The sequence below is a fragment of the Actinomadura sp. 3N508 genome, from assembly GCF_044326375.1.
GTDB lineage: Bacteria > Actinomycetota > Actinomycetes > Streptosporangiales > Streptosporangiaceae > Spirillospora.
The window spans coordinates 853732-910514 of sequence record NZ_JBIRAX010000001.1 but is presented as its reverse complement, the minus strand read 5'-3'; the positions used below and the strand labels follow the sequence as shown (position 1 = coordinate 910514).

Annotated in this window: 48 protein-coding genes (2 of these 48 only partly in view); 24 read left to right on the top strand and 24 right to left on the bottom strand. The window is 71.7% G+C overall.

The genetic code is table 11. From position 1 onward, the window contains the following. The 4 genes from treY to ACH34S_RS04095 all read left to right on the top strand — a co-directional run. Window positions 1–1790 carry the 3' portion of a malto-oligosyltrehalose synthase gene (gene treY, locus ACH34S_RS04110; protein ID WP_395951005.1) on the top strand. Its footprint begins 601 nt before the window's first position, so 1790 of the gene's 2391 nt are visible here — the last part of the coding sequence; its start codon lies beyond the left edge, outside the window; its stop codon occupies window positions 1788–1790. Continuing rightward, window positions 1787–3586, top strand: a complete 1800-nt coding sequence (gene treZ / locus ACH34S_RS04105) for a malto-oligosyltrehalose trehalohydrolase (protein WP_395951004.1) — start codon at window positions 1787–1789, stop codon at window positions 3584–3586. The genes treY and treZ overlap by 4 nt, the downstream gene beginning before the upstream one ends. 149 nt (window positions 3587–3735) lie before the next feature. Continuing rightward, window positions 3736–4407, top strand: a complete 672-nt coding sequence (locus tag ACH34S_RS04100; RefSeq protein WP_026402549.1) for a response regulator transcription factor — start codon at window positions 3736–3738, stop codon at window positions 4405–4407. A 101-nt stretch (window positions 4408–4508) separates the two neighbouring features. After that, window positions 4509–5780, top strand: coding sequence for an ATP-binding protein (locus ACH34S_RS04095; RefSeq protein ID WP_395951003.1), 1272 nt, complete (start codon window positions 4509–4511; stop codon window positions 5778–5780). A 45-nt stretch (window positions 5781–5825) separates the two neighbouring features. Here the strand turns inward: ACH34S_RS04095 and ACH34S_RS04090 are convergent, their stop codons facing one another. Continuing rightward, entirely contained in the window at window positions 5826–6440 is a 615-nt protein-coding gene (locus ACH34S_RS04090; protein ID WP_395951002.1) for a GtrA family protein, read from the bottom strand. Window positions 6441–6664: 224 nt separating this feature from the next. Here ACH34S_RS04090 and ACH34S_RS04085 point away from each other — a divergent pair, with 224 nt between their 5' ends. Together ACH34S_RS04085 and purE are read left to right on the top strand one after the other, a co-directional pair. Next, entirely contained in the window at window positions 6665–7864 is a 1200-nt protein-coding gene (locus ACH34S_RS04085; protein ID WP_395951001.1) for a 5-(carboxyamino)imidazole ribonucleotide synthase, read from the top strand. Then, window positions 7861–8361 (top strand): 5-(carboxyamino)imidazole ribonucleotide mutase, encoded by a 501-nt coding sequence (gene purE / locus ACH34S_RS04080; RefSeq protein ID WP_395951000.1) that lies wholly within the window; start codon window positions 7861–7863, stop codon window positions 8359–8361. Before ACH34S_RS04085 ends, purE begins: the two co-directional genes overlap by 4 nt. Before the next feature lie 37 nt (window positions 8362–8398). Here purE and ACH34S_RS04075 read toward each other — a convergent pair whose 3' ends face one another. The 5 genes from ACH34S_RS04075 to ACH34S_RS04055 form a co-directional block, all read right to left on the bottom strand. Beyond that, window positions 8399–8818, bottom strand: a complete 420-nt coding sequence (locus ACH34S_RS04075; RefSeq protein ID WP_395951438.1) for a CoA-binding protein — start codon at window positions 8816–8818, stop codon at window positions 8399–8401. Between the two features lie 46 nt (window positions 8819–8864). Then, window positions 8865–10139 (bottom strand): UDP-glucose dehydrogenase family protein, encoded by a 1275-nt coding sequence (locus tag ACH34S_RS04070; RefSeq protein WP_395951437.1) that lies wholly within the window; start codon window positions 10137–10139, stop codon window positions 8865–8867. A gap of 264 nt (window positions 10140–10403) precedes the next feature. Beyond that, on the bottom strand, window positions 10404–11168 hold the full coding sequence (locus tag ACH34S_RS04065) for a hypothetical protein (RefSeq protein WP_395950999.1): 765 nt from the start codon (window positions 11166–11168) through the stop codon (window positions 10404–10406). 102 nt (window positions 11169–11270) lie between these two features. Continuing rightward, entirely contained in the window at window positions 11271–12089 is an 819-nt protein-coding gene (locus ACH34S_RS04060) for a thioesterase family protein (protein WP_395950998.1), read from the bottom strand. Between the two features lie 40 nt (window positions 12090–12129). Continuing rightward, entirely contained in the window at window positions 12130–13827 is a 1698-nt protein-coding gene (locus tag ACH34S_RS04055; protein WP_395950997.1) for an LCP family protein, read from the bottom strand. A gap of 145 nt (window positions 13828–13972) precedes the next feature. Here ACH34S_RS04055 and ACH34S_RS04050 point away from each other — a divergent pair, with 145 nt between their 5' ends. Continuing rightward, window positions 13973–15067: a glycosyltransferase family 2 protein gene (locus ACH34S_RS04050; protein WP_395950996.1), complete on the top strand. Its 1095-nt coding sequence runs from the start codon at window positions 13973–13975 to the stop codon at window positions 15065–15067. A 102-nt stretch (window positions 15068–15169) separates the two neighbouring features. After that, window positions 15170–15916: a hypothetical protein gene (locus tag ACH34S_RS04045; RefSeq protein WP_395950995.1), complete on the top strand. Its 747-nt coding sequence runs from the start codon at window positions 15170–15172 to the stop codon at window positions 15914–15916. A 3-nt stretch (window positions 15917–15919) separates the two neighbouring features. Here ACH34S_RS04045 and ACH34S_RS04040 read toward each other — a convergent pair whose 3' ends face one another. Together ACH34S_RS04040 and ispD are read right to left on the bottom strand one after the other, a co-directional pair. Then, complete coding sequence (locus ACH34S_RS04040) at window positions 15920–16669, bottom strand: glycerophosphodiester phosphodiesterase (RefSeq protein ID WP_395950994.1); 750 nt, start codon at window positions 16667–16669, stop codon at window positions 15920–15922. Beyond that, the gene (gene ispD / locus ACH34S_RS04035; RefSeq protein ID WP_395950993.1) at window positions 16666–17382 is read right to left on the bottom strand and encodes a 2-C-methyl-D-erythritol 4-phosphate cytidylyltransferase; all 717 of its coding nucleotides are present in this window, start codon (window positions 17380–17382) and stop codon (window positions 16666–16668) included. The genes ACH34S_RS04040 and ispD overlap by 4 nt, the downstream gene beginning before the upstream one ends. A gap of 130 nt (window positions 17383–17512) precedes the next feature. Here ispD and ACH34S_RS04030 point away from each other — a divergent pair, with 130 nt between their 5' ends. From ACH34S_RS04030 to ACH34S_RS04005, 6 genes are read left to right on the top strand one after another with little or no spacing between them, the layout of a single operon-like run. Continuing rightward, entirely contained in the window at window positions 17513–18073 is a 561-nt protein-coding gene (locus ACH34S_RS04030) for a hypothetical protein (RefSeq protein WP_395950992.1), read from the top strand. Then, window positions 18070–18684 (top strand): DUF5941 domain-containing protein, encoded by a 615-nt coding sequence (locus ACH34S_RS04025; RefSeq protein WP_395950991.1) that lies wholly within the window; start codon window positions 18070–18072, stop codon window positions 18682–18684. The genes ACH34S_RS04030 and ACH34S_RS04025 overlap by 4 nt, the downstream gene beginning before the upstream one ends. Next, window positions 18681–19424 carry a sugar phosphate nucleotidyltransferase gene (locus ACH34S_RS04020; RefSeq protein ID WP_395950990.1) on the top strand — a complete coding sequence of 248 codons (744 nt, stop codon included), beginning with the start codon at window positions 18681–18683 and terminating at the stop codon, window positions 19422–19424. Before ACH34S_RS04025 ends, ACH34S_RS04020 begins: the two co-directional genes overlap by 4 nt. A gap of 47 nt (window positions 19425–19471) precedes the next feature. After that, the gene (locus ACH34S_RS04015; RefSeq protein ID WP_395951436.1) at window positions 19472–20527 is read left to right on the top strand and encodes an iron-containing alcohol dehydrogenase family protein; all 1056 of its coding nucleotides are present in this window, start codon (window positions 19472–19474) and stop codon (window positions 20525–20527) included. After that, on the top strand, window positions 20517–21419 hold the full coding sequence (locus ACH34S_RS04010) for a CDP-alcohol phosphatidyltransferase family protein (RefSeq protein WP_395950989.1): 903 nt from the start codon (window positions 20517–20519) through the stop codon (window positions 21417–21419). Before ACH34S_RS04015 ends, ACH34S_RS04010 begins: the two co-directional genes overlap by 11 nt. 23 nt (window positions 21420–21442) lie before the next feature. Continuing rightward, window positions 21443–22297 carry a glycosyltransferase family 2 protein gene (locus ACH34S_RS04005; protein WP_395951435.1) on the top strand — a complete coding sequence of 285 codons (855 nt, stop codon included), beginning with the start codon at window positions 21443–21445 and terminating at the stop codon, window positions 22295–22297. Here the strand turns inward: ACH34S_RS04005 and ACH34S_RS04000 are convergent. The 4 genes from ACH34S_RS04000 to ACH34S_RS03985 form a co-directional block, all read right to left on the bottom strand. After that, window positions 22294–22929 (bottom strand): TetR/AcrR family transcriptional regulator, encoded by a 636-nt coding sequence (locus tag ACH34S_RS04000; protein ID WP_395950988.1) that lies wholly within the window; start codon window positions 22927–22929, stop codon window positions 22294–22296. The two genes, ACH34S_RS04005 and ACH34S_RS04000, sit on opposite strands and share 4 nt — an antisense overlap. A 59-nt stretch (window positions 22930–22988) precedes the next feature. Further along, window positions 22989–25487, bottom strand: a complete 2499-nt coding sequence (locus ACH34S_RS03995; protein WP_395950987.1) for a HelD family protein — start codon at window positions 25485–25487, stop codon at window positions 22989–22991. 82 nt (window positions 25488–25569) lie between these two features. Further along, window positions 25570–26091 (bottom strand): SRPBCC family protein, encoded by a 522-nt coding sequence (locus ACH34S_RS03990; protein WP_395950986.1) that lies wholly within the window; start codon window positions 26089–26091, stop codon window positions 25570–25572. A gap of 32 nt (window positions 26092–26123) precedes the next feature. Beyond that, a complete protein-coding gene (locus ACH34S_RS03985; protein ID WP_395950985.1) occupies window positions 26124–26714 on the bottom strand; it encodes an HD domain-containing protein in 591 nt (196 codons plus the stop codon). 40 nt (window positions 26715–26754) lie between these two features. Between ACH34S_RS03985 and ACH34S_RS03980 the strand changes: the two genes are divergently transcribed. Further along, the gene (locus ACH34S_RS03980) at window positions 26755–28773 is read left to right on the top strand and encodes a PQQ-binding-like beta-propeller repeat protein (protein WP_395950984.1); all 2019 of its coding nucleotides are present in this window, start codon (window positions 26755–26757) and stop codon (window positions 28771–28773) included. A gap of 25 nt (window positions 28774–28798) precedes the next feature. Here ACH34S_RS03980 and ACH34S_RS03975 read toward each other — a convergent pair whose 3' ends face one another. The 3 genes from ACH34S_RS03975 to ACH34S_RS03965 form a co-directional block, all read right to left on the bottom strand. Then, window positions 28799–29971 (bottom strand): glycosyltransferase, encoded by a 1173-nt coding sequence (locus ACH34S_RS03975; protein WP_395950983.1) that lies wholly within the window; start codon window positions 29969–29971, stop codon window positions 28799–28801. A 165-nt stretch (window positions 29972–30136) separates the two neighbouring features. Continuing rightward, the gene (locus tag ACH34S_RS03970; protein ID WP_395950982.1) at window positions 30137–31420 is read right to left on the bottom strand and encodes a nucleotide sugar dehydrogenase; all 1284 of its coding nucleotides are present in this window, start codon (window positions 31418–31420) and stop codon (window positions 30137–30139) included. After that, window positions 31421–32860 (bottom strand): glycosyltransferase family 4 protein, encoded by a 1440-nt coding sequence (locus ACH34S_RS03965; protein ID WP_395950981.1) that lies wholly within the window; start codon window positions 32858–32860, stop codon window positions 31421–31423. 24 nt (window positions 32861–32884) lie between these two features. Here ACH34S_RS03965 and wecB point away from each other — a divergent pair, with 24 nt between their 5' ends. From wecB to ACH34S_RS03950, 3 genes are read left to right on the top strand one after another with little or no spacing between them, the layout of a single operon-like run. Further along, window positions 32885–33985: a non-hydrolyzing UDP-N-acetylglucosamine 2-epimerase gene (gene wecB, locus ACH34S_RS03960; RefSeq protein WP_395950980.1), complete on the top strand. Its 1101-nt coding sequence runs from the start codon at window positions 32885–32887 to the stop codon at window positions 33983–33985. Next, window positions 33978–34670: a hypothetical protein gene (locus tag ACH34S_RS03955; RefSeq protein WP_395950979.1), complete on the top strand. Its 693-nt coding sequence runs from the start codon at window positions 33978–33980 to the stop codon at window positions 34668–34670. Before wecB ends, ACH34S_RS03955 begins: the two co-directional genes overlap by 8 nt. A 53-nt stretch (window positions 34671–34723) precedes the next feature. Then, window positions 34724–36850: a glycosyltransferase gene (locus ACH34S_RS03950; protein ID WP_395951434.1), complete on the top strand. Its 2127-nt coding sequence runs from the start codon at window positions 34724–34726 to the stop codon at window positions 36848–36850. 1 nt (window position 36851) lies between these two features. Here the strand turns inward: ACH34S_RS03950 and ACH34S_RS03945 are convergent, their stop codons facing one another. Both ACH34S_RS03945 and ACH34S_RS03940 read right to left on the bottom strand, forming a co-directional pair. Next, entirely contained in the window at window positions 36852–37223 is a 372-nt protein-coding gene (locus tag ACH34S_RS03945; RefSeq protein ID WP_395951433.1) for an excalibur calcium-binding domain-containing protein, read from the bottom strand. A gap of 161 nt (window positions 37224–37384) precedes the next feature. Then, window positions 37385–38056 (bottom strand): winged helix-turn-helix transcriptional regulator, encoded by a 672-nt coding sequence (locus ACH34S_RS03940; RefSeq protein WP_395950978.1) that lies wholly within the window; start codon window positions 38054–38056, stop codon window positions 37385–37387. A 102-nt stretch (window positions 38057–38158) separates the two neighbouring features. Here ACH34S_RS03940 and ACH34S_RS03935 point away from each other — a divergent pair, with 102 nt between their 5' ends. Both ACH34S_RS03935 and ACH34S_RS03930 read left to right on the top strand, forming a co-directional pair. Next, window positions 38159–38983 carry a class I SAM-dependent methyltransferase gene (locus ACH34S_RS03935; protein ID WP_395950977.1) on the top strand — a complete coding sequence of 275 codons (825 nt, stop codon included), beginning with the start codon at window positions 38159–38161 and terminating at the stop codon, window positions 38981–38983. 203 nt (window positions 38984–39186) lie between these two features. Continuing rightward, entirely contained in the window at window positions 39187–39780 is a 594-nt protein-coding gene (locus ACH34S_RS03930) for a hypothetical protein (RefSeq protein WP_395950976.1), read from the top strand. Between the two features lie 61 nt (window positions 39781–39841). Here the strand turns inward: ACH34S_RS03930 and ACH34S_RS03925 are convergent, their stop codons facing one another. Then, entirely contained in the window at window positions 39842–40852 is a 1011-nt protein-coding gene (locus tag ACH34S_RS03925) for a CDP-alcohol phosphatidyltransferase family protein (protein ID WP_395950975.1), read from the bottom strand. Window positions 40853–41030: 178 nt separating this feature from the next. On the opposite strand from ACH34S_RS03925, the gene ACH34S_RS03920 reads away from it, so the two are divergent. After that, window positions 41031–42473 carry a hypothetical protein gene (locus tag ACH34S_RS03920; protein ID WP_395950974.1) on the top strand — a complete coding sequence of 481 codons (1443 nt, stop codon included), beginning with the start codon at window positions 41031–41033 and terminating at the stop codon, window positions 42471–42473. On the opposite strand, the gene ACH34S_RS03915 is transcribed toward ACH34S_RS03920, so the two are convergent. From ACH34S_RS03915 to ACH34S_RS03890, 6 genes are all read right to left on the bottom strand, one after another. Further along, window positions 42383–45784, bottom strand: a complete 3402-nt coding sequence (locus tag ACH34S_RS03915) for a CDP-glycerol glycerophosphotransferase family protein (RefSeq protein ID WP_395950973.1) — start codon at window positions 45782–45784, stop codon at window positions 42383–42385. The two genes, ACH34S_RS03920 and ACH34S_RS03915, sit on opposite strands and share 91 nt — an antisense overlap. A 107-nt stretch (window positions 45785–45891) precedes the next feature. Continuing rightward, a complete protein-coding gene (locus ACH34S_RS03910; protein ID WP_395950972.1) occupies window positions 45892–48120 on the bottom strand; it encodes a CDP-glycerol glycerophosphotransferase family protein in 2229 nt (742 codons plus the stop codon). A gap of 59 nt (window positions 48121–48179) precedes the next feature. Next, on the bottom strand, window positions 48180–49379 hold the full coding sequence (locus ACH34S_RS03905; protein ID WP_395950971.1) for an acyltransferase family protein: 1200 nt from the start codon (window positions 49377–49379) through the stop codon (window positions 48180–48182). 96 nt (window positions 49380–49475) lie between these two features. Continuing rightward, the gene (locus ACH34S_RS03900) at window positions 49476–50714 is read right to left on the bottom strand and encodes an acyltransferase family protein (protein ID WP_395950970.1); all 1239 of its coding nucleotides are present in this window, start codon (window positions 50712–50714) and stop codon (window positions 49476–49478) included. Window positions 50715–50726: 12 nt separating this feature from the next. Then, window positions 50727–52160: an LCP family protein gene (locus ACH34S_RS03895; protein ID WP_395950969.1), complete on the bottom strand. Its 1434-nt coding sequence runs from the start codon at window positions 52158–52160 to the stop codon at window positions 50727–50729. A 122-nt stretch (window positions 52161–52282) separates the two neighbouring features. Further along, window positions 52283–53134, bottom strand: coding sequence for a TIGR03089 family protein (locus tag ACH34S_RS03890; RefSeq protein WP_395950968.1), 852 nt, complete (start codon window positions 53132–53134; stop codon window positions 52283–52285). A gap of 100 nt (window positions 53135–53234) precedes the next feature. Here ACH34S_RS03890 and ACH34S_RS03885 point away from each other — a divergent pair, with 100 nt between their 5' ends. The 3 genes from ACH34S_RS03885 to ACH34S_RS03875 all read left to right on the top strand — a co-directional run. Then, the gene (locus tag ACH34S_RS03885) at window positions 53235–55256 is read left to right on the top strand and encodes a hypothetical protein (protein ID WP_395950967.1); all 2022 of its coding nucleotides are present in this window, start codon (window positions 53235–53237) and stop codon (window positions 55254–55256) included. 205 nt (window positions 55257–55461) lie between these two features. Continuing rightward, window positions 55462–56382, top strand: a complete 921-nt coding sequence (locus ACH34S_RS03880) for a glycosyltransferase family 2 protein (protein WP_395951432.1) — start codon at window positions 55462–55464, stop codon at window positions 56380–56382. Window positions 56383–56393: 11 nt separating this feature from the next. Next, window positions 56394–56783: the beginning of a glycosyltransferase family 4 protein gene (locus ACH34S_RS03875; RefSeq protein WP_395950966.1), read on the top strand. The gene runs 702 nt beyond the window's last position; 390 of the gene's 1092 nt are visible here — the first part of the coding sequence; it begins with the start codon at window positions 56394–56396; its stop codon lies beyond the right edge, outside the window.

The following is a 56783-nucleotide window of genomic DNA, read 5'->3' as shown; positions in this document are numbered from 1 at the left end:
AGCCCAACTACCGGCGGTTCTTCGACATCGACGGGCTCATCGGGCTCCGCCAGGAGGACCCGGAGGTGTTCGAGCGCACGCACGCGCTGCTGCTGAGCCTGGTCGAGGAGGGCCTGGTGGACGGCCTGCGCGTCGACCATCCGGACGGCCTCGCCGACCCGCGCGGCTACCTGCGGCGGCTGGCGGACGCGGCCCCGGACGCCTGGCTGCTGGTCGAGAAGATCACCGCGGGGGAGGAGCGGCTGCCGCCGGACTGGCCGTGCGCGGGCACCACCGGCTACGACTCGCTCGGCATGATCGGCGGCCTGTTCGTCGACCCGGCGGGCGAGAAGCCGCTCACCGAGTACTACGTGTCGCTGACGGGCGGCCCGCGCGACTTCGACCAGGTCGAGCACGACTCCCGCCGCCATGTCGCCTCGCACGGCCTGAAACCGGAGATCGACCGGCTGGTGCGCGTCCTGCGGCGGGTCGTGGGCGGTGAGCAGAGGCCCGGCCTGGAACGGGCATTGGTCGAACTGCTCGTCGCCATGCCCGTCTATCGCGCGTATGTCATCCCTGGGGAGGACTCGTCGCAGCAGGCCGTGAACGTCCTGAACGAGGCCGCTCGCCGTGCACGCGCGCATCTGCCAGAGGAACTGCACGCAGACCTGGAGACGGTCCTCGACCTGGCCCTCGGGCGCGGCGAGCGCACCGATGCCGAGTTCATCGTGCGCTTCCAGCAGACTTCGGCCCCGCTCGCTGCCAAGGGCGTCGAGGACACGGCGTTCTACCGGTGGAACCGGATGGCCGCGCTGAACGAGGTCGGCGGCTCCCCAGACCGGTTCTCCGTCAGCCCAGAGGAATTCCACGCGCATTGCAGAAGGCTCGCTCGCGACTGGCCGTCCACGATGACGACGCTGTCCACGCACGACACGAAACGGGAGGAGGACGTACGGGCCTGGCTGTCCGTGCTGTCGGAACTGCCCGGCGAGTGGACGGAGGCAGTGGAACGCTGGCGAAACTGGGGTTCCACCCCATCCCCGCTGGAGCCGGACCTCGAATACCTCCTCTGGCAGACGCTCGTCGGCGCCTGGCCCCTCACCTCAGGACGGCTGGAAGAGTTCCTCATCAAGGCGATGCGCGAGGCCAAGACCCGCACCTCCTGGCTCGACGCAGACCTCGCCTACGAGGAGGCCGTCCTGGAGTACGCGCGGGGCGTTCTCGCCGATCCCGACCTGGTCACCGACATGACCTCGTTCGTCCGGAGGCTCGCCCCCTACGCGCGCGTGAACACGCTCGGGCAGAAGCTCGTCCAGCTGGCGATGCCGGGCGTCCCGGACGTGTACCAGGGCTGCGAGCTGACGGGGCTGGCGCTGGTCGACCCCGACAACCGGCGGCCGGTCGACTTCGGGCGCCGCCGCGAGCACCTCTTCCGCCTCGACACCGGGCGGCTGCCGAAGGAGGTCGACGACGAGAAGCTGCTGGTGACGTCGCGGACGCTGCGCCTGCGCCGCTCGCACCCCGGCTGGTTCGGGCCGGGCGCCGGGCACGAGCCGATCGCCTCGCGGGGGCCCGCCGCCGAGCATGTCGTCGGGTTCGCCCGCGGCGACGCGGTCGCGCTCGCCACCCGCCTGCCCGTCGGCCTGGAGCGGCGCGGCGGCTGGGAGCGCGGGACGCGGGTGGACGTCCGCCGCCAGGGCTGGCGCGACGTCCTCACAGGCTGCACGCACATGGGCCCGCTGCTGGACGCCGCCCGCGTCTTCGAGCACCTGCCCGTCGCGCTGCTCGTTCCCAGGGAGATGAACCGGTGAGCACCCGGTTCGAGGTGTGGGCCCCTCGCGCCGACCGCGTGGACGTCGTGACCGGCGATTCTGTGCGCCACCCCATGGACGGCTCCGATTCCGGCTGGTGGCGCACCGAAATCCCGGACGCCGCACACGGAACGGACTACGGCTTCGCCCTCGACGGCGGCGACGAAGTGCTCCCCGATCCGCGTTCCCCATGGCAGCCGGACGGCGTCCATGGGCCGAGCCGCGTCTACGACCACCAGCGGTTCGCCTGGACGGACCAGCACTGGCACGGACGGCCGCTCCCCGGAAGCGTCCTCTACGAAATGCACGTGGGCACGTTCACTCCAGAAGGGACGTTCGACGCGGCGGCAGAGCAGTTAGACCATCTCGTCGCGCTCGGCATAGACGCCGTTGAGCTTCTCCCCGTCGCCGCATTTCCCGGCCACCACGGATGGGGCTACGACGGTGTTCACCTGTGGGCGCCGCACGAACCGTATGGCGGTCCCGACGGGTTGAAGCGTTTTGTGGACGCCGCCCATGCGCGCGGTCTCGCCGTCGTCCTGGACGTCGTCTACAACCACCTCGGCCCGGACGGTAACCGCCTCGCCTCCTACGGCCCGTATTTCACCGACGTCCACCCGACCCCCTGGGGCGCCGCCGTGAATTTCGACCAGGAGGGCTCGGACGAGGTCCGCGACTTCGTCGTGCAGAACGCGCTGATGTGGCTGCGCGACTACCACGTCGACGGGCTCCGCCTGGACGCCGTCCATGCCATCACCGACCTCGGCGCCGTCCACATTCTGGAAGACCTGTCGTGCGCCGTGGCGTGCCTGTCGGCGCACCTTGGGCGGGAACTGTTCCTCATCGCCGAATCCGGCCTGAACGACCCGCGCCTGGTGACGTCCAGGGAGGCGGGCGGATACGGGCTGGACGCCCAGTGGAGCGACGATTTCCACCATGCGCTGCACGCCGCGCTGACCGGCGAACGCCAGGGCTACTACTGCGACTTCGGGCCCCTGGAGACGCTGAAGAAAGCGTTGACGAACGTCTTCGTCCACGACGGGAACTGGTCGGATTACAGGGGGCGGCGCCATGGGCGCCCGGTCGACGTCCAGAAGACGCCCGCGCACCGGTTCCTCGGCTTCCTGCAGAACCACGACCAGGTGGGGAATCGGGCGGCGGGCGAGCGGATCGGAACCGTCCTGGAATCGTCCGGGATATCCCCGTCGATGCTCAAGGTGGGCGCGGCGCTCGTCCTGCTCGCGCCGTTCACGCCGATGCTGTTCATGGGCGAGGAATGGGGCGCGTCCACCCCGTGGTGCTATTTCACCGACCACCAGGACGCGGACCTGGCGCGCGCCGTCAGCGAGGGGCGCCGCCGCGAATTCGCCCGCGACGGCTGGTCCGGCCCGGTCCCCGATCCACAGGCTGTGGAAACCTTCCGGCGCTCCGTCCTCGACTGGTCCGAACCTGACCGCCCGCACCATCGCGATCTCCTCGACTGGCACCGGGCGCTCCTCGCTCTCCGCCGGGCCTGGCCCGAGCTGAACGAACCCCGCCTCACCGAGACGGCCGTCGAGGTGGACGACACCGCCCGATGGCTGACGATGCGGCGCGGCCGGGTGTGCGTCGCGGCGAACCTCGGCAAGCTTCCCGTCGTGCTCCCCGCCGCCCCGCCCGGAGCGTTCCCGCCGGCCACTCCGCCCCGCCTGCTGCTCTCCTCAGATCCGGGTATTCGCCTCGATGCCGACAAATTCGGCGATTCTGAAATGATATTCGTCGAGCTCCCGGGCGCGTCGGCCGCGATCTTCGGCTGACCTCGCGCCACGCCCGGGCGGCCAAATGTCGGGAGCATCCGGATTATGCCGGATATGCGGTATTCGTGGATGTACTATGAGTGGCAAACCGCAGGTCAAGAGCGCGGCGGCAGCGGGGCAATGTTCAAGAATGGTCATACGATCGGTTCATGACCTCAGTACTGCTCGCCGAGGACGACACGTCCATCTCCGAGCCTCTCGCCCGCGCGCTGCGTCGCGAGGGGTACACCGTCGAAGTCAGCCCGGACGGCCCGCAGGCGCTGGAGCGGGCGCTCGGCGGCGGGGTTGACCTGATCGTCCTTGATCTCGGCCTTCCCGAGCTGGACGGCCTTGAGGTGGCCCGCAGGGTGCGGGCCGAGGGGCACGGCGTGCCCATCCTGATCCTGACCGCCCGTGCCGACGAGGTCGACACCGTCGTCGGTCTTGACGCGGGCGCCGACGACTACGTGACCAAGCCGTTCCGGCTGGCCGAGCTGCTCGCGCGGGTGCGTGCGCTGCTGCGCCGGGGCAGCACCGAGACACCGATCGTCCAGGGGGTGCGGATCGACGCCGAGTCGCGCCGCGCCTGGATGGGCGAACAGGAGCTGCAGCTCACCACCAAGGAGTTCGACCTGCTGCGCGTCCTCGTCCGCGACGCGGGCAAGGTCGTGACCCGCGAGCAGATCATGCGCGAAGTGTGGGACACCAACTGGTGGGGTTCCACCAAGACGCTCGACATGCACATTTCCTGGCTGCGCCGCAAGCTCGGCGACGACGCCGGCAGCCCCCGCTACATCACGACGGTGCGGGGCGTCGGCTTCCGGTTCGAGCGCGGCGACTAGCACCGGCCGCCGCGGGCGTGCGGCACGCCGGGGGCCTTCCCGAGAGGCCCCCGGGGTGACGTGCCGCACGGTCCGCGGCCCCACCCTCGAAGGAGCCCCTGATGAGGCGCCGACTCCTCCTGTCGACGCTCGCGGTGGCGGTGGTCGCGATCCTGTCGCTCGGCATACCCCTCGCCTACGCCGCACACAAGCTCGTCTACGAGGAGGCCGGCCGGTCGCTGTACCGCGAGGCTGCCTCCATCGCCGGCGGTGTCGGCTTCAGCCTGGAGACCCGCCGGCCGATCACCGGCGAGATGATCGCGCGGGAGTACCCGGGCCGGCACATCTCGATCACGCTGCCGGACGGCCGGACGCTCACCGCGGGACCGCCGCGGCGCGGGCACGTCCTCACCGCCACGCAGGCGGAGGGCGCGGTCCGCGTCCGGGTGTCGCGGCCGGAGGCGGAGGTCCGCGCCGACGCGCTGCGGCTGATGCTGCTCATCGCCAGCCTCGCGCTGCTCGGCGTCGCCGTCACCGTCGGCCTGGCGATGGTCCAGGCCCGCAAGCTGACGCTGCCGCTGATCGACCTCGCCGAGACCGCCGACCGGCTCGGCACCGGCAACGCCCGGCCGCGCCGCCGCCGCTACGGCGTCCCGGAGGTCGACCGGGTCGCGGAGGTGTTAGACCGCAGCGCGGTCCGCATCGCCGATCTGGTCGCGTCCAGCCGCGAGTTCGCCTCCGACGCCAGCCACCAGCTCCGCACGCCGCTGACCGCGCTGTCCATGCGGCTGGAGGAGATGATCGAGGCGGCCGACTATCCCGACGTCGTCCGGGAGGAGGGCGCCGCCGCCGTCACGCAGGCCGAACGGCTCGTCGCGGTCGTCGAGCAGCTGCTCGCCCGCGCCCGGCACGACCGCACCGGCGGCGCGGTCGCCTCGCCCATCGACGAGATCATCGCGCAGCAGGTCGAGGAGTGGCGGCCGATCTTCCGGCGGGACGGGCGCGACGTGCGGATCGTCGGCGAGCAGGGCCTCGTCGGGATGACCAACCCCGAGGGCCTGTCCCAGATCGTCGCGACGCTGCTGGACAACTCGCTGATGCACGGCGCCGGGACGGTGACCATCCACACCAAGCCGGGCGCGAGCGGGGTGGTCGTCGAGGTCGGCGACGAGGGCGCCGGGATCCCGCCCGAGCTGGAGCCGCGGATCTTCGAGCGGAGCGTCAGCGGCGGCCGCGGCACCGGGCTCGGGCTCTACCTGGCCCGCTCGCTCGCGATCGTGGACGGCGGGCGGCTCGAACTGATCCAGTCGCGCCCCGCCGTGTTCGGCGTCTTCCTCCGCCAGGCCGCCGAGGCCCGCCTCGCGGCGGAACGGGTGGTGATGGGGCCCGCCTGAGCGGGGGCCGCCGGGGCCGCCGGGGCCGCCTGAGCGCGGGGCCGCCTAGATCTCGGCGTAGTCCTCGGCGGTCTGGTCGAGGGGGTGGCCGAGCCGCGGGGACGGCGCCGGGCGGTCGCCGCTCGCGCGGTGCGCGCCCGGGCCCTCCGGGGCGGGCTCGGCGGCGGGGTCGGCCGGGTCGGCGGGCGGTGCCTCCGGGAGCCCGGACGCCGGGTCGACCTGCGGCGCGGTCGCCGGCAGGAACACCCACTTCTTGTACGACCAGAAGCGGAACAGCGTCGCCACGCCCGTCCCGACGACGAGGGAGGCGTTGTAGGAGATCGGGCCGTCCAGCTTCAGGACGTAGTGCGTGAACCCGATGAACAGCTCCGTGATGACCAGCCCGACGCCGTTCAGGCCGAAGAACAGGATGTACTCGCGGCCGAGCCCGGTGCGGTCGCGGTGCCGGAACGTCCAGTAGCGGTTGGCGAGGTAGGAGAACGTCGTCGCGACGATCGTCGCCACGCCGTTGGACGTCAGCGGCCCCACCCCGAGCCCGGTGTGCAGGGCGTTTCCGATCACGACGGTGATGACGAACGCGATCGCGCCCACGCTGCCGAACTTGGCCAGCTCCCGCACGAGGTGCGCGAACTGCCGATGGATCTTGGCGACCAGGCTCACGAAAGGGAACCGTCCTTCCGGACTTCGTCTGTGCGCCGCGGCCTGCGCGGCGGCTACTGCGGGAGCATCACGAGGATAGACGCATGCGGCCCGTGGGACGTCGGAACATGAACGTTTCACGCCGTCCGAGCGTTCCATGCCCATAACCCCGACCTCCACACACACCGCATTTGACGCGGGGGCCGGGCGGTTCGTTCGCGCCGTCCGGCCGATAGCCTTCTGACGTGACGAATCCAGCCAAACCCGTGGTGGGGCCCATGGTAGGGATGGCGGGCGGCGGCCAGCTGGCCCGGATGACGCAGCAGGCCGCGATCGGCCTCGGCGTGTCGCTGCGCGTGCTCGCCGGGTCGGCCGACGATTCGGCGGCCAAGGTCGTCTCCGGCGCCCGGATCGGCGACGACCGGTCCATCGACGATCTTCTATCGTTCGCCCAGGGCTGCGACGTCGTGACCTTCGACCATGAGCACGTCCCGGGCCCGCACATCCAGAAGTTGGAGTCGTCCGGGGTGCCGTGCCGTCCCGGATCCGCCGCGCTGGCCCACGCGCAGGACAAGCTCGTCATGCGCGAGCGGCTCACCGCCATGGACGTCCCGTGCCCCGCGTACGCGCACGTGCCGAGGTCCGCGGCGCTGGAGACGCTGGAGGGCTTCGCCCGCGACCACGGCTTCCCCCTTGTGATCAAAGCCACCCGCGGCGGCTACGACGGCAAGGGCGTCTGGGTGCTGGACGCCCTCGACGCCGCGGGCACCGAGCTGATCGGCGAGCTGCTGTCCCAGGGCGTCGACCTGATGGTCGAGGAGCACGTGCCGTTCACGCGGGAGCTGGCCGCGCTCGTCGCGCGCTCCCCGTACGGGCAGGGCGCCGCCTACCCGATCGTGGAGACCGTCCAGGAGGGCGGGATCTGCGTCGAGGTGATCTCGCCCGCGCCCGGCCTGCCCGGCGATGTGGCCGCCGAGGCGCAGCGCCTCGCGCTGGCCATCGCCGCCGAGCTCGACGTCGTCGGCCTCCTCGCGGTCGAGCTGTTCGAGACCCCGGAGGGCCTGCTCGTCAACGAGCTGGCGATGCGCCCGCACAACTCCGGGCACTGGACGATCGAGGGCGCCCGGACCTCGCAGTTCGAGCAGCATCTGCGCGCCGTCCTCGACCTGCCGCTCGGATCCACCGAGCCCACCGCCCCGTACACGGTCATGGCCAACGTGCTCGGCGGCGACGACCCTGACGTCTACGCCCGCTACATCCACGTGATGGCGCACGACCCGGCCGTCAAGGTGCACATGTACGGCAAGAAGTCGCGTCCCGGCCGCAAGATCGGCCATGTGACCGCGCTCGGCGACGATCTCGCGGACGTCCGCGAGCGCGCCCGCCACGCCGCCGCCTACCTGCGGTGGGGCACCCGGATGAAGGAGCGGGAGGGACGGTCATGACGGAGCCGGAGCCGCTGGTCGGCGTGGTGATGGGCAGCGACTCGGACTGGCCGGTGATGCAGGACGCGGCCGCGGCGCTCGACGAGTTCGGCGTCCCCCACGAGGCCGACGTCGTGTCCGCGCACCGGATGCCGCGCGACATGATCGCCTACGGGGAGGACGCGGCGGCCCGCGGGCTGCGCGTGATCATCGCGGGCGCGGGCGGCGCGGCGCACCTGCCGGGCATGCTCGCCGCGGTGACGCCGCTGCCGGTGATCGGCGTGCCCGTCCCGCTGAAGTACCTCGACGGGATGGACTCGCTGCTGTCGATCGTCCAGATGCCCGCCGGGGTGCCGGTCGCGACCGTCTCGGTCGGCGGCGCCCGCAACGCCGGGCTGCTCGCCGTCCGCATCCTGGCCGCCTCCGACGAGGATCTGCGCGCCAAGATGGCGGTCTTCCAGCGAGATCTCTACGGGCAGGCCAAGGCGAAGGGCGCGCGGCTCCGAGACAGGATCTGAGCGCCGCGGAGCAGCACCCGTGTCATAGGTGTGCAGGTCAGCGGCGCAGGGCCCACTCGACGGCCGGGCACCGGTTCATCACGACGTCCAGCCCGGCGTCCTTGGCCCGCCGCGCCGCCGCCTCGTCGATCACCTGGAGCGGCAGCCACACCGCCTTCGCGCCCGCCGCGATCGCCTCGTCCACCACCTGCCCGGCATGCTCGGCGCGCCGGTAGACGCCGACGACGTCCACCTGCGAGGCGTCCGGGACCTCGGCCAGCGACGCGTACCCGCGCTCGCCGTGCACCTCCCGCGCCGCCGGGTGGACGGGAATGATCCGCTTGCCGCGCTCCTGCAGCAGCCGCGCCTGGGTGTAGACCTCGCGTTCGGGATTGTCGCCGAGCCCGACGAACGCCCACGTCTTCGACTCGTTCAGCAGCCGCCGGATCACGTCCTGGTCGGCGAAGGCATCAACCATGTCCACGACAACCGCTTTTGCGTCCCTTTGCTTCCCTTCTGGGGCTTCAGGGACGTCCCAGGGCCCGGTAGTTCCAGCCTGCGGCGCGCCACCGCTCGGGGTCGAGCGCGTTGCGCCCGTCCACGATGTTGCGCTCGGCGACGACCTCGGCGAGCGCGGACGGGGCCATCTCCCGGAACTCTTCCCACTCGGTCAGCAGCAGCACGACATGGGCGTCGCGCGCCGCGGACAGGGCGGACTCGCCGTACTCCAGGGACGGCTGCGCCTGGCGCGCGTTCCGCATCGCCTGCGGGTCGTACACCGTCACCCGCGCGCCCTGGGCGCGGATCGACGCGGCCACGTCGAGGGCGGGCGAGTCGCGGACGTCGTCGGAGTTCGGCTTGAACGCGGCGCCGAGGACGCCGACCGTCCGTCCGGCGAACGAGCCGCCGAGCAGCCGGCGGGCGAGGTCCACCATCCGGATCCGGCGCCGGATGTTGATCTCGTCGACCTCGCGCAGGAACGTGAGCGCCTGGTCGGCGCCGAGCTCACCGGCGCGGGCCATGAACGCGCGGATGTCCTTCGGCAGGCAGCCGCCGCCGAACCCGAGGCCCGGCCCGAGGAACTTGCCGCCGATCCGGTCGTCGTAGGACAGCGCCTCCGAAAGCTTCGTCACATCGGCGTGCGCGGCCTCGCACACCTCCGCCATCGCGTTGATGAAGGAGATCTTGGTGGCGAGGAACGCGTTGGCCGACACCTTGACCAGCTCCGCGGTCGCGTAGTCGCTGGTGATGAACGGGGTACCGGCGGCGATCATCGTCCGGTAGATCTCGCGCAGCGCCTTCTCGGCGTGCTCGGCGGCGCCCTGGTCGCCGGGCAGCCCGGCGACGATCCGGTCCGGGTGCAGGGTGTCCTGGACGGCGAAGCCCTCCCGCAGGAACTCGGGATTCCACGCCAGGACGGCGTCGCCCCCGGCAGGGGCCGTCTTCGCGAGCGTCTCGGCGAGCCGCGCGGCCGTCCCGACCGGCACCGTCGACTTGCCGACGATCAGGCACGGCCGGTGCAGCAGCGGCGCCAGCGAGGAGATCGCGGCGTCGACGTAGGAGAGGTCGGCCGCGTACTCCCCGGCCTTCTGCGGGGTGCCGACGCACAGGAAGTGGACGTCGCCGAACTCCGCCGCCTCCGCGTACGACGAGGTGAACCGCAGCCGCCCGCTCGCCAGCCCCCGGCGCAGCACCGGCTCCAGCCCGGGCTCGTAGAACGGCAGGTCACCGGCCGCGAGGCGGGCGATGCGCTCCTCGTCCACGTCGAGCCCAAGCACCTCGAAGCCGAGGTCGGCCATGCAGGCCGCGTGGGTGGCGCCGAGGTACCCGGTTCCGATGACCGTCAGCCGGTAGGACAAGGGCCTGCTCCTCTCGCGTTTCGCTGTCGCCGACTAGCGGCCTCTCTGAACAGGTGCCCACTGCGGGCGGGTCAGTACATCGACCGCGGCAGTGTACTGACCGGTAAACGGGAGCGGTGCACCTGCCCGAATGGTACGGCGACAGCAGACGGGGTGGTGGCCCGCGGCCACCACCCCGTCGTGTTGCTTCCTCTGTCTCTCCGGTCAGGCGTGGGAGATGTTGAGGACGATGCTGCCGTCCTTCGCCATGCGCGGGCTCAGGATCAGGCCGTTGTAGGACGCCATCGACCCCGGCTGGGACGCGTCGGCGGACGTCCGCGTCTGCGACTTGCCCCGCGTCGTGGTGAAGGTCACCTGGCTGCCCTGGACGTCGATGCGGATCGGGCCCATGCCGAACTTCCGGTCGAGCGCGATCTCCTGGCCGTCCTTGACCTGGACCTCGCACCGCGCGTCCGCGCACGCCTCGAGATTGGTGCCGTCCTTGGCGACGGGCTTGGCGGCCGGCTCCGCCGCGGGCTTGGCGGCGGGCTCGGTGCGGGGCTTGGCGGGCTGGGCGGCCGGCCTGCCCGGCGCGGCTTCGTCCAGGTTCGGCGCGGCCTCCGTGTTCGGCTGGTCCTGTGCCTGCGGCTTGTTCTGGGCGTTCGGCTGGTTCTGCGCCGCAGGCTGGTTGTGCGCGTTCGGCTGGTTCTCCGCCCCGGGCTGGTTCTCCGCCCCGGGCTGGTTCTGGGCCCCGGGCTGGTTCTGGGCTTCCGGCGGTGTTTGCGCTGCCGGCGGACTTTGGTCGGTCGGTTGTGCATGCGCGTCTGGTGCTGGCGCTTCCGCATCCGGCGCGGGCTCGGAGTTGGACGCGTTCCCCGCGTCCGGCGGGGACGGCGGCGGTGCGGCGAGGGCGGCGCTTGCGGTGCCTATGGAGGCGGTGAGCGCCAGCGCGGCGGTCGTCGTGAGCAGTCCGAATTTCCTTGTCGACATTCTGTGAGCTCCTGACGAGTGACTACTCTCTGTCAACATCGATTGTTACCCACAGTGTTCGATCAAGAACACGGAGTGCTGCGGCGTGTCGCCGCGGGTTTTCTACGCAAATGGACGTTCGTCGACAAGAAGTGTTTGCAGGACGCGCCCGAATTCCCCGGACGAATCGGCCATCGTCGCGCCGCACAGCGCGCTTCCGTCGGGGCTCGCGTCCAGCGACGCGTCCAGGCACAGCCACTCGCCGACGGGGTCGCGGTGCAGGGCCACCGTCAGGTCCGTGTTGATGATCAGCCATTTGCCGAGGTCGAGCTGGCTGCCGACGCCGGACGCGCTGTCGGCCAGCGTCAGCGCGCGCACCAGCGGCGTGTCCGGCTCCCCGGCGACCAGCGGGATCCGGGACCGCGCCCAGGTCGTGCCGGGGCCGGGCTCGCCGAAGGAGCCGGCGACCGGACGCCATTCCATCGCCGCGAGGTAGCCGTGGACGTGCAGGCCGTGCCACTCCTCGAACGGGGGAGTGAGCTCCGGAACGGGCGGCGGCGGGGGCGCGTGGACGACGGGCTCCAGATGGGACGGCGCGCCCATGATCCGCCAGGCGCTCGCGCGCACGACCGTGCGGCCCTCGTGGCTCAGCTCCCCTTCGAGATACGCGATGCGCCTGCCTGGCCGGACGACGCGGACCGCGACCTCCAGCGTCGCCACCGGGACGGGGTTGAGGATCTCGACCGTCACCCGCGCGACCCGCGTCCCGGGGACGGGCTCGTGCCGCTCGAAGGCCCTCCCCATCAGGCCCGACACCGGTCCGCCGTGCTGGAGGTCGGGGGACCACGGGCCCGCCGTCGCCGGGGTGCTGGCGAACCGTCCGCCGCCGAGCGGCTCGTAGAACGTCTCGGCGGGCGGCCTGCCGCCGGGCGCTTCGCTCATGGGGCTCCCTCCTGATCTAGAAAACCATTCTAGATCAGGGTCATCCGCAGAGTTTCTGGGTGGCGGTGTCGGTGTCGATGCCGTCGTCGGGGGACGCGCTCGGCGACGCACCGCCGCCGCCCGCCTCGACCTTCTCCACACCGGACCAGTTCGCGCCGACCATGACCTGGAGCCTCGACCCGAGCGCGTCGATCCGCTTCAGCTTGGCGTTCGGGATCGCGGCGGCCAGGGTCTTCGCGGCCTCCGCGCCCTCCGGGCCGTACTGGATCTGCGTCGTCTGCAGGCCGCGGCGCGCCACGCCGGGCACGACCGTGGTGCGGAAGCCCAGCTCCCGCAGCTCCCCGCCCGCCCTCGTCGCCAGGCCCCGCGTGCCGATCGCGTTCAGGACGCGGACGGAGATGTCGTCCGGCGGAACCGTCAGCCGGTCCTCGGGCTTCTGCGTCGTCGGCGGCGCGCTCGGCTTCTTCGTGTGCTCGTCGAGCGGCTGGTCCCGCCGGATCTTGGTGAACAGGTCGCGCGCCTTGCCCTGGTCCCACTGGACGACCGACTGCGGCGCCGGCGTGTTCCACAGCACGGCGTTGTACCCGGGATTCGCGAGCGGGATCTTCGCGAACGTCAGGTCGTCGGTCTTCAGGTCCTTCATCTGCTCGGCGAGTTTCGGCAGGTTGTCGGCCAGTTCCGAGTCGACGCGCAGCGACTTCAGCGACGCCTTCAGGAACCGCGTCGACTTCACCGGGTCGCTGAGCGTCCGCGTCGACAGCGCCTGCTTCATCATCGACGCCATGAACTGCTGCTGCCGGTCGATGCGGCCGAGGTCGCTGCCGTCCGACAGCGTGTAGCGGGCGCGGGTGAACGAGAGCGCCTGCAGGCCGTCCACGTGCGACTTCCCGGCGGGGAGCCGGAGCCCGCTCTTCGGGTCGTTGACCGGCTTCTCGGTGCACACGTCCACGCCGCCGAGCGCGTCGACCATGCGCACGAACCCGTAGAAGTTCACCTCGACGTAGTGGTCGATGGAAACGCCCGTCGCGCGCTTGACGGTGCTGACCGTGAGGTCGGGCCCGCCGAACTGGTACGCCCAGGTCAGCTTGCCCGGACGGGACGGGATCCGCGCCCCCTTCGCGCCCTCCGACCCGTTCGACTTGTGCGCCGGGATCATGACGTAGGAGTCGCGCGGGAGGTTCACCACCGACACGCTGTCGTGGTCGCGGGAGATGTGCACCAGCATCATCGTGTCGGACCGCTCGCCCGGCTGGTGCCCGAGCTTGGCCGCCTTCTGCTGCGCCTTCGTCAGCCCGTCGCGCCGGTCGACCCCGGCGACCAGGATCGTCATCGCGCCCTTCGGGGCGTCCTTGCCACGGCCGAGCCCGCCGACCGACACCTCGTCGATCAGCCCGGTGACGTAGTTCTGGAACGCCCACGCGCCGCCCGAGGTCAGCAGGACGACCGCCGACATCGCCCCGGTCAGCGTCAGGAACCGCTTCTGCCGCCGCGCGCTCATCGCCGCCCGCGGGCTCAGCCCCCGGCCCGGCCGGCGCGGGCCGCGCGGGCCCTCCACCGAGACGCGCGGCGCGGGCATCCCCTCGATGGTCACGCCCTCGATGTCGCCGTCCGCGTCGGCCGGGGAACCGGCCGCCGGGCCCGCCCCCGGCCCGCCCGGACGGGGCCGGAAATAGCGCTCCAGCGGATCGGCGTCCGGCGGGTCGCCCGCACCGCGACCCGAGTCGTACCCGTCTGCCATGCCGCCCGCCGCCTCCCGAAGACGTCGTTCTGCCGCGAATCCCCACCACTCTAAAGTGGGGGACACCCGTCCGTTCGCTACCTGGACATCGTGTCCGTGCAGTAACGTGGCGCCGTCTTGCCCACACCGCGCCCCGCGAGCACATATGAACCCGTCTCCCCATGCCCAGAGCGCCACGCAGCAGGAAACGAAGCAGGAAACACAGCACGCAGTGAAACCCCGCAGCGATTCCGGTGAACGGACCTGGCCGGCGGTGTCGGTGGTGATGCCGGTCCTCAACGAGCAGCGGCATCTGGCCGACGCCGTCCGCGGCATCCTGACCCAGGACTACCCGGGCGAGCTCGAGCTCGTCCTCGCGGTCGGGCCGTCCCGCGACCGGACCGAGGAGATCGCCCGCAAGCTCGCCGCCGAAGACCCGCGTGTCCTCGTCGTCGCGAACCCGACCGGCCGCACCCCGCAGGGCCTCAACATCGCGATCAAGGCGTCGCAGTACTCGATCATCGTCCGGGTGGACGGGCACTCGCTGCTCCCGGCCGACTACGTCCGCGCCGGGGTCGAGACCATGGAGGAGACCGGGGCCGACAACGTCGGCGGGATCATGGCGGCCGAGGGCGTCACCGGTTTCGAGAAGGCCGTCGCGCGGGCGATGACGTCCAAGCTGGGCGTCGGGAACGCCCGCTTCCACACCGGCGGCGAGGCGGGCGACGTCGAGACCGTCTACCTCGGCACGTTCCGCCGCAGCGCCCTCGACCGCGTCGGCGGCTACGACGAGACGTTCACCCGCGCGCAGGACTGGGAGATGAACCACCGAATCCGGCAGACCGGCGGCCGGGTGTTCTTCACGCCGCGGATGCGGGTGACCTACCGTCCGCGCCCCAACCTGCGGGCCCTCGCCAAGCAGTACTTCCACACGGGCCGCTGGCGGCGCGTCGTCGGGCGCGAGCACCAGGGCACGCTGAACTTCCGCTACCTGGCGCCGCCCATCGCCGTGGTCGCGATGACCGCCGGTGCGATCGCCGGCGCGTTCGGCTTCTGGCCCGGCTGGATCGTGCCCGGCGGGTACGCCGCCGCGATGATCGCCGGGGCGGCGGTGGAGGGGCGCGGGCTGCCGCCGTCCGCCTGGGTGCGCCTGCCGCTGGTGTTCGCGACCATGCACGTGACCTGGGGCGTCGGCTTCCTGACGAGCCCGCCGCGGCTGGGCCAGCCCGCTCCGGTCAAACCCGGCGAATCCGTCCAGTAGCGGGCAAAACGCAATTCCACCTCCGAACCCCCGTGCCATTCCGCACGTCTCAGGGATAGGTTTGGCGGGATCTCGCCGCCGATCCCGGTTCTGGAGGTGACCATGTCCAACGGAGCACGCCACGTGATCGGCGTGGTGCTCGGTCTGATTGTGACGCCGCTGGTCGCCGTGGGCATGGCGTACGGGGTCGACCGCATGCGGCTGTCCGTACAGCGGGACGTGGCCTCTCTCGGCGGGTCCGCCGATCCGGCCGACAAATGGGGCGGCGCGGCGCTCCTCCTGGCGGTCGCGATCGCGCTCGGACTGGTGACGGCGTCACGGCTCTCCCCGCTCGCCTCGCTGATCCCGGGCGTCACCTTCACCGGGATCGGCATCCTCTGGCTCGTGGACCCGAGCTGGGCGGTGCGGTACCCCACCTGGGACTTCATCCCCAGCAGGCTGTTCCTCCCCTACACGACGCTTGGGATGTTCGGCATTTTCCTGTTGCTCGGTGTACTGCTCATCGCGGCGTCGGTGTTCCCGTCCCGGTGGCAGGCCCGCACGGGGGCCGCGCCCCGGTACGGTTCGCCGCCGCCCGCGCCGATGGGGCCGCCCCCCATGCACGGTGTCCCGCCGGTCATCGGAGGGTCGCAGCCGCCGCAGGCTCCTGGGCAGAGTTCGCCGCCCTGGCAGGGGACGCCCCAGTACGGCCAGGCGCCCGCCGCGTCCAACCCGCCACCGCTACCGGCCGCGCCGCCCGCATCGTCTGCGTCGCCCGCGTCCGAGAGTCCCAGGCCGTCCTCCAGGAGCGGGTCGGACGATGACGACGAGCCGGGCGACTGGACGCGCATGTACGGCGGCAACCGCTGAGATTCAGAGCGCCGCGAGCACGCCGGGGACGTCGTTGACGACCATCGCGTCGAACCCGGCCGCCGCGTAGCCCGGCGCGGTCTCCGCGGTGGGGCACCAGACGACGGTCTCCAGCCCGGCCTTGTGTGCGACGTCCACGCAGTGCTCCAGCGGGCGCAGCCGCGTGTCCGGATGCTCGATGCCGCACGACGCGGTGTGCACGCCGACGGCGTCCAGCCCGAGGCCCGCCGCGGCCGGGACGGCGTGCCACAGCGGGAACCGCAGCCACGTCAGCAGCCCCAGCGGGACGCCGGGCAGCTCGTCCCGCAGGAACGCCAGCAGCGACGGGTCGAACGACGTGACGAGCAGCCTGCGCCGCTCCGCCTCCCGCTTCAGCACCGGCAGCAGCAGCGCGCCAGTGCGGCGGGACGGAGCGTCCACCGCGTCCTCCAGGACGGTCTTGACGTCCACGTCGACGGCGACGTCCGGGGGCAGCGCGTCGAAGACGTCCGCGAGGCGGGGCAGCCCGCTCGCCGTGGCCGCCAGATCGACCACGTGGTCGCCCTCGGGCGTCGTCGGGTCGTGCCGCAGGACGAGATCGTCGTCGGCCGTCCGCGTCACGTCGATCTCGACCCAGCTCAGCCCCGCCGCCACGGCGGCGAGCAGCGACGGCACCGTGTTCTCCGCGACGGGCGTCGCCGCGCCCGGCGGCGTGACCTCGCCCGACCCGTGGCCGCGGTGGCCGATGACCGTGGGCGTGCGCTCAAAGATCAAGGAAGGTCTCCCGTGCTGAGACGCCCGGTGGCGAGATGCTCGGCGACGACGGCGTCGAGGGGCTGGGTGACCTTGAGGTTGCGCTCGCTGCCCGCGACGACCCGGATCGGGACGTCCGGCAGGTAGCGGTGCACGATCCCGCAGTCGTCGGTGGCGCGCAGCTCCGGGTCGGCGAGCGCCAGCTCGTACGCCTTGCGGATCGTGCCGAGCCGGAACCCCTGCGGCGTCTGGAACCGGCTCATCGTCTCGCGCGGCGGCATGGAGACGACCAGGCCGTCCTCGACGACCACGATCGTGTCGGGCGAGGGCACGCCCACCGCGACGGCGTCATGGGCGTCCAGCGCGTCCAGGACGCGGTCGATGACCGGGGCGTCCACGAACGGGCGGGCCGCGTCGTGGAACAGGACCCGGGTGTCGTCGGGACGGTCGTCCAGCACGCGCAGCGCCGCGACCGTCGACGCGGTGCGGGTGTCGCCGCCCTCGATCACGGCCCCCGCCTTCCGGAACGGCGCGGTGATCGCGGCCGCCGCCCGCAGGTGCCCGGCCGCCATCACGACCACCACCTCGCCGATGCCGGGATGCGCGTCGAACGCGCCGACCGCATGCGCCAGGATCGGCCGCCCGCCGACCTCCACGAGCTGCTTGGGGCGCCCGGCGCCCATGCGCGCGCCGACCCCGCCCGCGAGCACCACCGCAACCGTCCGCGTCGCCATCTCTCCTCGATTTTCCACAACACCTGGTCATCGGGCCACTACGCTGTGCACCCTGTCCTAGCTCTTCCGACCGGCCGGAGGCCCGATGCTCCTGGCGCCGCTGCGCTGTCGGCCGGTCACGCTAAAGGTAGTGGACCATCCGGCGATCAACCGGCGAGAGGCGGTCGAAGCCGTGGACGACGGCCTCGCGCCCGACACCGTGTCGGCGATCTCGCTGGCCTTCGCGGTGCTCGCCGCGGTGTGGTTCTCGGACGGCACCCGCGGCGGCCTCATCGCCGGGGCGCTGCTGCTGTGCGCGTCGCTCGTCCTCGGAACCTTCCGGCCGGACGGCGTCCTCGACCGGGCCGGCGAGTTCACGGTGTACGCGGGCCTGACGGCGGGCGCGGCCGGGGCCGCCCTCCCCGGCGTGAGCCTGTGGTGGGCGGCGGCGGGCGCGGTGGCGCTGCTGTCCGTCCGGGACACGATGGACGCCTCGTACGCGGCGACCTGCCAGAACACCCCTCGCTCAAGCGGCGTGCTGCGGCGGGTCGGGAAGGGGCTCGGGCTGCCGCCCGGTGAGCGGCTCGCGCTGGTCTCGGTCACGGCGGCCGTCGCCGGGGCCCGGCCGACGTTCGCCGTGCTCCTCGCGTGGGGCTCGGCCGCCGCCACCGTCACCCTGGCCGGACGCACGGCAAGGTCCCTCGTGCGATGAGGGCCGCCCAGACCACCAGGACGCTGTGGGCCCTCCGGGACGACGGCCCCGCGTCCCGCGCGCTCGGCCGGATGGCCGCCGGACGGCTCCCGCCGCTGCCCGCCGCCCTCCTCGCCGCCGCCGCGACGGGCTTCCTGCTGACCCTGCGCGCGGACGGCGGACCGGTCCCCGCGTTCTTCGCCCCGGTCGTCGTCCTGCTGCTGACCGGGCCGTCCGCCGCGCACCCGCACAGCGGGCGGCTGGACTGGCTCGCACCGCCCATCTACCGCGGGATCGAGTATGGTTACCTGGCCGTGTTGGGGTTCGCGCACTCCGTGTCGGCACCGCTCGTCTACGTGCTGATCGCGGTGCTCGCGCTCCATCACTACGACACCATGTGCCGTGTCCGCCGGGGGGCCCGGCCGCAGGAGTGGGTCGTCCTGGCCGGGCTCGGCTGGGAGGGCCGGACGCTGCTCGTGGCCCTCGCGGGCCTGTCCGGGTTCCTCCCGTTCGCGTACGCGGCGCTGGCCGCCTACGTTGGCGTGTTGTTCGGCAGTGAATGCGTCCTCACGTGGGCGCGGCGCGGCCGCGACATCGGTGTGATCATCGACCTGGAGAGAGGCAAAGCATGATCGGCATGGTGCTGGCGGCGGGCGCGGGCCGGAGGCTGCGGCCGTACACCGACACCCTCCCCAAGGCCCTTGTCCCCGTGGTCGAGAACGCCGGCGGCGCGACGACCGTCCTCGACATCGCGCTCCGCAACTTCGCCGAGGTCGGGCTGACCGACGTCGTCATCGTCGTCGGCTACCGCGCGAGCGCGGTCGAGGAGCGCAAGGCCGGGCTTGAGGAGCGGTACGGCGTGTCCATCACGCTCGTCCACAACGACAAGGCCGAGGAGTGGAACAACGCCTACTCCATGTGGCTGGCTCGGGAACACTTCTCCAAGGGCGTCCTCATGGTGAACGGGGACACGGTCCATCCGGTGAGCGTCGAAAAGACACTATTGGCCAACCGCGGGCCTGACATCCTCCTCGCCGTGGACGATGTGAAAACTCTGGCCGACGAGGAGATGAAGGTCATCCTCGACGCCGAGGGCCACCTGCGGACCATCACCAAGCTGATGGACCCGGCCACCGCCAACGGCGAGTACATCGGCGCCACCCTCATCGAGCCCGCCGCCGCCGAGCCGCTCGCCGACGCCCTCAAGGCCACCTGGGAGCGCGACCCCGACCTCTACTACGAGGACGGCTACCAGGAGCACGTCAACCGGGGCGGGCGCATCGCCGTCGCCCCGATCGGCGACGTCGAATGGGTCGAGGTCGACAACCACGACGACCTGGAGAAGGCCCGCCGGATCGCCAAGAGCTACTGACCGCAAGCGCGACCCGAGCGAGGAGGCTCATGCCCCTGCTGACGCGGATGCTGAACGCGCCGCTGTCCATCGACGTGCGGCGCGGCGCCGTCGCCGGCCTCGGCGAACTGCTCGCCGACAGGCGGATCGTCACCGAGGGGCGGGTCGCGATCGCGGTCGGCCCCGGGCAGGGCGACCAGATCGCCGAGCACGTCCGCGAGACCCTGTCGGCCTGCGAGGTGTACCGGGTCGCGGACGGCAGCGTCGACGCCGCCGTCGGCCTGGGCGCCCGGCTACGCGCCGGGTCCTACGAGGCCGTCGTCGGGATCGGCGGCGGCCGGACGATCGACGCCACCAAGTACGCGGCGACGCTGTCCGGCATCCCGATGGTGTCGGTCGCGACGAACCTGTCCCACGACGGGATCTGCTCCCCGGTCGCCTCGCTCGTCCACGACAAGGGCAAGGGCTCGTTCGGCGTCGTGATGCCGCTGGCGATGATCGTCGACCTCGACTACGTGCACGCCGCGCCGCCCCGCCTCGTCCGCGCGGGGATCGGCGACGTGATCAGCAACTTCTCCGCCGTCGACGACTGGCTCCTCGCCGCCGACGAATGCGGCGAGCGCGTCGACCGGATGGCGCTCACCGTGGCGCGCACCGCCGCGGAGGCGCTGCTGCACCAGCCCGCCTCGATCGAGTCGGACCGGTTCCTGACCGTCCTCGCGGAGGGGCTCGTCCTGTCCGGGATGGCGATGGCGTTCGCCGGCGACTCCCGCCCGGCGAGCGGCGGCGACCACGAGATCCTGCACGCCATCGACCAGCTCTTCCCCGGCACCGCCAACCACGGCGAGCTGGCCGGGATCGGCGCCGCGTTCTGCTACCACCTGCGCGCCACCCATCTCGGCTCCGGCGCCGACCGCCTGGCCGAGATCCTCACGTGCCTGGGCCGGCACGGCCTGCCGCGGTTCCCCGGCGACATCGGGCTGTCGATCGACCAGTTCGCCGAGGCCGTCGCATACGCCCCGCAGACCCGGCCCGGCCGCTATACGATCTTGGAATATCTCGGCCTCGACAAGGGCGCGATTCGCAAGGCGGTGGAAGAGTATGTCCAGGCCCATGGAGGCTGAGATCCCCGGCCGGAGCCGCTCCCCGGAACCCCCCGGCGACGCTCAGCCCCCTGGCGGCGAGCCCTCCGGCGGCGAACCGGCGGGCGCCGACCGCCGTCCGGACCGCAAGGGCGCCTCGGTCGCCGACATCCGGCGGTACGGGCAGCCGCCCGGCCTGAAGGACCGGCGCAACGAGGAGCACTGGGCCGGACGCCTCTACATGCGCGACCTGTCCCCGTACATCGCGTGGATCTCGCTGCGCCTCGGGTTCAGCCCCAACCAGCTCACCTACCTGATGATGCTGAGCGGCGTCGTCGCCGGTGTCGTGGTGTCGCTGCCCGCGTCCCCCCTGTGGACGGCCCTCGCCGGCGCCGTCCTCATCCAGATCTACCTGCTGCTCGACTGCGTGGACGGCGAGGTCGCCCGCTACCTGAAGCAGACGTCCGTGGGCGGGGTGTTCCTCGACCGCATCGGCCACTACCTGTCCGAGGTGTCGCTGCTCATCGGGCTCGGGTTCATGGCGCAGGGCGGCTGGGAGAACGGCGGCTGGGTCGAGCTCGGGCTCGTCGCCGCGCTCGGCGCCGCGCTGATCAAGGCGGAGACCGACAACGTCGTCGTCGCGCGGGCCAAGTCGGGGCTGCCCGCCGACCCGTCCGGCGGCGACCGCGCGCTGCGCCCCCGCTCCACCCGCATGGCCCTCGCCAGGCAGGCCGCGTCCACGCTGCGCTTCCACCGCATCATCGGCGCGGTCGAGCTGTCGCTGCTGATCCTCGCCGCCGCCGTCCTCGACACCCTCTTCAGTACCGACGGGCCCGTCGTGGTGCGCGTCCTGATGGTCGCCGTCGCCGCGGTCGCCGTCCTGCAGACCGCGCTGCACCTGGTCAGCATCCTGGCCTCGCGGAGGCTGAAGTGAAACTGTCCGTCGTCGTGCTGACCATGGGCAACCGTCCGGACGAGCTGGCCCGCGCCGTCCGCAGCGCCCTGGAGCAGGAGCACGTTGACGTCGAGGTCGTCCTCGTCGGCAACGGCGTCGACCCCGTCGGCGAGCACGCGGACGTCGCGCCGTTCGACGACGAGCGCATCAAGACCCTCGCCCTCCCGAAGAACGTCGGCATCCCCGCCGGACGGAACCGGGGCGTGGCGGCGTCCTCCGGCGACGTCGTCCTGTTCCTGGACGACGACGGCTGGTACCGCTCCACCCGCCTCGGCACCTACCTCCGTGACCGGTTCTCCGCCGAACCCGACCTCGGCGTGATCTCCTTCCGCGTCCGCGACCCGGAGGGCGGGCGCGGCGAGCGCCGCCACGTGCCGCGGCTCCGCGCCGGTGACCCGGAGCGGTCCTCCGCCGTCACGACGTTCCTCGGCGGCGCCTGCGCGATCCGCCGCACCGCGTTCGACGCCGGCGGCGGCCTCCCCGAAGACTTCTTCTACGCGCACGAGGAGACCGACCTCGCCTGGCAGATCCTCAACGCCGGGTACCGGATCGTCTACGACGCGTCCGCGATCATGTTCCACCCGGCCGTCCTGCCGACGCGGCACGACATGTTCTACCGCTACAACGCCCGCAACCGCGTCTGGCTGGCCCGCCGCAACCTCCCGTGGCCCCTCGCCCTCACCTACCTCGCGGTGTGGGTCGGCATGACCCTGCTCCGCGAACGCAAGCCGAGCGCGCTCAGGCCCTGGTTCAAGGGCTTCGTCGAAGGCTGGCGCAAAGCCGCGGGCCCGCGCCGCCCCATCTCCTACCGCACCGCGTGGCGCATGACCCGCACGGGACGGCCCCCGATCATCTAGCGGGTGAGGGCGGCGAGGATCAGCCTGGTCAGCTCCGCGGTGATCTCGTCGAGCGGGATGTCCTGGTCGCGGGCGGACCAGTGGTGGACGAGGTTGGTGACGGCACCGATGATCGCGATCACGGTGAGCCGGTAGTCGCGGTCGACGGCCTCGCCCCGCCGGACGGCCTCGCCGATCATCGCGAGCAGCGCGTCCTCCCACTGGCCGTGCCAGCTCAGCCGGTGCCGCTCCATGCCCGCGCTCACGCCGATGACCTCGACGAACGCGATCCGGGCCCAGCGCGGGTCGCTGGCGGTGACGGTGACGAACGCGCGCACCGCCCGCTCCACCCGGGTCGCGAAGCCGACGCTCGCCGCCTCCGCGTACGCGGTGGCGAGCGCGTGCGAGGCGCGCTCGTTGATGGCGCGGTGCAGGGCGATGAGCAGTTCCTCGCGCCCGGAGAACTCCTCGTAGAAGTTGCGGGTCGACACGCTCGCGGTCGCGCACAGCCGCTCGATGGACGTGGCGGCGTACCCGCGCGTGCCGAACAGGTCGAGCCCGGCCGCCAGCAGCCGCTCCCGCCGCTCGGCACGCCGCTCTTCCGCGGACCGCCCGCCGTAGCTCCGCCTGGGCGCGGGATTCCGACCGCTCATCGATCTCCATCCACCCGTGCGAATGAGGCAGCGTCAGCCTAACCCGGGTGCGGGAGGGCTCAGTCCGTGAAGAGGCGGTCGCGCCATCGCGGGTCGGCGGTCAGGACGGTCAGGCGCTGCGTCGCCCGGGACACGGCCACGTACAGGACGCGCAGGCCGCGCGGCGACTGCGCCGCCACCGTCTCCGGTGCGACGATCACCGCCGCGTCGAACTCCAGGCCCTTGGCCTCCAGGACGTCCAGGACCTGGACGCGGTCCGGCAGGCCCGCGGCGAGCCGGTCGCGGTCGGCGGCCGTCCAGGCGGTGGCGGGCTCGTCGAACAGGGACGCCTGCCCGCCGGACTCGTCGAGCGACTGCGGGACGATCACGCCGATCGTGCCCTCGACCTGGCCGAGCAGTTCCTTGGCCGCGTCCCGCGCGGCGGCGGGCAGGCCCGGCTCCGGGACGACCCGTCCGACCGGCTCGATACCGGACGTGCGGACGGCGCGGGCCGGGCGGGCCTCGGGCAGCGCGACGGCCAGCACCCGCGCGGACACGGCCGCGATCTCGGTCGAGTTGCGGTAGTTGGTGGTGAGCTCGTATTCGTGCCGTTGGCGGGCGGGCGCGGGCTTGCGGGCCGGGGCACGCCGCCCGCGGCGGCCCCGGGATCTCGATGCCGGACGCTCGGCGCCGAGTGCGATTTCCATGGCCTGCCGGGCGGCGTCGAGGTCTTCCCAGGCGCTCTGGGCCGGGTCTTCGACGATGGTCCAGCTGGCCTGGCGGCCGCGGCGGCCGAGCATCCGCCACTGCATGGGGGAGAGGTCCTGCGCCTCGTCCACCACGATGTGCGCGTACTCGGGACGCTCCTCGACCACGCCGTCGTCCACGCGCCGTGACCGCTCCAGCCGCTCCATGGACGTCGAGAGCTCCTGCATCTCCGGCTCCCACGTGTCGTCCACGACGTCCTCGCCGGTGAGGATGTTGACGCCGTCCACGACGAACGGGTCGTCTTCGGAAGGGGCGGGCCTGCGGCGGGACGGGCGGGGCGGTGAGCCGAGCAGGGCGTCGATCTCGTCCAGCAGCGCGACGTCCTGGTAGCTGAGCGGCGCGTCCTCGCCCTTCCAGGAGGCGGCGAGGGCGTCGAGGTCGGCGCGGTCGAGGTCGCGTCCGGCGGCGCGGCGCAGCCGGGCGGGGTCGCCGAGCGAGCGCAGCACGTCCAGCGGGCGGCGGAGCGGCCACCAGGCGACGAGGAAGTCGGTGAACGCGCGCTGCTCGCGGACGCGCGTCTCGAACCGGGTGCGGTTCGGGTCACCGCCCCCGTCGCCGTTGGCGCGCCCGTTTCCGCGGCCCTGGTCGAGGGGTTCGTCGAGCTCGGCGAGGCCGTCCGCGGCGAGGATCGCGTTCCACAGGCCCGCCTCGGCGCCCTCCGCCGCCTCGGCCGCCTCCTGGCCGCCGACGTCGGTGAAACGTTCCCAGAGGGCGTCCAGGAGCAGTTCGGCGGCGCGGCCCCGGGCCGCGTTGACGCTGCCGCGGCTGCGCCGGTGGACCTCGTTCCTGATCCGGTCGAGCCCGGCCCGGTCGAGCCGCACGACGACGCCCTTGAACACCACGCGCAGCTCGTCGGGGGCGCCGGGCGCGTGGTCGGTCACGGCGCGGCGGAGCAGGCCCGCCATCTCCTCCGCGCCCTTGAGCCGGGCGAGGCGCGGCGGGTCGTGGACGGTCGCGGTCACGCCGTCGACCAGGTCGCCGAGCGAGCGCAGCGTCGCCGACCCCTCGCCGAGCGACGGCAGCACCCGCTCGATGTAGGCGGTGAAGCGGCGGTTCGGCCCGATGACCAGCACGCCACGGGACCCGAACCGGCGCCGGTGCCGGAACAGCAGGTACGCGACCCGGTGCAGCGCGACCGCCGTCTTGCCCGTGCCGGGGGCGCCGCGGACCAGGATCGTCCCGTCGGCGGGCGCGCGGATCACCTCGTCCTGCTCGCGCTGGATCGTCGCGACGATGTCGCGCATCGCGCCCTCGCGGGTGCGGGCGAGGGAGGCGAGGAACGCGCCGTCGCCGACGACGGTCATGCCGTCGGCCGCGTCCGGGTCGAGGAGGTCGTCCTCCAGGTCGACCACCGTGTGCCCGCGCGAGTGCAGCACGCGCCGCCGGACGACCCCGCGCGGGTCTTCCGGCGTGGCGCGGTAGAAGTCTTCGGCGGCGGGCGCCCGCCAGTCGATCACCAGGGAGTCGTGCTCGCTGGTCCGGACGCCGACCCGCCCGATGTACCGGGTCTCGCCCGGCGCCTGTTCCGAGGGGGAGAGGTCGAGACGGCCGAAGACCAGGCCGTCGTCGGCGATGTCCAGCGCGCGGGCGCGCAGTGCCGCCTGGTGGACCATCGCGTCCCGGTCCACGAGCGAGCCCTTGGTGCCCGCGAGCGACTGCCGGTAGCCCTCGCGGATCATGGCCTGGGCGTCCGCGCGCATCTCCTCAAGCCGCGCGTACGCGAGGTCGACATAGCGCTGCTCGGCGGCGATCTCCTGATCCTTCACCGTGCCGCCGGAACCGGTCGAGAGCCCCTGGACCTGGGACGACATGCAGGCTGCTCCTCGCACGTATGTCACTCCGGGGACGTCCCCCGGCGCCCCGAAGGGCCGAAGGAAACAGCCTATTCGGTGTTCATCGCCGTCCGATCTCGACGGCCGTTCCGATCCTTGCGAGGGTCGCGCGCATGCCCTCGCGGTTCACCGCGGCGCGGCGCTCGGCGGGGACGCCGGTGAAGACCTTCCCGAGCAGGGAGGTGAACGTGGTGCTCCGGCCGTCGCGCCGCAGGTCCTCCCAGTACTCGGTGAGGCGCGTGCGGGGCGCGGATGAGGTGTCCGGGGCGTCCGGGTCGTCCGCGATGGCCTCGATGCGGTAGCCCCAGATGGCGACCGGCATCCCGAACGTCGACACGCGGAAAGCGAACGCCTCACCGGGCACCGCGACCGTCACCTCGCAGGTGGTGAACCACAGGCGCCAGCCGATCCGGTTGAAGCCGACGAACTTCACGCCGGGCACGATCTTCCGGCCGCGGATCCAGGTGGCGAACACCTCCGGGCTCCACTCGCGCATCCGGCGCAGGTCGGCGACCGCCGCGTACACGGTCCGGGCGTCCGCCTCGATCGCCACGCTCTCCTCAACGACCCATTCCCGCTCCATGAACGGAATTCTCCCACCCTATGACCGTCCGGTCACATCAGGTGGGCGAAGTGGCGGCGCCAGGTCGCGTACCAGTCCTTGAACCAGGGGTCCGACTCGGCCAGCGGGATGATGTAGGTGACGGTCTCGGCGTAGTAGCGGCGCTGGAAGTCGGGCGGCATCCGGTCGAGGGTCTGGACGTTGCTCGCGCGGTCGGCGAGCTTCACCAGCACGGCCTCGCGCGGCGCCTCGCCGAGACGGCGCAGGTAGGCGGCTCGCGCGGCGCGTTTCGCCTGGCGGCCCGTACCGGTGGCCGGTGGTTTGGTGACCCAGTCCACCAGCTCCGTCACCACCGGGCCGAACTCGGCCTCGATGTCGGTGAGGGTGGCCGGAGTGTCCTCGACCACGTCGTGCAGGAGCGCGGCGGACAGGACGTCGGCATCGGTCACACCCGCTCCGCTGACCAGCACCTCCAGGGCCTCCAGCAGGTGCTCGACGTACGGGTCGCCGGTCGGCCGGAGCTGGTCGCCGTGCCAGCGCTGCGCGGCGGCGGCGGCCTTCGCCAGGGCGTCCACGTCGATCTCGGTTCCGGAGAGGGCGGTTCTGGCCTCGTCCCAGGTTCGCCAATGGGTGAAGACCTTCACGTTCCGCTCCGATCTGTCGCGCTGACGCCCGGTTCAGGGCATGGTGGGTGTCGTCTTGCAGGCACAGTACGCGGAGGGAGGCGGCGCGGTCGTGGTCGCGAGCCGGCAGCGGCCCGGTGGACGGCCGGAGTCCGTGGGCGGTGCCCGCGTCGCTCTCGGCCTGGTCTCCGCCGCGGTGGCCATCGCGCTGTGCGCCGTCCTCGTCGACCGGTTCGTGCTGGGCGCCGAATGGTGGCAGGTCCGGCACACCGTGACCGCCGAGCCCGTCACGCCGCTGAGCGAGACGGGGCCGCCGCCCGGCCCGCTCGCCGTGGGCTGGGAGCAGACGACGAGCGCGCACCCCGGGTCCGTCGCCGGGCATGACGGCGTCGCGTACGCGGTCGCGCAGGGGCAGGTCGTGACGGCGTCCGGGCGCGGTCTCGACGTCCGCGACGCGCGCACCGGCGCGCCCCGCTGGAGCTACCGCCGCTCCGGCTGGACGCTGCTCGGCTGGACCTCCACCCGGTCCCGGCTGATCGCCCACTTCCAGCGCGACGGCGACCGCACCGACCGGCTGCTCGTCGCGTTCGACGCGCTGTCGGGCGGGCTGCTGTGGCGGCGCGAGGGCGAGCGCCCGGCGGCGGTGTCGCGGACCACGCTGCGCTGGCCCGCCGGGTCGGACGTGCTGCTCGCCACCGACGAGCCCCGCCGCACGCTGTTCGGGCTCTCGGCGGTGACCGGAAACCGGGTGTGGCGGGTGCCGCTGCCGCGCGGCTGCCGGCTGTTCGAGGGCGGCGCGCGCCCGTCCGACGGGCGGGAGTCCCTCGCGGCGCTGGCCCTGGAGTGCGCGGGCGGCGACCGCGACAGCCGGCTCCTCGCGGTCGACCCGGCGACCGGCGCCGTCCGCTGGAACCGGGCGCTCGGCTCCCCGGAGTCGCCCGAGGTGTCGATGCTGGACGGCGTGACGCTGGCGTCCGACGGCACGGCGCTGCGCGCCTTCAACGACCGCGGCGAGCACTTCGCCGTGTGGAAGGGCGACAGCGTGTGCGGCGACGCGATGTGCCAGGCCGTGCTGGCCGCCGGACGGCTCGTGATCGTCCACCACCCGGACGGGGAGAAACGCGGCGTGACCCGCATGGAGGCGCGGCGGCTCTCGTCGGGGAAGGTCGACTGGGAGCGGGACGTGCCCGCCTACGCGGCGCTCGCGCAGGCGGGCGGCCGCGTGTTCGCGCTGCGTCCCCGGCTGTCGGAGCGGCTGCTGCCCGCGGGCGTCGACATCGTCGAGCCCGGCGACGGGCGCACCACGACCGCGCCCGCGCCGTTCTCGCTGAACACCGACCTGCCGGGCGCGCGGCCGTGGCTGGCGGCGGCGGGCGGGCTGCTGTACGCGGCCGTCCCGCAGGCCGCGCCGCGCCCGGACGGCGCCGCACGGCTGGTCGCGCTCCGCGGCGGGCTCACCGGCGCCGGACCGGCCGAGCTCGGCGGCGTCCCCGTCGCCGACTGGCCCGACGCCTGCTCCCTGCTGGAGAAGGCCGACCTGGCGGCGGCGCACATGGCGGGGCACGTCGCCGAACCCGTCCGGGCCGGTGCTGGAACGTTGCGACTTCCGCGAGCGGTGTCCTGCACGTACAAACCGCCCAAGAAGGAGCGCAAGGGCAAGGGCAAGGACGAGCCGAAGGATCCGGAGGGGAATCGGCGAGAGTCGCCTGAACCGGCACCGAGCGGGTCGCCGGGGTCGGTTTCGCCTACCGTCTCGGTGTCCGCGACGCCGAGCGCGTCCGGACCGGCGGGCACGACCGGGCCCGACACGGCGGTGGGGAGCATCAGCGTCAGCGTCCGCTGGGTCGCCCGGACCGACCACGCCGCCTCGCGGATGCTGGACGCCTTGCAGGCCACGCAGGCGCAGGCGCGGAAGCGGCGCGACATCCGCGCCGACGAGGCGTACGAGATCGGCCCGACCGCCGGGATGATCGCGTTGCGCGTCCGCCGGTACGTGGTCGTGGTGGAGGCGGAACGGCCGGCGGGCGCGGCGGCGCGGCTGGCCCGGTCCATCGCCTACCGGCTGAACAACCCGTCCTGAGCGGAGGAGCGGGCGCGGCGGGCGGTCAGTACTCGGGGACGGGCTTCGGGCCCGGCTCCGCGGGCCCCTGCTCGGGTTCCGGTTCGGGTTCGTGTTCGGTCACCTGCGCGGGCGAGCGTCCGGCCCACGCCTCGAGCTGGGCGACGAACCGCTGCGCGTGGACGGGCCAGTGGAACCGCGCCCGGGCGGCCCGGTAGCCGCGCTGGCCGAGCCCGGTGCGCAGGTCTGGGTCGTCGCGGAGCCGCAGGACGGCCTTCGCGGCCGATCCGGGGTCGCCGAACGGGACGACCAGCCCGCAGTCGGCGGGCTCGACGATGTCGACGGCCGGCGGGTTCGGGGTGGTGATCACCGGGACGCCATGGGCCATGTACTCCACGACCTTGGTCGGCATCGAGTGCCGGTAGTTCGGCTCGTCGTGCAGCAGCGCCAGCCCGGCCATCGCGCCCTCGGCGATGCGCAGCGCCCGGTCGTTCGGGACGAACCCGTACCAGCGCAGGATCCCCTCGCGCTGCGCGGCCCGCAGCGGGTCGCGGACGTCGGCGTCCGCCGCCCCGATCAGCTCGACCAGCACGCCCTCGGCGGCCAGCGGCCGGGCCATCTCGATCATGTCGAGCGCGCCGCGCGCCCGGGACAGCTGCCCGACGTACACGGCGCGGCGGCCGTCCGGCGGCGGGGGCTGCCGGTCGGAGACGTAGGTGGTGTTGGGGACGACGGGGTGCTCCTGGCTGAACCGGACCCGGTAGCCGTCCTCGGCGAGCAGCAGCCGGTGCCGCCGCTCGCTGCGCCGCTCCAGGTGCCGGACGGCGGGCCGCAGCACGGGACGCGCCGGGCCCGGCACCCAGCCCTTGGCGCTGAGCGCGGCGGCGGTGTCCTCGTGGACGTCCCACACCACGGTGCGGCTGCGCACCTCGCGGGGGAGGGACACCAGCAGCTCGGGGTCGTGCAGCAGGATCACGTCGGCGTAGGCGGCGTGCTCGGTGAGGGCCCGGTGGGCGGCGCGCAGGGCGCGGATGCGGCGCCGTCCGGTGGCACGCGGGACGTCCACCGGGCTGATCTCCCGCCACGGGGTCGCATTACATGCCCGAAATGGAGCGATATATGTGACTTCATGGCCGGCGTCGAGGAGCGCGCGTATCTGCCGGTGCAGAATGCGCGCGTCCTCGGGATGGTGCACGACCGTGCAAACACAGACCCGCATTCTCACCCACTCCGCTGACGCCGGATATTCATGGCCTACGGCCGATCCTTGGGCGTCGATGGAAATTGCCGATGAATTCCCGCTTACCATGGCGTGGACGATGCCGGGCGAATCCGTCCCGCGTGTTAAGGCCGGTTCGCGCGCCATGTCCGGCGGCGGGCGCGATCAGAGCAGTTCCACGGTGTCCGCGGGCGCGTTCCGCGTCCGGCCGCGGGTGTCGAACAGCAGCGGCGCGTGCCGGGTCAGCGTCGCCGCGTCGTAGGCGGCGTGGTCGGCCAGCACGATCGCCAGATCGGCCGCCTCCAGCGCCGCGCGCAGGTCCGCCCCGGCGTTCGGGACGGCCGCCCCGTCGACCTCCCAGGACTCCACGAACGGGTCGTGGAAGGACAGGTCGGCGCCGAGCCGGGCCAGCCGCCGCGCCACCGGGCGGGCCGGCGACTCGCGCTGGTCGGCGATGTCGGCCTTGTAGGTGACGCCGAGGAGCAGGACCTTCGCGCCCTTCAGCGCGCGTCCCTCCCGGTTGAGCAGCAGCTGCGCGCGTTCGGCGACGTAGCGCGGCATCCGGTCGTTGATCTCCTGGGCCAGCTCCACGAACCGGAACGGGTAGCCCAGCGAGCGGACCTTGTACGACAGGTAGTTCGGGTCGATCGGGATGCAGTGCCCGCCGACGCCGGGCCCCGGCCGGAACGCCTGGAACCCGAACGGCTTGGTGGCCGCGCAGTCGATCGCGTCCCACAGGTCGATGCCGAGCTCGTTGCAGAACACCGCCATCTCGTTGACCAGCGCGATGTTGACGTGCCGGTAGGTGTTCTCCAGCAGCTTGGCCATCTCCGCCTCGCGGGTGCCTTTGGCCTGCACCACCTGCTCGACGAACTTGCCGTAGAACGCCGACGCGGCCGACGCGCACGCCGCGCTCATCCCCCCGACGATCTTCGGCGTGTTGCGCACCCCGTACACCGGGTTGCCCGGGTCGATCCGCTCCGGCGAGAACGCCAGATGGAACTCCTCGCCCGCGACGAGCCCGGACGTCTCCAGGATCGGCCGGACGACCTCCTCCGTCGTGCCGGGGTAGGTCGTCGACTCCAGGACCACGAGCATCCCGGGCTCCAGGTGCCGGGAGACGGTGCCGGCGGCGCCGCGCACGGCGGTGAGGTCGGGGCCGCCCTCGGGCGACAGCGGCGTCGGCACGCAGATGACCACGGTGCGGGCGCCGTCCAGGACGTCCTCCTGGAGGCTCGGCACGAACCCGGCCTCCAGCATCTCCTCCACCTCGGCGGGCGAGACGTCGTCGATGTGCGACAGCCCGGCCTTGAGCCCGGCGACCACGCGCGCGTCGCGGTCGAGCCCGGCGACCCGCAGGCCGGCCCGGCACGCCTCCCGCACGAGCGGCAGTCCCACGTAGCCGAGTCCGATGACCACCAGATCCACGCCGGTGGCTCCCTTCAGCATCTATGCGATGGCGTATGCGGCCCGATAACCGTCCGCGACGGCGCGCCAGGTGCGTTCCGCACGGACCCATTCCCGTCCCGCACGCCCTATTTTGTGCCTTCTTTCGGGACTGTAAGCCAGATCTTCCAGGCAATTCGCCCATGCTTCCGCGTCTTCCGGAACTGTTAACTCCCCGGTAACTCCTGATTCCACGATTTCGCGAAGTGCCCTGACATCACTGGCAATGACGGGGATTCCCCCTGCCATCGCCTCGATCGGCTTCAGGGGCGTCACCAGTTGGCAGACCCGGTCCGCACGGCGCGGAACCGCGAAGACATCGAGGATTGCGTGGTATCGGCGAACGGATTCCATCGGCACCCGGCCGGTGAACACGGCATGAACGCCGTGCTCCGCCGCGCGCCGTTCGAGCGCCCCGCGCTCGGGCCCGTCGCCGACCAGCAGCAGCGTGACGGGCGCGGCCCGGTCGCGGAGCAGCGCGGCGGCGTCGATCAGCGTGTCGATGCCCTCGTAGCCGTAGAACGACGACGTGAGCCCGACGACCGTGGCCCCGCCCTCGATGCCGAGCCGCTCACGCAGGTCGCCGGGATCGGGGAGCGGTTCGAGGAACGCCTCGTCCACCCCGTTCGGCACCGTGAAGATCTTCTCCGCGGGGACGCCGCGGGACGCGATCTCCGCGCGCATCGCCTCGCCGAGCGTCACCACCGCGTCCGCCTCGGACATCCGGCGGGTCTCCAGCTCGCGCGTCAGCCGGTAGAAGTCGTCCGACTCGCTGTGCGCCGGGTCGCGCGACAGCCAGGAGTCCTCCAGGAAGCCGCGCACCTCGTACACGACCGGCAGCCCGTGCCGCCTGCCCGCCTCCAGCGCGACGGCGGCGTTCAGATGGTTGCTGACCGCGTGCAGGACGTCGGGCCGCAGCTCCTCGACGAGCCGCCCGGCCAGGTCGGCGCCCTTCTCGACGGCCCGCAGCGGGTCGGCGGGCGGCCGCCACGGCAGCAGCCGGTGGTAGGGGACGCCGTCGACGTTCACCCGGGCCCGCGCGTCGCCGATGCCCTGGCTGAGCGGGTACCCGAGGCGCGTCACCACGTGCGTACCGAACCCCATCTCCCGCTGGGCGAGCGCGAGCCGGTGCGTCCGGACGGTGTACCCGGCGTTCGTGCACGGCAGCGCGTTCGTCACGAACTTCAGCACCGTCGGCCGGGCGGGCGGCCTCTGGACGCGGGCGCGGGCGGAAGCGGGAGCATGGTCGAGCAGGCGGCGCAGGTCGGACGTCTCGCGCCGCACGTCCCGCGGTTTCGGGACGGTGATCGGGGAACGCCGCAGCCGGGCGCCGGCGGGCGTCCTGGCGAGCAGCCGGACCGCGAGCCGGGACGCTCGTCCCGGATCGTCACGGAGCTGCCGCCAGGCGAGTCCCAGCAGGTAGACGGGCTTTTTCAGGGGCACGGCGGGCGAGCGTAGGCAACCCCGATGAACAGAAGGGAAATTGTGTTGGGACCGATCGTGCACGTCCTCGGGGCGCGGCCGAACTTCGTCAAGGCCGCGCCGGTGATCGGCGCGCTGCGGGCCGCGGGCGCCGAGCAGGCGGTGGTCCACACCGGCCAGCACTACGACGCCCGGATGTCGGAGATCTTCTTCGAAGAGCTGGGCCTGCCCGAGCCCGACGTCAACCTCGGCGTCGGCTCCGGCGGGCACGCCGAGCAGACCGCCGCGCTCATGATCGGGCTGGAGCAGGAGTTCACGAGCCGTTCACCGGCACTCGTCATCGTGTACGGCGACGTGAACTCGACGATCGCCGCCGCACTGGTCGCGGCCAAGCTGCACATCCCGGTCGCGCATGTGGAGGCCGGGCTGCGCAGCTTCGACATGTCCATGCCCGAGGAGGTCAACCGCAGGCTCACCGACCAGCTCTCCACGCTGTGCCTGGTCACGAGCCCGGAGGCGGTCGGGCACCTGGCGAACGAGGGCGTCCCGGTGGAGCGGGCGCACCTCGTCGGCAACCCGATGATCGACACGCTGCTGGCGAACCTGGACTCCTTCGACACCGAGGCCGTCCGCCGCGACCACGACCTGCCGGAACGGTACGTCCTGGCGACCATGCACCGGCCCGCGAACGTCGACGCGCCCGAGACGGCGGCGGCGCTCGTCCGGCACCTGCACGGCATCGCCGACCTCGCCGACCTGGTGATCCCCGTCCACCCGCGCGGCCGGGCGAACCTCCTCGCCGCCGGGCTCGGCGACCACGACGGCGTGCACGTCCTGGAACCGCTGGGCTACATCGACTTCATCGCGGCCGTGCGGGGCGCGGCGGCGGTCGTCACGGACTCGGGCGGCCTCCAGGAGGAGACGACGATCCTCGGCGTGCCGTGCCTGACCGTCCGTCCCAACACCGAGCGGCCGATCACGATCACCCACGGCACGAACCGGCTGGTGACGTTCGAGGAGCTGGTGCCGGGAGTCCGCAAGATCCTGGAGACGGGCGGGCAGGGCGGCGACCGGCGCCCGCCGCTGTGGGACGGCAACGCCGGACCCCGCATCGCAGAAGTGATCATGGGGTATCTGGGTGACTGACGACGACAAGTCCGCCAAGGCGTACGAGCAGCTCGGCCGGCTGAAGTCCACGCTGCGGGAGCGCGAGGCGCGGGTCGCCGAGCTGGAGAAGCGCCTCGCCACGCTGGAGAGCTCGACGGCCGTGCAGTTCGGGCGGCTCGTCGCGGGCGCCGCGCGGAACCCCAAGAGCGGCAGGCGGCTCCCCAAGGACCTGTACCGGCTCTGGCGCAGGCGGCACAGCCCGGTACCGGCGTCCGGGACGTCCGCGGGCGGCGGCGTCCAGCCCGAGCGCGTCGACCGTCCCGAGGACCGGCTGCTGGTCGCCGGGCCCTGCGACACGATGATCATCGCCGGGGTGTTCGGGCCGGGCACCGCGGAGCTGCTCGGCGAGCACGCCAAGGTCGTCCCGCTGTACCCGCACGACGCCGCGACCGTCCTCCGCTCGGCCGACGTGGACGCGGTCGTCGTGGACGCGGCGGCCGGCGAACCCGGCGGCCCCTGGGCCTACCTGGGCGTCCCCGGCATGTACGACCGGGATCTCGCACTGCACGAGCTCCGCCGGATCGCCGCCGCCCGCGCGCTGCCGCTCGTCCTGTACGGCGCCGCGCCGCCCGCCACCCTGGCCTGCCTGACCTGGGACGCCAGGGTCACGGAGGCCGCGACCGCTCCCGGCCGGCTCACCGAACTGCTGGAGCCGGCGCGTTGAAAGGAACCAGTGTGCGACCACGTGCCCTCGTCTACGGCGACGTCGATCTGAACATGATCGACGGCTCGGCGATCTGGGCCCAGGGCATGGTCCAGGCCCTCGCCCGCGCCGGCTGCGAGGTGACCCTGGTGCTCAAGGCCCCCGTCCGGACCGGGCGCCTCGTCGACCCGCTCCGCGACCTGCCCGCCGTGACCGTCCGCAGCCCGCACGCCGAGGGCCTGTTCGACGGGTCCCGCGGCATGTCCGCCAAGCACGCGGCCCAGGTCCTCGGCCGCGTCGACGCCGAGAACCCGCACGACCTCGTGATCGTCCGCGGCCGCCGCCTCGCGGCCAAGCTCGCCGCGGGCCCCCTGGCCGGACGCCTCTGGACGTACCTGACCGACGTCCCGCAGTCCGCCGCCGAGTTCGACACGGTGGCGAAGGCGGAGCTGCGCCGGATCGCGGACGCCTCCCGCCTCCTGCTCTGCCAGACCGAGGAGCTGCGCGGCTTCCTGGAGAGCGCCGTCCCCGCCGCCGCGGGCAAGAGCGTGCTGTTCCCACCGGTCGTCGTCCTGCCGGACGGACTGGAGCCCCGCGCACCCGGAACGCCCGAGGACCGCGCGCTCCGCCTCGTCTACACGGGCAAGTTCGCGCCGCGCTGGAACACCTACGAGATGACGTCCCTCCCGCGCCTCCTCGCGATCAGGGGCGTGGACGCCGAGCTCCACATGGTCGGCGACAAGATCCACGACGATCCGGCCGACCCGGCGTTCGCGACCCGGATGAAGACCGCGCTGGAGTCGGGCGAGGGCGTCGTCTGGCACGGCGGACACCCTCGCGCAGAGGCGATGCGGCTGACGGCCGCCTGCGACGTGGGCCTTTCCTGGCGGCACCCGGAGATGGACGCGAGCCTCGAACTGTCCACGAAGGTGCTCGAATGCGGAACGCTGGGCGTCCCGGTGGTCCTGAACCGCACACCCATGCACGAACGGCTCCTCGGCGCCGACTACCCGCTCTTCGCCGCCACCGAGGACGACGTCCTGGACGCGCTGACCCTCATCGGCAAGAACCCCGACGTCTTCACCCTCGCCGTCGACCGCTGCCGCTCCGCCGCCGCGGACTTCACGCTCGACGCCGCCGCCGACCGCCTCCGCAGCTACCTGTCCCAGGCGTTTCCGGAGCCGTCCGAAAGCGTCCTGGCCGTAAAAGAGCGGCGCCTGCGCGTAGGCGTAGTGAGCCATGACCTCAAATTCTTCACCCGCCTCCTCGACTACCTGCGCTCCCGCCCCGACATGGAAATCCGCGTAGACCACTGGTCGGCGCTGAAAGCCCACGACGAGAAGCGCAGCCAGGACCTCATCGACTGGGCGGACGTGATCATCTGCGAATGGTGCGGCCCCAACGCCCTCTGGTACGCCGACCGGAAACGTCCTGACCAACGTCTCGTAGTCCGCCTGCACCGTTTCGAGCTCTACGCCGCGTGGCCGAAGAAGCTGAACATCGGCGCCGTCGACCAGGTCATCTGCGTCAGCCCCCACTACAACGACCTCACCCGCGAAATCACCGGCTGGCCTGCGGACAAGGTCGTCACCGTCCCCAACTGGGTGGACGTCGACCAACTCGGCCGCCCCAAACTCCAGGGCGCCGAACACCACCTCGGCATGATCGGCATAGCACCGTCGCGCAAACGCCTCGACCTGGCCCTGGACGTCGTGGAACAGCTCCGCCGCGACGACCCGCGCTTCACCCTCTTCGTCAAATCCAAGCTCCCCTGGGAGTACTGGTGGATCTGGCAGAAGGACGACGAACGCGACCATTACGAAAAGCTGTTCCGCCGCATCCGCCGCTCGAAGCACCTTTCCGGCGGCGTGGTCTTCGACTCCTACGGCCGCGACGTGGCGTCCTGGCTGCGCCGCATCGGCTTCGTGCTCTCAACCAGCGACGACGAGAGCTTCCACTTGGCCCCCGCCGAAGGAATGGCGTCCGGCGCCGTCCCGGCCCTGCTCCCGTGGCCCGGCGCCGACACCATCTACGACCGCCGCTGGATTCACGAGACCCCGTCCGCGATGGCCGCCTCGATAGCGGCCACGGTTTCGGAAGGCCGCTGGAAAGCCGAAGCCGAACTGGCCCGAGCCCAAGTCCGGAACGCCTACTCCCTAACCGACGTCTGCAACCTATGGACAGACGTCCTGGCCCAGTAGCTCATTCGCACACCACGCCGTCCCTGTCTCGGTCCTCGTACCACGAGTACTCCGGCTCGCCCACGCGATAGTGCCCGTAACCGGCCGCCTTGGCCGCCGTGCACGTCGGGAACCGAGGATCCGTCCGAGGCGCCGGCCGAGCCGTCTTCCGCGGCTTGGGCCGTGGCGTCGGCTTGGCCTTCTGCGTCGGCCGCGGGCTTGGCGTGACGACCGGCTCGCTCGGCGTCGCCTCGACGGGCCGCACGGTCGCCGTCTCGGTGACGGTCACCGTAGGCGCGACCGAAGACGGCGCCGCCACGGGCTTGGCGGTCTCCGCCCCGCCGATCCCGACGCCCGCGACGCACCCGAACAGCAGGCACGCACCGGCGATCACCAAGACGCCGACCGCGGGAATGCGGTGCCGAGGAGATGGGGGAGGAGGCGGTGAATACATGAGGCTCCCGTCGTTGACCGGTCAGTCCACGGCGGAGGGCGTGAGTGGGACGGCCGGCATGCGGGCGCCGTTCACCTAGTGTCGCGATCCGGCCACGAGCGCTACGCGGGCCGGGGCGCCGACGCGAACGGCGGCAGGACGAACCACCCGGGCACCGCCCGGCGGAGCGACTCGGGTCCCCGCACCGTCACCTCCCCCGACCGCAGCGCGTCCTCCCACCGCAGATCACCGCGCCAGATCCGGACCATGTTCCGCAGGTCGCCGGTGACCGTCACCGACACCTCGAAGCCGGGATCCACATCGCAGACGTCCGCGTCGCCCGCTCCGAGCACGAGCCACCAGTGACGCTCGCGCACGGGAACGTCCGGGAAGCCGAACAGGACGACCGTCCGCCCCTCGGGCACGGCGGAATGATCGATGTTGCGCCGCATGTCCCACAGGAGCAGCTTCGGGTCGAGGTCGTGATCTCCCAGCTCCCCGATCCACCGGATGCCCCAGAAGGCGAGCGCCTCGACCACCGGCCGCAGCTCCTCACCGGCCGGGGTCAGGACGTACCTGTCGCCGTCCGCCCCCCTCGTCACGATGCCAGCCCGCACGAGCTGGCTCAGCCGCTTCGACAGCAGCGTGGGCGACATGCGCGGCACGCCGCGCCGCACCTCGTTGAACCGCTCGCTCCCGGACATCAGCTCCCGGACGATCAGCAGCGTCCAGCGTTCGTCCAGCAGTTCCATCGCCTTGGCGACGGGGCAGAACTGGTAATAAGAGGCCCCCATCGCCGCAGGCTACGCCTCCGCCGCGCTCCGGTACAGATCCTGTACTGGAGACGTACCAAGCCGCTCCATAGCGTGGCCACCACGAACACGAGGGGAGCAGTCATGGGGGAAATGAACGACAAGATCAAGGCCGGCCACCGCAAGACGTGGGCGCTCGGCGACTATCCGGCGCTGGCCGCCGACGTCATCCCGGAACTCGGCCGGGTGCTCGTCCAGGCGTCCGGGGTGGAACCGGGCGACCGCGTCCTGGACATCGCCGCCGGCTCCGGCAACGCCGCGATCAACGCCGCGCTGACCGGCGCGGACGTCGTCGCGAGCGACCTGACACCCGAGCTCCTGGAAGCCGGGCGCAAGGAGGCGGCACGCCGCGACGCGCACCTGGAATGGCGCGAGGCCGACGCCGAGGCGCTTCCGTTCGGCGACGGTGAGTTCGACGTCGTCCTGTCCTGCGTGGGCATCATGTTCGCCCCGCACCACCAGGCCGCCGCGGACGAACTCCTGCGCGTCTGCCGCCCGGGAGGCACGATCGGCCTGCTCAACTGGACGCCGGAGGGCTTCATCGGCCAGATGTTCGCCACCATGCGCCCCTACGCCCCGCCGCCCCCTCCGGGCGCGCAGCCCCCACCGCTCTGGGGCGACCCCGACCACGTCCAGAACCTGCTGGGCGACCGGGTCACCGGCATCACCACCGAGCGCCGCATGCTCCGGGTCGACGCGTTCGGCAAACCCGAAGACTTCCGCGACTACTTCAAGGCGTACTACGGCCCCACCATCGCCACATACCGCCACATAGCCGAAGACCCAGAAAAGGTCCTAGCCCTGGACCAGGCCCTGAGCACCTTGGCCCAAGACCACACCCAATCCACCACCCCCTACACCCTGAACTGGGAATACCTCCTCCTAACGGCCCACCGAACCCCCAACTGACCCACCCCGGGCCAGCCGAAGCCGGTAGTGGGGTAGTCGGGGGCCGCACACGTCGAGAACTGGGACCCGGCCGAGCCGTCTCCGCGGCTCAGGCCGGGTTTCAGCACCAGCGCCACGACAAGGAACGAAGCGGCCAGGCCGGGACGCTCGAAGAAATGTTCTACGTTGGGGTCGAGGGTCTGTGATGATCGGTGACGTCGAGAATGGCCGTACCGGTCACTTCAGAGGTGGACATAGTGGCGATTGAGTGGGACGTCCGGATCGAACGTGCGTTCACCCTGGAGTCGGTGCGTTCCGCGACGGAGTCGGTCCTGGCGGAACTGCTGGGGCTGGATAACGCCCTCGCGGTGTCGGCCACCGAATCGGATACGCCGGAGCGTCGTGGAGCGGAACTGGCGCCCGAGAGAATGGCTGCCGCGCACGGCCCCTTCCCGGGCGAGACGGAACATGTCTCCTTTCACCTCGACGGGATCGACGCCACCGTGTGGGTGTTGATCGCGGAGACGGAGATCGAGGAGCAGTACGCCGACGAGGACGATGAGGACGTGTGGCCCCACTGGTGCTCAGTGGAGTGCCAGCGGGATCCGGAGTCGGTCGTTCTCGGCATCGCCACGATCATCGCCGTCGCACGGGTCGCCGGACGGAAGGTCTGGGACGAGGTGCGGCAGCTCGGCCTTGAGCGGATCAGCGATCCGGAAGACCTGGTGCGTGCGCTGCGCGTGTCGGGCGCGCCGGACCTGGAGAGTGCGGTACGGGCGGTGCTGGCGAGAACCGGCATCACCTTCGGCGAAAGGTAGAACGCACCCCTCACCGTTTGATCGAGTTCGACGCCGGCCGCCGCGGGCGACGGGGGCCGGGTCAGCCGGAGCTGGTGGTGGCGGGGGTTGCGGTGGGGAGGTCGGGGCTCTCCGGGAGCTGGTCTCGGTGTTCCTCGATCTTGGCGTTCAGCTTGGTGAGGTTGCGGCTGTAGTCGCGGGCCGCGAGCCAGAACTTGTAGATGATGATCAGTTCGAAGGTGAGGAGGCCGGCTCCGCTGGCGGCCACCACCGGGATGATGGCGCCGGAGATGATCGCGGCGGCGATGGGGGCGACGATGAAGACGCCCATCTGGAACTCGATGCCGCTGAACAGGTGCGGGCGGATGCGGCCGGCCATCAGGACGTTGCGGACGCGGATGTACCAGGGGAAGCGGCGGTAGAAGCCGCTCTGCAGGGCGGCGTTGGCGGGGTCGTCGCCGACGACGCGGTCCTCCATGTCGGCCTCGGGGTCGTCGGCGAAGGCGCCTTCGGCGGAGCGGAGGTCCTCGTCGACCTGGCCGTTGGCGCGCTGGGCCGCCGCCTCCAGGGAGAGCGCCTCCTCGCGGGTCGCGGCGAGGGTGTCGCGCATCTGGGAGCGGACCTTGTAGATCTCCAGCGCGTCCATGTAGCGGAGCATGTCGAGGAACACGACGGCGAGGGCCGTCCAGATGTAGGCCTCGTTGCCGGTGGCGTGGTACTGGCCGCCCATCAGGGCGATCGCGCAGGCGAGGACGCGGACGCGGTCGAAGATGTAGTCGAGCCAGGCGCCGAACACCGAGCCGGTGCCCTTCAGGCGGGCGATCTTGCCGTCCATGCAGTCGAGCGTGAACGACAGGTGGTACAGCAGGGCGCCGGCGAGGAGCCAGGGCCAGGATGCCATCGCGAAGCAGGCGCCGGCGGCGAGGCCGAGGACGAGGGCGCCGACGGTGAGCTGGTTCGGGGTCACGCGGGTCCGGTTGGCGGTCAGCTTGACCAGCCTGGACGCGAGCGGGTCGACCAGGAGTACGGTCCACCAGGCGTCACGCGCCTTGTACGTCCGTTGCCGAACGTCGTCGAGCGTGAAGTTCGCCATGTGGAGTGCCCTTTCGTCGTCGGAAGCCGTCCGATGCTATCGGCTGTCCGGTTGTGGTCCCGGGCATTGTCTCCGAGTCGTGATTGTGCGTACGGATGATCACTCGGGCCGTGGGTAGCTTCTGGTGATGCTTGTCCGGCCTGCCCTGTTTCATCTGCCTTTTGCCTGCGTGCTGGGGGTGGCGATCGTTGTTCGAGTCGTCGCCGTGCTCGGATATCCGTCGCCGATGTGGTTCGGTGATTCGCCCGGATACCTGACGGCGGCCATCGAGCTGACGCCCAGCAAGACGCGGCCGTCGGGGTACTCGCTGCTGCTGTGGGCGCTCAAGCCGTTCCATAGCTTCACGTTGATGGTGGCCGTGCAGCATGTCATCGGGGTGCTGGTCGGTGTGCTCGTTTATGTGTTGGTCTGGCGGGCCGGGCGGGCCGCCTGGCCGGACGGCAAGGGCTGGGTGGTCGGGGTTCTCGGGGCCGTGCTGACGGTTCCGGTGCTCCTGCCGGTGCATCAGGTCGCCCTTGAGCACATGCTCATGTCTGACTCCTTCTTCGCGTTCCTGCTGCTCGCGGCGGTGGCGGCGGTGCTGTGGCGGCGAAGGACAACGTGGTGGCTGGGCGCGCTGGCCGGGCTGTTCGCCGGCCTCGCGGCGATCACCAGGACGGCGGGGCTGCCGCTGATCGCGCTGATCCTCGTCGCGATGGCGCTGCGGCGGGCGGGGTGGCGTGCCTGCGGCGCGGTCGTGGCGGCGTTCGCGGTCCCGGTCGTCGGCTACACGGTCTGGTTCCATTCGGTGTACGGCGAGTACAAGATGGCCAAGGCCGAGCAGGTCTGGCTGTACGGGCGGACCGCGACGTTCGCCGACTGCGACGTCATCAAGCCGCGTCCCGAGCTGCGGATCATGTGCCCGGAGCGCAGCAACCCGCGGATCTCGCGGCCGTTCGCCGCCCTGTGGACGGCCGACTCCGCCTTCCGCGACATCCCCGGCTGGATCTACGGGGAGCAGGGCAACAGGCTCGCGGGCGAGTTCTCGCGGGAGGCCATCAAGGCGCAGCCCGCCGACTACGCGAAGGTGGTCGTCCACGACACGCTCCGGGCGTTCGAGTGGGAGCGGCGGCCGTATCCGACGCCGTGGACGTGGCGGCAGTACGAGTTCCCCGAGGGCGAGGCGTGGGCGGATGAGCAGGCGGAGATCGCGGTGCGGTACGACCCGGGAGGTGGCGGCAGGACGCGGGTCGTGGAGCCGTGGGCCGGGTGGATGCTGAAATATCAGGACAGTGTGGTGCTGCCCGGGACGGTGCTGGGTGTCCTGCTGGTGGGCTCGCTGGGTGGGGGTCTGCTGTATGCGCGGGCCGACGGGCGGTGGCGTCCGCGGCGTGCCGCCTGGCACTGGGGGACGGGCCCGCTCCTCCCCTGGGGGACGAGCCTGGCGCTGCTCGTGATCCCGGCGGCGACGGCCGACTTCGACTACCGGTACGTGCTGCCCGCCATCCCGTTCGCGTGCATCGCGTTCGGGCTGGCGGTGCTCCCGCCGCCTCAGCCGGACCCGCCGAACACGCGGTCGACGGTCCGGGACGCGGCCTTGCCGTCGTCCAGCGGGCAGAAGCGGGCGACGAAGTCCCGGTAGCGGTCCTGGTGCCCGGCCGTGGCGGACTCGACGTCCCGGATCGCGTCGATCAGGTCGTCGGACGTCTCCACCAGCGGGCCGGGGGCCTCGGCCTCGAAGTCGAAGTAGAAGCCGCGGAGCCGGTCCCGGTAGTCGGCCAGGTCGTAGGTGAAGAACAGCATGGGCCGGCCCGTGTTGGCGTAGTCGAACATCACCGACGAGTAGTCGCTGACCATCACGTCGGAGATCAGGTACAGCTCGGTGATGTCGGGGTACAGGGACACGTCCCGGACGAAGCCGTGCTCGTCTTCGGCGACGCCGTCCACCACGTTGGTGTGCAGCCGGACGAGCAGGACGTGGTCGTCGCCCAGCGCCGCCCGCGCGCGTTCCAGGTCGAGGCGCATGTCGAACTTGTACCGGCCGCGGCTGTAGTACTGGTCGTCGCGCCACGTCGGCGCGTACAGCACGACGCGCTTGCCCTCCGGGATGCCGAGACGTTCCCTGACCTGCGCGGCGACCGCGTCGGCCGCCGGGCTGTGCAGCAGGTCGTTGCGCGGGTATCCGACCTCCAGCATCTCGCCCTTGAACGAGAACGCGCGCCGGAAGATCTCCGTGCTGAACGGGTTCGGCGACAGCAGATGGCTCCACTCCGGCACGGCGGGGCCGGCGGACTTCGGCTGCAACGCCTTCTTCATCCCCGGCGTGTACGCGAAGTGCACCTCCTTGATGTCCTTGCCGATCTTCTTCAGCGGGGTGCCGTGCCAGGTCTGCAGGACGATCTGGTCCGGATGCCGCTGGAACGCGTCGCCGAGCCGGTGGTTCGTCACGATGTAGCGGGACGTGGCGAGCGCCTCATGCCACTCCCTGCCGTTCAGCCGGACGCCCCGCAGGCTGCTCGGCAGCTCGACCTGCGCGTCGTTGACCACCCACAGCTGTTCCAGGCCGCTGCCGCGGCGCAGCAGTTCCTGGTGGACGGCCTTCGGGCTGTCGGAGTACTGGCGCCCGTTGAAGCAGGAGAACACGACGGCGTCGCGGAGGCCGTCGCGGTCGACGCGGCGGCGGGCCTCCTCGCGGTGCCGCGCGCCCTCGCTCTTCTCCTCCTGGGACACGTCGCCGGTCACCGACACGGCGAGCCGCCCGTCGCTGCCCTCCAGCTCGTAGCCGCGCCGCGCCACCTCCAGCGGCTCCGGCAGGTTCTTCTGCGCGGGCCCGGACAGCCGGACGGTCAGCGCCCGGCCGCCCGGCGGGCGGAACAGCACGTCCCAGCGGCCGGGGCGCAGCGGCAGCACGCCCGCGACGCCCGGCACCGCCGCCACCGGGACCTCCGCGCGCAGGACGCCCGACGACGGGTCGGCGGCGAGGTCGAACGCGTAGTCCTTGCGGCGGCCCCGGCCGCGCAGCACGATCTGCCCGGCGTCGTGGGCGGTGTGCGTCGCGGTGAGGGTCAGCGTGCCGTCCGGGCGCCAGGTGCAGTCGTCCACGACGAGGCGGGTGGAGGTGCGGCGGATGCGCAGGTAGCCGCTCGGGCCGCGGCCCGCGCCGAGCTCCAGCGTGCCGAACGTCCGCTCGACGTCCTCGACGCCCTCGGCGAGGACCAGCGGGCGGCCGCCGGTGGAGACCGTCCAGTCGCGGGTGTCGTCGATCCGGTCGGCGGGGATCGGGGAGCCGTCGAGGACGGCGGCGTCGACGCGGGCGGTGAGCCGGCCGCCGGTCGCGGTGACCGGGACGGGAATGTGGTCGTCGCCGAGCGTCAGCTCCAGCTCGCGCGGCGCCTCCCCGGCCGCCGCCACCTCGATGACCAGGGCGTCGCCGTCCCAGCGCAGCGCGGTCGCCTTCACGCGGACCTTCTCGACCTTGATGACGAGGCGGCCGTCCTCGATCAGCGGGACGACGCGGACGTCATCGGCGACGTAGCGGTAGGGCGGGTGCGCGCCGCTTCCGGAGCTGCCGCCGCGCAGCGGGCCCCGCCGGAACACGCCCGCGTTGAACACCGACGCCTCGACGTCCCAGTCGCCCTCGACCCACCGGCCGTGGTCGCGGAGCCGGCCCGCGTCGAACCCGACCTCGAACCCGGAGAACCCGGACTTCTTCCCCGGCTTCGGGATCTGCCGGGCGTGCAGCACGACCTTCCGCCTGCCCGACCGCAGCGTCATCGTCTTCACCGACGTCCAGCGGCGCCGGTTGCTGACGGAGTTGATGTACGCCTCGCCGGTCACGGTGAGCCGGTCGCCCTCCCAGGCCACCGCGTGGACGCGGCCCCGCATCCGGACCTCGTCGCGGGCCCGGTAGACGTCGCGGGGGACGCCGAGCTTGGCGTCCTTCCAGTACGGGTACACGACGTACCGGCGCAGCGGGTCGCGGACGATCGACGGCGACGCCTTCCCCCGCTCGTACCGGACGACCTTCACCAGCTCGGTCGTGTGCCCGGTCGTCGCGAGATGCCACTTCAGCCGGGTCAGCGCGGGCGCGCCCGCGAGCACCTTCGCCGCGATCCCGGCCGCGTACGCGGCGGCCTGCGCGACGACCTGGTCGCGTTCGGCGGCGGGCACGTCGGGCAGCGCGTCCAGGAACACGCGCAGGTCTTCGTCGACGGCGAGGAGCTGGAACCGCTGCCGTGACCTGGTGTGCCCCATCTCCTCCAGCCAGGCGGTGGCGAGGGTGGCGGCGCCGAAGCCGTCCGCGATCTCCTGCGCCTGCGTCGTCGGCGCGAGCCGGTCGGTGTGGCGGTGCAGGACGACGTCCGGGAGCACGTCGATCGACGCGGCCAGATGCAGGGCCTGGATCGTGGCGGGCAGGTCGTCGTAGCGGCCGATGTCGGGGAACGCCAGCTCGCTCACCGTCCAGAAGGAGCGCCGGAACAGCTTTCCGGACGCCGTCCGGTCGCGGATCAGGTCGGGGCTGTGGCGCAGGTCGGTTTCGGTGACCGGCTCGATGACCGGATCGCGGGGCTGCCACTGCGACACCTGGCCCGTCCAGGCGCGGACGGCGTCCCGCCCCACGGCGATGTCGGATCCGGAGTGCTCCAGCGCAGCCGCGAGCGTCGCGACGGCGTCCGCCGGGAGCTCGTCGCCGCCGTCGACGAACAGCAGGAACTCGCCGTCGCTCTCCTCGACGCCGAGGTTGCGCGCGGCGCCCCGGCTCGGCGCGCCCCGCCGGACGATGCGGAACCGGTCGTCGGGAACGGCCGTCTCGGCGGTGGCGCCCGCGCCGTCGTCCATGACGAGCACCTCGAGCCCGGTGTGCGACTGGGCCGCGAGCGACTCCAGCGTCGCGTCCAGGGAGTCCCCGGCTCCATGGGAGAGCACGATCACGCTGATCCTGCTGGCGGGCAAAGCGGCCCACTCCTTCGATCACTCGGCCGGACCGGCGACGCTGCCGGCCCGGAAGACGACGGGGCGCGCGGCGGGTCCGCGCGGCACACGCGGCACCTCACCACAGGTCACTGCGGCGGGTTCGGGACCTTCTCGCCGAGGAACATCCGCCGGACGGCGCGCTCGGCCGCGTGCCCGTCGTCCCACGGGCAGAACCGGGCCTTGAAGTCGGCGCGGTCCTTGGCGGCGGCGTCGCTCCACGCGGCCCGGGACACGAACGCGTCGACCAGCTCGTCCTCCGTCGTGGCGACGACGCCCGGCGGGGTCTCCGTCAGGTCGAAGTTGACGCCGCGGGTGAGCCGGTAGGTCTCCCAGTCGTTGGCGTAGATCACGATCGGCCGGTCGAGGTTCGCGTAGTCGAACATGACCGACGAGTAGTCGGTGAGCAGCACGTCCGAGGCGAGCATCAGGTCTTCGACGGACGGGTGCCGGGACACGTCGATGACGCGGTCCTCCGGCCAGCCCATGTCCGCCGCCATGTTCTTGATCTTGTAGTAGTAGTGCGCGCGGAGCAGCAGTACGTGATCGTCGCCGAGCTGCTCCATGACCCGGCCGATGTCGAACATGGGGCTGTAGCGGCGCTGGTAGTCGCGGTGGGTCGGCGCGTACAGGATCGCGGTCGCGCCGTCGGGGACGGCGAGCTCGTCGCGCAGCCGGGCGCGCTGCTCCGCGTCGTCGCGGGCGGTGACCAGCCGGTCGTTGCGGGGGTAGCCGATCTCCAGCATCTCGTAGCCGCACGGGAACCCGCGCTGCCACGCCTCCGTCGACAGCGGGTTGGACGAGATGAGGAAGTCCCACCGGTCGGACCGCGTGATCAGGGCCTTGAAGTCCATGTCGTTCGCGCCGACCGGATACTCCATCTGGTCGAGGCCCATCTTCTTCAGCGGCGTGCCGTGCTGGGTCATCAGATGGACCTGCTCGGGCCGCTTCACGTAGAAGTCGGGGAAGTTGACGTTGTTGACGAAGTACTTCGCGCGGGCGAGCGTCCGGTAGTAGTCGGCCGAGCCGGTCACGACGTAGTCGACGCCGTCCGGCATGGTCGAGCGAGCGCCCGGCTTCACCAGCCAGACGGGGGTGATGTGCGGGGCCAGCTCGCGGACCTTCTCGTAGATCGCCGCCGGGTTGCACGCGTACCCGCGGTACCAGTACGCGGCGAACACGGCGAGGTTCTCGTCGACCGGCAGCTTGCGCTGCATCTGGTAGTAGCGGTCCTTGGCGAGGTCCTTCGAGGCGCGCACGCCGCGCTTGCCGAGCCGGCCGACCTTGCGCGTGCGCCGCTTGGCCGTCTTCACCCTGGACTCGTTCGCCCGGACGCGCTCGAAGGCCTTGTAGTCGTTCGCCTTGATCGCCCGGTGCTTGTCGGCGAGGTGCGGTTTGTCCTCGGGCTCGGGCGGGACGTGCCCGTCCGGCTCGTGCCGGTGGTAGGTGGCCGACATCTCGGCGAAGAACCGCGGCTTCTCCGACTCGTGGACGCGATCTTCCCGCTCGATGATGACGAGCAGGTGCCAGATCGTCCGGTCGAACATCAGGTTGCGGAACGGGTCGGCGGCGGGGCCCATCCCGTCCATGAACTCGAAGATGCGGTCGTACTGCGCGAACGCGTCGAAGTGCTTGGCGCCGGTGGTCTTGGTGATCGCGCCGTGGCGGCGCTGCCGGTAGATGTAGCAGACCCGGTCGAGGAGGCTGAGCCGCTCGGCGGCCATCAGGATCGGGTAGGTGACGTTGACGTCCTCGTAGTAGCCGCCGCTGAACCGCAGCCCGAGGTCGAGCAGGAACTCCCGGCGGATCGCCTTGTTCCACGCCGTCATCATCATTTCGAGGACGCTCGGGCGCTCTTCGAGGGTGAACACGTCCGGCGCGGGCGGCTCGCGGAACAGGTGGTTGATGATGCTGCGCTTGACCTTGCCGTTCCAGTACGAGCGCGCGTAGTCGAAGACGAGCACGTCGGGACGGGTCTCGGCGAGCCGGTCGTAGATCGCGCGGACGGCGCCCTCGGTGGCGTAGTCGTCGCTGTCGAAGAACCAGACGTAGTCGCCGGTGGCCATGTCGAGGCCGATGTTGCGGGCGTGACCGAGCCCGACGTTCTCCTCCAGGTGCCGCACCCGGACGCGCGGGTCGCGCTCGGCGAACTCGTCGAGAATCTCCCCGCAGCCGTCCGGCGAATGATCATCGACCGCTATGACCTCTAGGTTCGGAATGTCCGGGTCGAGGATGGAATCGAGGCACTGCCGGATGTACCCCTGCACTTTGTGCACGGGCACGATGACGCTCAAGGAGATGGTCTGGTCACTGCTCACGCGTTGGCCAATCGACTACTCGGTGAATCTGGACTATACCCGCAAGTGTAGGCAAAAACTTATGTCGTGCCTTGTGATGGCTTCAGAAGCCAACGGCCTTGGGGCTCAATGGCCCATCGGGTCAGGCGCACCACAGGGGGCGTGGCGAGGACCACGCCGAGCGCGAGAGCGCCCGCGGTGACGAGGACGAGCCCGGCCGGGGTCTGGAAGAAGCGGCCGTCGAGGACGCCGCCGTAGTCCAGCGACTTCACCACGAGGCCGTGCAGCAGGTAGACGTACATCGTCCGCGTCCCGAGCCGCGTGTACCAGGCCCGCCCGCGCGGGACGGCCGCGAGGAACGCCACGCCTAGAACAAGGGCGAACACCATCGCCAGCGCCCGGTACGAGATGCCTTCTTGCAGGCTGAAGCCCATGTGCTCGTAGCCGCGGTTCCACAGCCGGACGCCGTGCTCGATCTTCGGGACGATCGTCCCGCGCTCCCAGACGTAGGCCACCGGCAGCGCGGCCAGCAGGACGAACATGCCCGGCCAGCGCGTCCAGCCGCGGTCCCGCAGGGCCTGCACGGGCCCCGGCCGGTAGCCTCGCCGGCTGCCTTCCCGGTCGCCTCCCGTGCGGATGGTCAGGCCCAGCACGAAGAACGGCAGCAGTCCGGCAGCGCGGCACAGCGTCGGATCGGAATTGAAACTCCAGGTGCCGGCGATCAAGCTCAATACCACCGCCGTGCCGACCGGATACCGCAAATGCGACCACAGCGGCGCGCTCAGCCGCCACAGCACGAGCGCGACAAGAAACCACATCAGGTATTGCGGACGGAATGCCCCCATCAGCTGAAAATCATCGACATTGAAGAAAGTCAGCAGCCGGTACAGGGCATTGAAAATGACGAACGGCACGACCAGCGTCGGGAAAATGCCGCGGAATTTGTCCGTCGAGCGCATGAAGCCGCGGGAGAAATAACCGGCGACGAACACGAACACCGGCATGTGGAACGCGTACACGACGGTGTAGGCCGCGTTCGCCGCGCCGCTGTCCTTCCGGAACACCTCCCAGAAGTGGCCGAGCACCACCAGCATGATCAGGAAGAACTTGACGTTGTCGAAATACGCGTCGCGCTGGCGGGGGGTGGCGGCGGGGGCGGGTGCCGCGGGCGCGCCGGGAGCCACCGCGTCCGGCCTGGCGTCCGGCACTGCGTCCGGCAGGGCGGGGGGCCCGTCGCCCGACGGCGGCGGGTGGTGGGGTGGTCGGAGGATGCCGGTCATGTCTCCGGAGGTCTCATCGGGTACGTGCAGGTGGGAGCACGGCGACTCTAGTCGCCGATCGGGGGGAGCCGTGGCCTGATGTCGTGAGGCGGCACGCTAGCGCATCTGGCCCCCGGGTTTGCGCAGGGGGGTGAAGACCCAGGTCATCTTGGGTTCCAGCGCCCAGCTCATGGTCCGGACGACGGGCTTGGAGCACAGCGCCGTCCCGACCGCGACCGCGCCGCCGACCACGATGACGACGCCGGGCACGGTGTGCATCCACGCCGTGTCCCACCAGCCGGTGAAGGTCAGCAGCCGGATGACGAACCCGTGCAGCAGGTAGGCGTACAGCGTCGCCGCGCCGAGCCGGGTGAACCAGTACCGGCGGCGCGGGATCTGGGTGAGGAACGCGGCGACGAGGACGGTCGCGCACGCGAACATCGCGAGCCGCATCAGCGTGCCGGTGAAGTTTCCGACGCCCAGGTCGCCGTGCGGGTGCTTCCAGAAGATCCAGTCCAGCGTCATGCGATCCATGGCGAGGTAGGCGCCGCCGAGCCCTGCGGCGAGCACGATCGCGCCGACCGGCCGCGCGGCCGGTTTCTTCAGCAACTCGAAGTGGTGCGGCTTCAGCGTGAGCCCGAGGACATAGAACGGCAGCAATCCCAGCACCCGGTGAATGTCGAACGTTCCACCTAGATCGCTCATGTACGACAGCAGCGCGAAACCCACCGAGACCGCGAGCGGCCAGCGGATCTGCTGCCAGACCGGGGTGGAGAGCCGCCACAGGAACAGCGCGCAGAGGAACCACGTCAGGTAGTACGGGCTCAGGAGGCTGATCTCGAGCTTATTGCCGCCCGCCAGCCACATGTACACCGAGTAGGCGAATTCGAACACCACGTAAGGAACGCCGACATTGGTGATCAGCTTTCGGGCCTTGCCGCCGGCGAACGTCCAGTTCCGCGAGAAGTAGCCGGTGATCACGATGAACAACGGCATGTGGAACATGTAGACGAAGAGGTACAGGCCCTTCGCCAGCGGGACGTTCAGCAGGTTGGCCAGGGAATGCCCCGCCACCACCAGGAGGATCGCGAAGTACTTCGCGTTGTCGAAGAACGGGTCGCGCTGCTTGCGCGGGCCGGCCTGCGGGCCCTGCCCCGGGCCCCGTGCCTGAGGGACGCCGCCCGGCCCGTCCGGGAAGGTTCCCGGTGCCCCCGGGACCGGACCCGCCGCAGGGTCCTCGATGAGCCTTCGGTCTGCCGAGCGAAGCTCGTCCGTTGAATGGCGGCGGGTGGGGGCTGGAGGACGGTCAAAGGTCTCTGCCGTCTCGGCCCGGGAGGGCCTGGTGGTGTAACTCATACGGGGTGCCGGTCACGTCTCCTTGCAGATGTTGTCGCTGGCGCGGATCTCGCCCTGCTGCTCGGGGATGCCGCCGCCCGCGTTCTTCAGGCTCGTCCAGTCGCTGCCGACGATCAGGTCCACGACGCCGGGCTTGGCGCCGCCGGTCCGGGCGGCCGGCTGCGGCCCGCTCGGGATCAGCGCGGCCAGCGACCGGGCCTGCTGGTCGGCACCGGAACCGTACATCACCTTGGTGGCGGATGTGGGGGACGGCGCGTTTCCGCCGACCGTGACATGGAAGCCCTGCGACTCCAGGTCGTCGGCGACGCGCCCGGCCTGGCCGTCGATGCCGCTGCCGTTGAAGACCCGCACCCGGATCTGGCTCGGCGGGATCTTCACGGAGCCGGGCTTCTCTTCCTTCGGGATGGTCTTGTCGTTGCGGACGGCGGTGAAGAACGGCTGCGCGCCGGCGTTGAGCGCCACCCGGTTCGGGTCCTGCGGGTCGGGCCCGGACGGGACGGTCACGAACCGCAGCTTGCCGGAGGTCATGCCCTGCATCTCTTTGGCGATGTCCATCATGACCTGCGGCGTCAGCTCTTTGTCGGTGGTGAGCGACTTGGTGACCGCGTTCATCAGCTCGATGAGCTTCTTGGGGTTGCTCAGCACGCCCGCGCTCATCGCCTTGTTGGCGAGCGCGCCCATGAACTTCTGCTGCCGCTTGATGCGGTCGAGGTCGGAGCCGTCCCCGAGGCCGTGCCGGACGCGCACGTACGCCAGCGCCTGCTCGCCCTTGATGTTGTGCTTGCCCTTGCTGAGCTTGAGCTTCGACTTCGGGTCGTTGACGGCCTTCGGCAGGCACACCGGGACGCCGCCGACCGCGTTCGTGATCGCCTTGAACCCGTTGAAGTCGACCTGCATGAAGTGGTCGACGCGGATGTTGGAGATGCTCTCGATCGTCTTGATGACGCAGGTCGCGCCGCCGTTGGTGAACGCCGAGTTGATCTGCGCGCGGCTCTGCGGCGGGATCGTCCGCCCGTTCCTGGCCTTGCAGGACGGCATCCGGACCATGAGGTCGCGGGGGAAGCTGATGCCCATCGCCTGGCCGCCGCCGGGGGACAGGTGCAGCAGGATCATCGTGTCCGAGCGGGGCGCCTCGTTCTTCATCGAGCGGCCGTACTTGGCGTTGGCGCCCTCACGGGTGTCGGACCCGAGCAGCAGGATGTTCAGCGCGCTGTTCAGCTTCTTCGGCCGGTTCGGGCCGAGCTGGGCGTTGACGTCCTCGTGCGCGATGTTCCCGAACGCCCGGCGGTAGAGGCCGTAGGCGGTGAGGGAGCCGGCCACCATGACCGCCGACAGCCCGATGCACACCCATCCGAGGATGCGCCAGCCGCGTCGGGACGCCGCCGGCTGCTGCTGCCGCGGATCGGCGTCGTCGACGTACTCCATGTACATCGGGTTGCTGTTCATCGGCTCCGGAGTCCGGGTGCGGCCCGCTTTCGGGGGTCTGGATGGGCGTCTGGTGGGCAAGACGTCTGACGGGCAGGACGTCTGGTGGGCACGGGGCGTCGTTGGGCAAGGGGAAGCGTAGGTCAGGCGAGCCGCCGCGGGGACCCGGATGGTTCATTCCGTCCGGGCGGTCCGGCCACCACCGTCACATGTTCCAGGGTCACGCGTCGCTCTAGTACGGCTTTGTCGAAGTTTCGTTGGATTATGACGGAAGCACCCGAGGCTAGTGGTGCGAGCAAGCCGGTCAGTACCCCGTCCAATGTGGTGAACGGCATGTCAACCAGAAGACGGTCCCGCGCGTCTAGATGCCATTTTTCGGCCGCGTCCCGGGCCGCTCCGACCAGGTCCCCCGCGCTGAATGTGGCCTTTGTCACACTCAATGCGGGCGTCTCGGGCGGCAATTGCGGGCCTGGAACGAACCTGTCTCCGTAGGCGCGCACTTCCACGGCGTAGTCGGTGACGCCGGGCGGGCAGTCCGCGAGCGGGCCGCCCAGCGCGTGCAGCGACAGGCCGACGAACTCCTCGGCCCCGCCCGCCGCCGCCCCGTCCGCGATCACGTCCAGCACCTCCTGTGCCGCCGCCAGGATGTACGGGCCGGAGGTGCCGGACGGTTCGGCGGACGCGCCGTTTCGTACCGCTTCCGGGTCGACGGGCTCCGCGACCAGGCCCGCTGACCAGCACGCCATCAGCCACACGGCCGTCTGCCAGTGCGGCGGCAGGACGAGCACGACCCGCGTCCCCGGCTCGGCGGCGAGACCGTCCACCAGGAAGTTCGCCGTCTTGGCGACCCAGTTGTCGAACGTCCGGGCGGACAGCTCGACGCGCTCGCCCGAGGCGTCGTCGTAGAAGGTCACCAGCGGGCTGGACGGGTCGTCCGCCACCCGCCGCCGCAGCAGCTCGGCGGGCCCGGCCGCGGCCCCGGCGTGTGCGCTCATGGGTCAGAGCGTATGCCCGCATGATCGCGCCGGAGCCATGACCCGGCCGGTGCCGCTACGCTCCCGCACGGAACAGGGAGTCTTCCACGGGGCGGGGTGCATGGACGCGGGTCGGCTGCTCGTGCGGGTCACGGTGGCCCCGGCACTGCTCATCGCGGCGTGGCTGGCCGTCTCGCTGCCGCTGCTGATGGCGGGCGTGTTCCGTCCCGTCCCGGCGATCGCGCTGTTCGTGCCGGTCGCGGCGGTCACGCTGTGGCTCGGGCTCCGCGGCCGGATCGACGACGCGTTCCGCGACGCGACCTGGGGCCCGGTCATCGCCGTCCTCGGGATCACGGTCGCGTTCCTGGTGCTCCAGGTGGTGATGTGCTCGGAGCAGATCATCGTCCGCCGCGACCCCGCGTCCTACGTGCAGTACGCCGTCTGGCTGAAGAACGAAGGGTCGCTGCCGATCCCGCTGATGGAGCGGGCGTTCGGCGGCCACGACCGGGCGCTGTACTACGAGAGCCCCGCGTTCTACCAGGACGGCGGCGCGATCGTCCCGCAGTTCATGGCGGGATTGCCGCTGGTGCTGACGCTCGGCGGCTGGCTCGGCGGCATGCACGGCATGCTGCTGATGGCGCCGCTGCTCGGCGCGTGCTGCGTGCTCGCGTTCGCCGGGCTGGTGGCGCGGCTCGTCGGCCCGCGCTGGGCACCCGCCGGAGCGCTGCTGCTGGCGCTGACGCTGCCGATGCTCTACGTCTCCCGCAGCACCTTCAGCGAACTGCCCGCGATCGTCCTGCTGCTGGGCGGGCTGTCGTTGATATACGACGCCCGCCGGGCGGACGGCCGGGTCGCCGATCTGAAGGCGTTCCTGGGTGGCCTGGCGCTCGGGCTCATCGTGCTCGTCCGCATCGACGGGCTCCGGGACGTCCTCCCGGTCCTCGTCTTCGCAGGGCTCTACGTGGCGCAGCGGCGCGGCATCGGTTACTGGACGGGCGGCGGGCTCCTGCTGGGCGCCGGCGCGGGGCTGGTGCAGGGCTTCACGATGTCGCGGCCGTACCTGACGTACCTGGGCGCGTCGCTGCGACCGCTGCTGGCGATCGCGGCGGCGGTCGCCATCGCGACGGTGCTCATGGTGGTGCTGCTGCGCTGGCAGCCGACGGCGCTGCGGCTGCGCCGCGCCGGGGCGGCCGTCGCGCGCGGCCGGGCGCCGGGCGCCGCCGCCGTCCTCGCCCTGCTGGTGATGCTGGGGTTCGCGCTCCGGCCGCTGGTGCAGACCGTGCGGCGGGAGCCGGCCACGCGCGACGACGAGCTGAACGTCCAGTTCATCGAGACCGTCCAGAAGATCCAGCACCTCCCGGTGGACGGCACCCGCCAGTACTCGGAGCAGACGCTGTACTGGGTGTCCTGGTACATCGGCATCCCCGCGCTGCTGTTCGCGACGCTCGGCGCGGCACTGCTGACCCGGCGGCTCATGCGCGGGCACGCGCCGGAGTGGCTGCTGCCCTACGCCATGATCGTCTGGACGGCCACGCAGGTGCTGATCAGGCCCGGCATCACGCCCGACCATCCGTGGGCGTCGCGGCGGCTGATCGGGCTGGTCATCCCCGGCCTGCTGCTGTTCACCGTGTTCGCGGCGGCCTGGACGGCCAAGCGCGTCCGCCGCCTCGGCTACAGCCGCCGGATCGTGCGGACGGGCGCGGTCCTCGGCGTCGTGGGGATGCTGGTCCCGATCGTGGTGACGTCCGGCGGCTTCCTGGTGACGAAGACCGAGCAGCACGAGGTCGCCGCCGTCGAGGGCATGTGCGACGCGCTGCCGCCGCGCGCCTCCGTCGTGGTCGTGGAACGCTCGACCGCCGACCGGCTCCTCCAGGTCGTCCGGGGCATGTGCGGGCTGCCCGCCGCGCGCACCTCGAGCACCGCCACGCCCGCCGACGTGCGGCGCGTCACCGCCGCCGTCACCGCCGCCGGACGGCGCCCCGTGATCATGGCGGCGAAGCGGGAACAGGTCGCGCCGTACGGGACGCCGGAGCGGGTCGTCCACCTGACGACCCGGCAGGACGGGCGCACCCTCGTGAACCCGCCCGGCGGGACGTGGGGCCTCACCGTGGAGGTGTGGATCACCGAGCCGGGACGGCGTTAGGCGGGCGCCCGGCGGGCGTCAACGCGGACGTTAAGGCGGAAGAGTCCCGCCCGGGCGAGTATCCTCGCGCTGCGTGAGCACCCAGTCTGCCGAGCCGACGCACCAGCCCGCTCCCGAGCCCGCGACGGAACCGCCGCCCGCGCACGTGCCCGCGCACGTGCCCGCGCACGTGCCCGAGGCCGCGCGCGTGCCCCAGACCGAGGCCGTGCCCAAGCGGCCCGCGGATCCGGAGTCCGGGCCCGTCCACGTCACGATCGTCCTGCCCTGCTACAACGAGCAGGACCACGTGATCGACGAGGTCGAGCGCATCTGCAAGGCGATGGACAACAGCGGCAAGACCTACGAGCTGCTCGCCGTCGACGACTGCTCCACCGACGCCACGCTCGCCCGGCTGGAGGAGGCCGCGCCGCGCTTCCCGAACATGCGGATCATGGCGTTCCAGCACAACAGCGGGTCGGGCACGGTGCGGCGGATCGGGTCGCAGCAGGCCCGCGGCGAGATCGTCGTGTGGACGGACGCCGACATGTCCTACCCCAACGAGCGGATCCCCGAGCTCGTGGACGTCCTCGACTCCGACCCCTCAATCGACCAGGTCGTCGGGGCGCGCACCAGCGAGGAGGGCTCGCACAAGGCGCTGCGCGTCCCCGCGAAGTGGTTCATCCGGAAGGTCGCCGAGCGGCTCACCAACACCAAGATCCCCGACCTGAACTCGGGGCTGCGCGCGTTCCGCCGCGAGGTGTCGCTGCCGTACCTGCGGCTGCTGCCGCCCGGGTTCTCCTGCGTGACGACGATCACGATCGCGTTCCTGTCGAACCAGCATCCGGTCCGGTACCTGCCGATCGACTACGCCAAGCGGGCCGGGAAGTCGAAGTTCCACTTCACCAAGGACGCCTACCGCTACATCCTGCAGGTCCTGCGGATGGTGATGTACTTCAACCCGCTCAAGGTGCTGATGCCGCCCGCGCTGTGGCTGATCGTGATCGGGCTGCTCAAGGGCGTGTTCGACATGGTGGTGCACTTCGGCTACTTCGCCAACAACACCATCATGATCTTCGTGACGGGGTTGATCATCGCGTCGCTGGCGCTGCTCGCGGACCTGATCGTCCGTTCCCGCGGCGACGTCTAGCGGCCGCCGGGATGCGCATCGCCATCGTCGGCCCGGCCTTCCCCTACAAGGGCGGCGGCGCCCACCACACCACCGAGCTGGCGCACCGGCTGGCCGCCGCCGGGCACGACGTGGTCATCGAGTCGTGGCGGGCCCAGTACCCCGGGTTCCTGTATCCCGGGCAGCAGACGATCTCCGAGCCGGAGGGCGAGCCGTTCCCCGGCACGCACCGCACGCTCGACTGGCGCCGCCCGGACGGCTGGTGGCGCACCGGCCGCGCGCTGCGCTCCCGCGACCTGGTCGTGCTGGCGGTGCTGACCCCGATCCAGGTTCCGTCCTACCTGGGGATTCTCGCCGGGCTCCGGCACCGGGCGCCTGTGGTGGCGCTGTGCCACAACGTCCTGCCGCACGAGCGCAAGCCG

What these genes read in the sequence shown, in the direction of transcription:
- ACH34S_RS03925 (WP_395950975.1), bottom strand. Translation starts at nt 40,852, where the DNA reads ATGGCGAACTTCACGCTCGACGACGTTCGGCAACGGACGTACAAGGCG.
- ACH34S_RS04000 (WP_395950988.1), bottom strand. Translation starts at nt 22,929, where the DNA reads ATGAGCGGTCGGAATCCCGCGCCCAGGCGGAGCTACGGCGGGCGGTCC.
- ACH34S_RS03930 (WP_395950976.1), top strand. Translation starts at nt 39,187, where the DNA reads ATGGCCGTACCGGTCACTTCAGAGGTGGACATAGTGGCGATTGAGTGG.
- ACH34S_RS04075 (WP_395951438.1), bottom strand. Translation starts at nt 8,818, where the DNA reads ATGGTTGATGCCTTCGCCGACCAGGACGTGATCCGGCGGCTGCTGAAC.
- ACH34S_RS04010 (WP_395950989.1), top strand. Translation starts at nt 20,517, where the DNA reads ATGGAGGCTGAGATCCCCGGCCGGAGCCGCTCCCCGGAACCCCCCGGC.
- ACH34S_RS03950 (WP_395951434.1), top strand. Translation starts at nt 34,724, where the DNA reads ATGATCGACGGCTCGGCGATCTGGGCCCAGGGCATGGTCCAGGCCCTC.
- ACH34S_RS03990 (WP_395950986.1), bottom strand. Translation starts at nt 26,091, where the DNA reads ATGGAGCGGGAATGGGTCGTTGAGGAGAGCGTGGCGATCGAGGCGGAC.
- ACH34S_RS04065 (WP_395950999.1), bottom strand. Translation starts at nt 11,168, where the DNA reads ATGTCGACAAGGAAATTCGGACTGCTCACGACGACCGCCGCGCTGGCG.
- ACH34S_RS04070 (WP_395951437.1), bottom strand. Translation starts at nt 10,139, where the DNA reads ATGGCCGACCTCGGCTTCGAGGTGCTTGGGCTCGACGTGGACGAGGAG.
- ACH34S_RS04100 (WP_026402549.1), top strand. Translation starts at nt 3,736, where the DNA reads ATGACCTCAGTACTGCTCGCCGAGGACGACACGTCCATCTCCGAGCCT.
- ACH34S_RS04045 (WP_395950995.1), top strand. Translation starts at nt 15,170, where the DNA reads ATGTCCAACGGAGCACGCCACGTGATCGGCGTGGTGCTCGGTCTGATT.
- ACH34S_RS03935 (WP_395950977.1), top strand. Translation starts at nt 38,159, where the DNA reads ATGGGGGAAATGAACGACAAGATCAAGGCCGGCCACCGCAAGACGTGG.
- ACH34S_RS03890 (WP_395950968.1), bottom strand. Translation starts at nt 53,134, where the DNA reads ATGAGCGCACACGCCGGGGCCGCGGCCGGGCCCGCCGAGCTGCTGCGG.
- ACH34S_RS03970 (WP_395950982.1), bottom strand. Translation starts at nt 31,420, where the DNA reads ATGCTGAAGGGAGCCACCGGCGTGGATCTGGTGGTCATCGGACTCGGC.
- wecB (WP_395950980.1), top strand. Translation starts at nt 32,885, where the DNA reads ATGAACAGAAGGGAAATTGTGTTGGGACCGATCGTGCACGTCCTCGGG.
- ACH34S_RS03905 (WP_395950971.1), bottom strand. Translation starts at nt 49,379, where the DNA reads ATGACCGGCATCCTCCGACCACCCCACCACCCGCCGCCGTCGGGCGAC.
- ACH34S_RS04055 (WP_395950997.1), bottom strand. Translation starts at nt 13,827, where the DNA reads ATGGCAGACGGGTACGACTCGGGTCGCGGTGCGGGCGACCCGCCGGAC.
- ACH34S_RS03895 (WP_395950969.1), bottom strand. Translation starts at nt 52,160, where the DNA reads ATGAACAGCAACCCGATGTACATGGAGTACGTCGACGACGCCGATCCG.
- ACH34S_RS04020 (WP_395950990.1), top strand. Translation starts at nt 18,681, where the DNA reads ATGATCGGCATGGTGCTGGCGGCGGGCGCGGGCCGGAGGCTGCGGCCG.
- ACH34S_RS04050 (WP_395950996.1), top strand. Translation starts at nt 13,973, where the DNA reads ATGAACCCGTCTCCCCATGCCCAGAGCGCCACGCAGCAGGAAACGAAG.
- ACH34S_RS03995 (WP_395950987.1), bottom strand. Translation starts at nt 25,487, where the DNA reads ATGTCGTCCCAGGTCCAGGGGCTCTCGACCGGTTCCGGCGGCACGGTG.
- ACH34S_RS04025 (WP_395950991.1), top strand. Translation starts at nt 18,070, where the DNA reads ATGAGGGCCGCCCAGACCACCAGGACGCTGTGGGCCCTCCGGGACGAC.
- ACH34S_RS04015 (WP_395951436.1), top strand. Translation starts at nt 19,472, where the DNA reads ATGCTGAACGCGCCGCTGTCCATCGACGTGCGGCGCGGCGCCGTCGCC.
- ACH34S_RS03900 (WP_395950970.1), bottom strand. Translation starts at nt 50,714, where the DNA reads ATGAGTTACACCACCAGGCCCTCCCGGGCCGAGACGGCAGAGACCTTT.
- ACH34S_RS04095 (WP_395951003.1), top strand. Translation starts at nt 4,509, where the DNA reads ATGAGGCGCCGACTCCTCCTGTCGACGCTCGCGGTGGCGGTGGTCGCG.
- ACH34S_RS04060 (WP_395950998.1), bottom strand. Translation starts at nt 12,089, where the DNA reads ATGAGCGAAGCGCCCGGCGGCAGGCCGCCCGCCGAGACGTTCTACGAG.
- purE (WP_395951000.1), top strand. Translation starts at nt 7,861, where the DNA reads ATGACGGAGCCGGAGCCGCTGGTCGGCGTGGTGATGGGCAGCGACTCG.
- ACH34S_RS03940 (WP_395950978.1), bottom strand. Translation starts at nt 38,056, where the DNA reads ATGGGGGCCTCTTATTACCAGTTCTGCCCCGTCGCCAAGGCGATGGAA.
- ACH34S_RS03885 (WP_395950967.1), top strand. Translation starts at nt 53,235, where the DNA reads ATGGACGCGGGTCGGCTGCTCGTGCGGGTCACGGTGGCCCCGGCACTG.
- ACH34S_RS03975 (WP_395950983.1), bottom strand. Translation starts at nt 29,971, where the DNA reads ATGCGGGTCTGTGTTTGCACGGTCGTGCACCATCCCGAGGACGCGCGC.
- ACH34S_RS03980 (WP_395950984.1), top strand. Translation starts at nt 26,755, where the DNA reads ATGGTGGGTGTCGTCTTGCAGGCACAGTACGCGGAGGGAGGCGGCGCG.
- ACH34S_RS04005 (WP_395951435.1), top strand. Translation starts at nt 21,443, where the DNA reads ATGGGCAACCGTCCGGACGAGCTGGCCCGCGCCGTCCGCAGCGCCCTG.
- ispD (WP_395950993.1), bottom strand. Translation starts at nt 17,382, where the DNA reads ATGGCGACGCGGACGGTTGCGGTGGTGCTCGCGGGCGGGGTCGGCGCG.